The sequence below is a fragment of the Pseudomonas sp. Tn43 genome, assembly GCF_014192635.1.
GTDB lineage: Bacteria > Pseudomonadota > Gammaproteobacteria > Pseudomonadales > Pseudomonadaceae > Aquipseudomonas.
The window spans coordinates 1-57428 of the sequence record NZ_JACHYG010000002.1; the positions used below are offsets into that span (position 1 = coordinate 1).

Sequence of the window (57428 nt, forward strand, 5' to 3'; positions counted from 1 at the left end):
CACAAACCCCACTTAGACGCCGGATAGATGAAAGCAAGCCAAACACGCATCAAAAACAGTATTGCAGAAAAGGGGGTAACCATAGATGTAGGAGCAGAGCTTGCTCGCGAAGGCGGAGTGCCAGTCAACGTTAATGTCGCCTGACACTCCGCCTTCGCGAGCAAGCTCTGCTCCTACAAGGGTGGTGCAAAGCCAGAAACAACTCAGGCCGTGACGCGGAAGCGCTCACGGCCTGTTTGTTTGTAGCGATGTAATGTTTAAACCGAGTGATAAGTCGGCAAGGCGAACCGTTGCTGGCTTTGCAGCATGGAGATCTGCGGCAGTTCGCTGGCTTGTTCGGCGACGTCACGACGTATCGCGCTGATCACCCATGACAGCTGATCGCCAGCATGCAATTGCTGGTAGGAAATCGAACGTTTGAAGATTTTGCCGTCTGTACTGCGCAGGGTCAGCAGAATGCCGCCATCAGGCCGTGGCTGGGTGGTCACTTCGAAGTTGGAGAATAGCGACGAAAATTTTTCCTGGATCAGGCTCATGTCTATCAGCTCCGTTTGTGCTTGAAGGGCAACATGGAGAGGTAGTTGCAGTGATTGTGCCAGTACCTGGTTTTTTAAAAATACTTATAGATCAATAAGTTAGAGAAATGATGTTCCTACGCTTTCGTGCAATCTGCATGAATGGCCATCGTGCATCCTGCATTTTGCGTGGTCGATCGCGATTCGATGGAACCTATCACGACGCCAGGGTTCCGCTTTCGATCGCCGGTCCAGACGCTTGGGTCGCGGATACAAAACATTGCAAAAACCGCGTGTACAGCTCAAGAACCGCTGACGTATTTTCGGCCTCAAACAACGCCACCCGACAATAAGAAAATCGAACGGGAGCATCAATGAGCCGCACGCTGAACGACACGATTACCTGGGGCATGATGCTCCGCAAGCTGCCTTCCATTACCAAAGCCATTCCCCGCGTGGTGAAGGGCATGAAAGCTGCCAACGTCAAGGACCCGACCCAACCGTGTGGCCTGGGCTGGAGCTTCGAGCAGGCGACCTTGCGCAATCCCGATGGCCCGGCTTTGCTGCAGGGCGAGGTGAGACTCACTTATGCCCAGGTCAATCAGTGGGCCAATCGCATCGCCCATAACCTGATTGCCCAAGGCATCGGCAAGGGCGATGTGGTGGCGATTTTTATCGAAAACCGTCCGGAACTGCTGGTAACGATATTGGCGGTGGCCAAGGTCGGTGCGATCAGCGCTTTGCTCAATACTTCCCAGACCCGCGATACCCTGGCCCACAGCCTGAATCTGGTGGCGCCGGTGGCAATCGTGGTCGGAGAAGAGCTGGTTCCGGCCTTCAACGCGGTCCGTGAACGGGTGTCCATCGACGCGACACGTACCTGGCTTGTCGCCGATCAAGACACTTATCGCGATCCGGGCAATTCGCCCGATGGCTTCATCAACCTGATGGCGGCCAGCGTTGAAGCGTGCAGCGATAACCCCGTCAGCAGCCAGCAGGTTTTTCTCGACGATCCTTGTTTCTACATTTACACCTCGGGCACCACCGGGTTGCCCAAGGCCGGGGTGTTCAAACATGGCCGCTGGATGCGCAGCTCCGCCAGCTTCGGGTTGATTGCCCTGAATATGCAGCCGCAGGACGTCGTCTATTGCACCTTGCCGCTGTACCACGCCACCGGGCTTTGCGTGTGCTGGGGTTCGGCAATCAGCGGGGCGTCGGGGTTTGCCATTCGCCGCAAGTTCAGCGCCAGCCAGTTCTGGAGTGACGTGCGCAAATATCGGGCGACCACCCTCGGTTACGTCGGCGAATTGTGCCGCTACCTGGTGGATCAACCGCGCAGCGTCGACGACAGTCGCCACAGCGTAACGAAGATGATCGGCAATGGTCTGCGCCCCGGCGCATGGAGCGAGTTCAAGACGCGTTTTGCCGTTGACCATATCTGTGAGCTGTACGCCGCCAGCGACGGCAATATCGGTTTCACCAACATCCTCAACTTCGACAACACCATCGGCTTTTCCCTGATGTCTTGGGAGCTGGTGGCGTACGACCACGACAGTGGCGCCCCCACGCGAGATACCCAGGGTTTCATGCGTAAAGTGGCCAAGGGCGAGCAGGGGTTACTGCTGGCGAGGATCGACGACAAGGCGCCGCTAGACGGCTACACCGATCCGCAGAAGACCGCAAAAGTCGTGCTCCACGACGTATTCAAGAAGGGCGACCGCTACTTCAATACCGGCGACCTGTTGCGCAACATCGGTTTTGGCCATGCGCAGTTTGTCGATCGTTTGGGCGACACCTATCGCTGGAAGGGCGAAAACGTCTCGACCACCGAGGTTGAGAACATTCTGCTGCAACATCCGCACATTGCCGAAGCCGTGGCCTATGGCGTGGAAATCCACAATACCAACGGGCGTGCCGGGATGGCGGCAATTACGCCGGCCGAATCCCTGGCGACCCTGGACTTCAGCGAGTTGCTGGCTTTCGCCAGGCAGCAACTGCCTGCCTATGCAGTGCCGCTTTTTCTGCGAGTGAAAGTGAAAATGGAAACCACCGGGACCTTCAAATACCAGAAAACTCGGCTCAAGGATGAAGCCTTCGACCCGAACAAAACCGGCGATGATCCGATTTATGCCTGGTTGCCGGGCACTCAGACTTACGTGCAAGTCACCGAGCAGGTGCTGGCGGAGATCCAGGGCGGCAAATACCGCTATTGAATGCGGCGCTTATTAAATGTGGCTATGACCGGGCATGAGAAAAAAGAAGTGACAGGTTCTTGAGCGCTCGGGAAACTATGGGCTTTCCGATTGACCGAATGTGGAGTCACCAATGTCAGACAAAAGCCGCCAGATGACACCCGAAGAGGCTGCTGAATTTGCCGAACAGGTGTTCAATAAAGCGCGCGAAGGCGATGCGGCCATGATGGCTGCGCTGCTGACCAAGGGCTTGCCGGCGAACCTGCGCAACCACAAGGGCGACACCTTGCTGATGCTCGCCGCGTACCACGGCCATGTCGACACGGTAAAAGTGCTGCTCGAGCACAAGGCTGATCCTGAAATTCGCAACGACAACGGCCAGAGCCCGATTGCCGGCGCGGCATTCAAGGGTGATCTGGCGGTGGTCAAGGCGTTGGTGGAAGGTGGCGCACAAGTGGAAGGTTCGTCCTTCGACGGTCGCACGGCATTGATGATGGCGGCCATGTTCAACCGCGTCGAAATCGTCGACTACCTGATCAGCAAAGGCGCCGATCCGAAGGCCAAGGATGCCAACGGCGTATCCGCGCTGGACGCGGCCAAAACCATGGGCGCGGTGGATACCACCGCACAATTGCAGAAATTGCTTGGCTGATCACATTAAAAGATCGCAGCCTTCGGCAGCTCCTACAGAGCGCACGTCATACCAATGTAGGAGCTGCCGAAGGCTGCGATCTTTTCGTTTTCATGCTTAACCTGCGTTATCCTTCGCGCCCTCAAATCTCCCTCGCTACAGGATCCACCTCATGAAAGCCGCACTCGTCGAACTCATCAGCAAAATCAGCTCCGGGTGCATGAGCGAGGACGAAATCCTGAAAGTCGCTGACGAAGCGGCTCAGGCCTATGCGGATCCAGAAGCTTTTCTGACGGCCAATCCAGACATCAACTACGACGACACTTTCCCGATCCCGTTGGGCGAATGGGTCGTCGTCGGCAGCTTGCCGGAAACCGTGCTGTTCCAGGCCGATACCTACATGGACCTGTTTGCGCAAATCGTCGCTTCGTTCGGCCCCGGCGTCGATTTCAACATCAAACCCAAGCAACTGGCCAAGACCGAAGCCCTGACAGCGCTCAACCGCATTCAGGTGCAGATGAGCAGCCTGAACAAGGAAAACGGCGGTTACACACTGATGAACTTCAGCCAGCTGCTCGACGACGAGTTGCAAATGGTGCTGGTCTACGGAAACGACGTGCCACGGGTGCTGGAGTTGTGCGCCGAAGTTGGCATCGCCGCGGCGCCATCCCTGGAAGCGCTGAAAGTGGCGATCCACGTCTGAAGCTGTGCAGGACGGTAATAAAACGGAACCCTCGCAAGGCCCGACTATCCTAAGAGGGCGTATCACTCTTCGGGAGCGTCACCATGGGTTCAACGTTCAACAGCCTGGTTGGCCTGATTATTCTTGCCCTGGATATCTGGGCCATCATCAACGTGCTTAAAAGTGGCGCCAAGACCGGGATGAAAATCCTCTGGGTGTTATTGATCCTGCTGCTGCCGGTCCTGGGCCTGATCATCTGGGCCATCGCCGGGCCAAGGGGTGACGTGCGGATTTGATTGGTTTGGCCTGTAACACTGAACCTGTGGGAGCGTGGCTTGCCCGCGATGCAGGCGCTGCGGTCTGTCAGCTGTAACGCGGCGATCCTGTCGCGGGCAAGCCACGCTCCCACAGGATTGGGCCGAGCCATGACGTGAGGTTCGACCTGTATATTCAGTCAATCCATCTGTCGACTTCGCGAGCAAGCGTCGCTCAGGTTCTGGGTTTTTTCATGCCGACACGCGGTAATCCGTTGAACGATCAGTCAGGGGTAAAGTCCAGATAGAAGTAAGCCCATCCATGGGTTTATCGAGGAGGCACCGATGCAAAAGTGGAAAATCACTTTCGTGGATGATCACGGTGAAACAGTGGACGAACTCTTCGAGTGCGAGGAATGCCCGAATAGCGAGCAGGCCGCCAAACTCATTCGCGCCCGGTGCCTGCCGGTCGCGGCCGAACTGGATCTCAATGATCTGGAGGGGCGTACCGATGATCCGACCGTCAAAAGTCTGAAATCCCAGAACAGCATCGAAATCATCAGTATTACCCCGATCTGATACATCTCTTGTCACATTCACACCCAGACCTTGGCAGCAGCTCTGTCTTGAGGCTACTCTGCAAGCGAGATCAGCGAATGACTCGCTAAGGTCTGGTCTTGTCAGCTACATGCTTGTTTCCCGTCGGCAACCTCTGTTGCCGTATCGCTTTCACTAATCGGTTGAAAGTGCAGGGAATACGGAAAGTCTATCCATCAGTCTGAGGGGGACGTTTCATGAGCACAGCCTATCAAGAAGACATCAGCAGCAGCGTGCTGCGCCGCATGAAAGAAGGCGGTTTCGACTTTTCACGATTCCATCCCATCGAGTTCTACGCCATTTTCCCGGACGAGGAGCGGGCACGCAGGGCGGCAGGTCATTTTTGTGGTGAATCCTTGAATGCCCAGATCAGCGTGCGCGATGACGGCGCATGGCATCTGGAACTGAGCAAAGTGATGTATGCCACCTACGACGGGATCGGCGACTTTGAGCAGGACTTCGAGGCGGTGGTCGAGCCTCTGGGCGGTATCATCGAAGGATGGGGCGTCAAGCAGGAGGTACGAGGGCTACTCGCATAACGTTATGAACAGTGACAATTCAGCAACGGCTGACCTTCGGGTTGGCCGTTTTCGTTTTTGCGGTTTGCAAAGGTTTAAAAGATCGCAGCCTCGTTTCACGCGTTCTCCTGTAGGAGCTGTCGAGTGGAACGAGGCTGCGATCTTTTGATCTGGGTTTTTGATTCATAACGTTTCAAACACGCAAAAAAAACCGCCTGAGCAGGCGGCTAAAGGGAAGTTCGATCAGGTTTTCCAGCGAATGTGCCGATTATCCGCACCGCCGCCCGGGCAGTGAAATCAACTCTGGCTATGCTGCTGATAGGCGACAGCATTGCTTCGCCATGAAGCGGGGGCAATCAGGTTGGGGCATTTACCGCACAGGATTGGTGCGGTGCGCGCAGCGTCATTATCCAACTGATTGATATCAAAGCGTTTATGCCGATGGCACGGGCCTTGCGAAGGCCTGGATGTCCATGTGACAAGGAGTACGGCATGATCCGCACCTATTTTGATGAGATGTACGATGCCGGCGGCCAGGTCCGCCCGCATTATCGGGAGTTTGCACGTTGGCTGGCCGAAACGCCTGACGAGCTTTTGGCACAACGGCGACGCGAGGCCGATCTGTTATTTCATCGTGCCGGGATTACATTCACGCTCTATGGTGATGAGCAAGGGACAGAGCGCCTGATTCCCTTCGACACCATTCCCCGCAGTATCCCCGCCAGTGAATGGCGGGTCGTCGAGCGCGGCTGCATTCAGCGGGTCAAGGCATTGAACATGTTCCTTGCCGACCTCTATCACGAGCAGCGCATCATCAAGGCCGGCATCATCCCGGCCGAGCAAGTGCTGGCCAACGAGCAATACCAGTTGGCGATGCAGGGGCTGGATTTGCACCGCGATATCTATTCCCACATTTCCGGTGTCGACCTGGTGCGCGATGGCGACGGCACGTACTACGTGCTCGAAGACAACCTTCGTACCCCCAGCGGCGTGAGCTATATGCTCGAAGACCGCAAGATGATGATGCGATTGTTTCCCGAATTGTTCGCCGCCCAGCGCATCGCGCCCATCGACCACTATCCGAACCTGTTGCTCGACACCTTGAAAAGCTCCAGCCCGATCGACAACCCGAGCGTGGTGGTGCTGACGCCGGGGCGCTTCAACAGCGCGTTTTTCGAGCATGCGTTTCTGGCTCGGGAAATGGGGGTCGAGCTGGTGGAAGGTGCGGACCTGTTCGTGCGCGATGACAAGGTGTTCATGCGCACCACGGACGGGCCGAAAGCCGTCGACGTGATCTACCGTCGCCTCGACGATGCCTTCCTCGATCCGCTGGCATTCAACCCGGACTCCATGCTCGGCGTGCCTGGTCTGCTGTCGTCTTACCGTTCCGGCAATGTTGTGCTGGCGAATGCCATCGGCACCGGGGTCGCGGACGACAAATCGGTGTACCCCTTCGTCACGGACATGATTCGTTTCTACCTGGATGAAGAGCCGATCCTGAAGAACGTGCCGACATGGCAGTGTCGTAATCCCTCCGAACTGTCCCACGTGCTGGCCAATCTTCCAGAACTGGTGGTCAAGGAAACCCAGGGCTCCGGTGGTTACGGAATGCTGGTGGGGCCGGCGGCGACGGCGGCGGAAATCGAATCTTTCCGTGAGCGGATCAAAGCCAAGCCCCACGCGTATATCGCTCAACCGACGTTGTCTTTATCGACCTGCCCGACCTTTGTCGAAAACGGCATCGCTCCGCGCCATATCGACCTGCGTCCGTTTGTATTGTCTGGCCGCGAAACCCGGGTTGTGCCCGGCGGTTTGACCCGTGTCGCCTTGCGCGAAGGCTCCCTGGTGGTGAATTCCTCCCAGGGCGGTGGAACCAAGGACACCTGGGTGGTCGAGGATTGAAGGAAGCCTGCCATGTTAAGTAGAACTGCCTCGGATCTTTATTGGATGTCGCGTTACTTGGAGCGGGCGGAAAACCTCGCACGGATGCTCGACATCAGTTATTCGCTGTCACTGATGCCGCAAGACGGGCGTGGTGATGGCTTGCATGAACTCGCCATGCCATTGCTGATCACTGGCACCCTGGACGATTACCTGGAGCGCCATGGCGAACTGCATGCTGAACGGCTGCTGCATTTTTTTGCCCTGGATGCGGCCAACCCGGCGAGCATCTACAGCTGCCTCGGTGCCGCGCGAGCCAGCGCCCATGCGGTGCGTGGGCGAATCACCGCCGACATGTGGGAAAACATCAACGCCACCTGGCTGGAAATTCGCGGGATCGCCGAGCAGGGTTTGAGTCGCTACGGCATGAGCCGTTTCTGTGAGTGGATCAAGGAACGTTCCCACCTGTTCCGTGGCGCGTCCTACGGCACCATCATGCGTAACGACGCGTTCCGCTTCATTCGTCTGGGCACCTTTATCGAAAGGGCTGACAACACGTTGCGCCTGCTCGACGCCCGTTACGAAATGGCCGGCGATCAGGCCGAAGCAGTCAGCGACGGCACGGCTCACGCCTATTACCAGTGGAGCGCCTTGCTGCGGGCCTTGTCGTCGTTCGAGGCTTACACCGAGATTTACCGCGACGCTCCCGGTGCCCGGCATGTGGCCGAGTTGTTGTTGCTGCGCGCCGATGTGCCGCGATCCCTGCGGGCCTGCACTGAAGAAATCGACCAGATCCTCGCTCAATTGCCGGGAGCCAACGGTCGTCCTGCCCAGCGGTTGGCGGCAGAAATGGACGCACGCCTGCGCTACACCGGTATCAACGAAATCCTCGACGAAGGCCTGCACGCCTGGCTGACCGAGTTCATCCCGCTGGTGCGCCGGTTGGGCAATGCCATACACAGTTCCTACCTGGAGGCTGCATGAGACTTTCCATTAGCCACGAGACCACCTATCACTACGAAGATCAGGTGCGGGCGAGCATCCAGTACCTGCGACTGACCCCCCATGACAGCGAACGCCAGCACGTGCTCAGCTGGCAGCTCGACCTGCCACGCCCGGTGCGTGCGCAACTCGATCCGTTCGGCAATATCCTGCATGTGCTGACCCTGGACGAACCCCACGAGGCAATCATCATCGGCGCCCGCGGGCAGGTGGACATCGACGAACTGCGCGAAGCCGAACATGAAAGCCAGTCGGCGCTGCCGTTCTTGCGCTTTACGCGCCTGACCGAAGCCGACGACGCGTTGCGCGCGTTTGCCGAGAAGGCCTGCAAACAACGCCGGGATCGTACGGCGCTGATCGATTTGATGCATGGCCTGAACCAGCACATGACCTACACGCCGGGTTCCACGGAAGTCGACACCAGCGCCGCCCAGGCTTTCGCCGGGCGCTCCGGCGTCTGCCAGGATCACACCCATGCATTTCTTGCCTGCGCCCGCAGCCTGGGCATTCCCTCGCGTTATGTGTCGGGGTATTTGTACAGCGAGAACTGCGAACACCTGGCCAGTCACGCCTGGGCTGAAGCCTGGCTGGATGACGCCTGGTACAGCTTCGACGTAACCAACGAACTGGCCCGCCCGGAGCGTCACCTGAAACTGGCGGTGGGCCTGGATTACCTCGACGCCTGCCCGGTGCGCGGCATGCGTCGTGGAGGCGGGTGCGAGCAGATGCATGCCAAGGTGTTGGTCTCGCCGACGCCAGCGCCGGTGATTTTGGTGCAACAGCAGTAACCTGCCACCGATCGTTCCCACGCTCTGCGTGGGAATGCCTCCACGGACGCTCGGCGTTCGGCTTTGGATGTGACGCAGAGCGTCACGGGCTGCATTCCCACGCGGAGCGTGGGAACGATCACTGAGCAGGCTCGCTCCCACAAGGGGATTGGTGTCAGGGCTTCACCTTGCGCCCAGCCATGTGCTTCAAATACCCCACCAACATTTCCAGATCCCCCTCCGGCAACACCGTCGTCGCGAACGCCGGCATCTTCGCCTGTGGCCACTGGCGCAAGCTTTGCGGATCACGAATGTAGCGCTTGAGGAAATCCGCGCCGAAGTACTCGGTCGGGTTGAACGGGATATTCAGGTCCGGCCCGAACTGCGCATCGCCTGCGCCATTCAATCGATGGCACGCCAGGCAGTTCTTCTGAAACAGCGCAAAGCCCTTGTTCACCGGATCGTCCGCCTTCAGTGCAGGGTCGGGCAGCAGGGCAGGGAAGCGCTCGGCCACCGGGGCCATGCGCTTGATGCTGGCGACTTGGAATGGCCATTGCTCGGGGCTGATATTGCCCGCCTGTGGATCGGTCCAGACCAGGTAAAACGGCCCCGCACTGGGCTTGCCTTCTGACAACGGCGGCCAAGGCTTGGCCGGGTCTTCAATCGCCAGCCAGGCCCGCGCGCCTTGGGTATTGAGTAATGGCGCGGCGGTCAGTTCGGCGGCAAAACCGTCCAGGGCAATGGCTTGCAGGTGATCGTCAGGCTTGATGCCTGTCAACAGCGCCGCCAACGGCACCGCGCGATAGCTCATGTCCCGCTTGTAGGAAACGTCGTTCGCGATCGTGATGGTCTGAACCTGAGGATGCTTGAGCAATTGCTCGGTCTGCCAGGTGCGAGGGCTCGCGCCTGGCTCAAGATTCAGCTGTGCGGCAGAAAGAGGCATGCTGAGCAGCAAAGCCCCAAACACAATGAGCGCTTTCAAGTGATTGCCGTCCATGTCGTGGAAATGCCGCAAAGGTTGGCACAGCCACGCCGGCTCGAATAGCGAGCCAATCACATTTTTATCAGGCGAAACGAAAACCCTGATGCTCGATCAGCTAATCACCTTGGTCAGGTTCGGCAAAATCAACAGCAGCGTAGTGGCGAATAGAATGAGCCCGGCTTGACGAACTTTCGAATGCTTGAACATGGCTTGACCGCCTTTTTTGTTATTTCCTGGTGCCTGCCTGCATATCCATGACGGCAGAGCGCTGCACTTCCTGTAGTACGAGTGCCTCGGCAAAACCCGACGACAACTTCGTACAGGTTTACCTTAGGGCCCGCGTCAGGCTTGACTTAGATCCATTTCGTATGGGCTGAGTGCTTCTCGCTATTAAAAAAGAATGAGGCTTATGGCCAGCTTCTTGGGCGCCCGTTTGCTAGACAGCTTGGTGACGGGAATCGGTTTATCCGATAGCAGACTACCGTTCGTCTGAGCGTGACCGTCAACGTCAATGAGCATTGCGGTCATTGAATCCACGGCTGCCGGGCATAAGGTGAGTGCATAAAGATCAGGATCACACGGTCCCCTGTAGGAGCTGCCGAAGGCCGATCTTTTGATCTTCATTCACCATCAGGTTCGAGGACATCATGACCCAGGCTTTGATATTCGACGCGTTACGCACGCCCCGTGGCAAAGGCAAGGCCAATGGCGCCTTGTACAGCGTCAAGCCGGTTAATCTGGTGGCAGGGCTGTTGACGGCGCTGCAGCAGCGCATGTCGCTGGACACCAGTCAGGTCGATGATGTGGTGCTCGGCTGCGTGACGCCCATCGGCGATCAGGGTTCCGACATCGCCAAGACCGCCACACAGGTGGCCGATTGGGACGTCAGCGTGGCCGGTATGCAGCTCAATCGCTTCTGCGCGTCAGGGCTGGAAGCGGTGAACCTGGGGGCGATGAAAGTGCGTTCCGGCTTCGAAGACCTGGTGGTGGTCGGTGGCGTCGAATCGATGTCTCGCGTGCCCATGGGCAGCGATGGCGGCGCTTGGGCGCTGGACCCGGAAACCAACTTGCACAACCACTTCACGCCTCAGGGCGTGGGCGCCGATCTGATTGCCACCATCGAAGGCTTCAGCCGTCAGGACGTCGATGCCTTCGCGTTGCAATCCCAGCAGAAGGCGGCGCGGGCGCGAGGGAACGGTTCGTTCCACAAGTCGCTGGTGCCGGTGCAAGACCAGAACGGCATCATCTTGCTTGATCACGATGAGTTCATTCGTGCCGATTCGACGATGGAAGGTTTGGGCAAGCTCAAGCCGAGCTTCGAAATGATCGGGCAAATGGGCTTCGATGCCACGGCGCTGCGGGTTTACAGCCAGGTCGAGCGGATCAACCACGTGCACACGCCGGGCAACAGTTCCGGGATCGTCGATGGCGCGGCGTTGATGCTGATCGGCTCCGAAGCGAAGGGCCGGGCGCTGGGCTTGCAACCGCGAGCGCGAATCGTCGCCACGGCGGTCACCAGTACCGACCCGACCATCATGCTCACCGGCCCGGCACCGGCCACGCGCAAGGCGCTGGCCAAGGCCGGGCTACGGGTCGAAGACATCGACCTGTTCGAAGTCAACGAAGCGTTCGCCTCGGTGGTGCTCAAGTTCATCAAGGACATGGCCGTCGACCCCGACAAGGTCAACGTCAACGGCGGCTCCATCGCCATGGGGCACCCGCTCGGGGCCACTGGCTGCGCGATTCTCGGCACGCTGCTCGATGAACTGGAAGCCCGGCGCCAGCGCTATGGCCTGGCGACATTGTGTGTCGGCGGCGGCATGGGCATTGCCACCATCATCGAACGCCTCTGAGCCCTGACTTCTAGGAAAATTGCCATGACCCAAGCCATCCGTTACGAAAAGGGCCAGGACCGGATCGTCGTCCTGACCATCGACATGCCGGGCCAGAGTGCCAACACCATGAACGCGGTCTACCGCGACGCCATGGCCATCTGTGTCGCCCGACTGGTCGCTGAAAAGGAAGCCCTTGCCGGTGTCATCATCACCTCGGCCAAGAAAACCTTCTTCGCTGGCGGCGACCTCAACGAACTGATCAAAGTCGGCAAACCCGAAGCCAAAGCCTTTTACGACGTGGTGCTGAGCCTCAAGGGGCAATTGCGCACCCTGGAAACTCTCGGCAAACCGGTGGTCGCCGCGATCAACGGCGCAGCGCTTGGTGGTGGCTGGGAAATCTGCCTGGCGTGCCACCATCGCGTGGCGCTGGACGATCCGTCGGTGTTGCTCGGGCTGCCGGAAGTCACGCTTGGCCTGTTGCCGGGCGGCGGCGGGGTGGTGCGCATGGTCCGTTTGCTGGGCATCGAAAAAGCGCTGCCGTATCTGCTTGAAGGCAAGAAAATCCGGCCGCAACAGGCGTTGCAGGCGGGGTTGATCGACGAGTTGGCCGCCGATCGCGATGAACTGATGGCCAAGGCGCGGGCATGGATAGTCGCTCACCCGGTCGCTGTGCAGCGCTGGGACGTAAAGGGTTATCAGATTCCCGGCGGCACACCGTCGGATCCGAAGCTCGCGCCGATGCTGGCGATCACGCCATCGATTCTGCGCAGCAAAACCCAGGGCTGCCTGCCCGCGCCGGAGAAAATTCTCTGTGCTGCGGTGGAAGGCGCCCAAGTGGATTTCGACACCGCGCACTTGATCGAAACCCGCTACTTCACCGAGCTGACCACCGGCCAGGTGTCGAAAAACCTGATTGGCACGTTCTGGTTCCAGCTCAATGAAATCAATGCCGGTGGCTCGCGGCCCCAAGGCATGGCGCCTTGCGTGACGAAGAAAGTCGGCGTGCTCGGCGCCGGGATGATGGGCGCGGGCATCGCATTCGTCAGTGCATCGGCCGGCATCGACGTGGTGCTCAAAGACATCAACCTCGCCGCGGCAGAGAAGGGTAAGGCCCACTCGGCGGCGTTGCTGGGCAAGAAGGTTGCGCGTGGTCAGTTAACCCAAGAGCAACGCGAGGCGATTCTGGGGCGAATCCATGCCAGCGAAAACGATGAGGACCTGGCCGGTTGCGATCTGATCATTGAAGCCGTGTTTGAAGATCGCGAACTGAAGGCCAAGGTCTTATCGGCTGCGCAAACAATCGTCGGGCCGGAGGCGGTCATCGCCTCCAACACCTCGACCTTGCCGATCAGCGGCCTGGCCACTGCCGTGCCGGACCAGACGAAATTCATCGGCCTGCATTTCTTCAGTCCCGTGGAGAAAATGCCGCTGGTGGAAATCATCAAAGGCGTCCATACCAGCGATGAAACCCTGGCTCGCGGTTTCGATTTCGTCCTGCAAATCAACAAAACTCCGATCGTGGTCAACGACAGTCGCGGCTTCTTTACCTCGCGGGTGTTCGGCACCTTTACCAACGAAGGCATCGCCATGCTCGGCGAAGGCGTGAGCGCGCCGATGATCGAGACCGAAGCGCGCAAGGCCGGCATGCCTGTCGGACCTCTGGCGATTTCCGACGAAGTTTCCCTCAGCCTCATGAGCCATATCCGCGGACAAACCGCCAAAGACCTGCGAGCAGAAGGGAAAACCCTGATTGAGCACCCGGCGTTCGCCGTGATTGACTTGCTGCTCAAGGAGTACAAGCGTCCGGGCAAAGCCGCTGGCGGTGGCTTCTACGATTACCCGGCCACAGGGCAGAAGCATTTGTGGCCTGAGCTGAAAAGCCGCTTCGAGAAAGCCGATGGGCAGATTTCGCCGCAGGACATCCGCGATCGACTGCTGTTCGTCCAGGCCATCGAAACCGTGCGTTGCATGGAAGAGGGCGTGCTGACCTCGACGGCGGATGCCAACGTTGGCTCGATCTTCGGCATCGGCTTCGCGGCCTGGACCGGCGGTGCGCTGCAGTTCATCAATCAGTACGGCGTGAGAGACTTTGTCGCTCGCGCTCAGTACCTGGCCGAGCAGTACGGCGAGCGCTTCGCTCCACCTGCGCTGCTGCTGGAGAAAGCCGCCAAGGATGCGCTGTTCTAAGGGACCGATGACGCGTTCCGGGGCTTGCCTTGCCACCGTGTTTCAAGGCAGGCTCTGGGGTGTGCATTATTCCCATCATGTGTCAGGTATTTTTTATGTCGTTACGCATCTGCATTCTGGAAACCGACATCCTGCGTCCGGAACTGGTCGATCAATATCAGGGTTATGGGCAGATGTTCCAGCGTCTGTTTTCGCAGCAACCCATCGCTGCCGAGTTCACCGTGTACAACGTGATGCAGGGTGATTATCCCAGCGATGACGAGACTTTTGATGCGTATCTGGTCACCGGCAGCAAAGCCGATTCCTTCGGCAACGACCCATGGATTGAAACCCTCAAGACGTACCTGCTGAACCGCTACGAACGCGGCGACAAACTGCTGGGCGTGTGCTTCGGTCATCAGTTGCTGGCGCTGTTGTTGGGTGGCAAAAGTGAGCGGGCGACTCAGGGCTGGGGCGTCGGCACCCATCGCTACAAACTCGCGGCCAAGGCGCCATGGATGAACCCGGTGAGAGAAGAGCTGACGCTGCTGATCAGCCATCAGGATCAGGTCACCGCGCTACCGGAAAACGCTACTGTGATTGCTTCGAGTGATTTCTGCCCATTCGCCGCGTACCACATCGATGATCAGGTGCTGTGCTTCCAGGGGCATCCGGAGTTCATTCACGATTACTCACGGGCGCTGTTGGATATTCGTCAGGAAGCGCTGGGCGAGCAGGTTTATTCCAAAGGCATGGCCAGTCTTGAACACGAGCATCACGGCACGACCGTCGCGGAATGGATGATGCGGTTTGTGGCGCACAAGCCTGAAGGTGAGGGTGAGTCGGTCAAGCCTTAAAAGCTTCGCGGGCAAGCCTCGCTCCTACAGGGGCTTGAAGGAGCGAGGCTTGCCCGCGAATTTCGCAGACGCCTCGGTCCCGGCTACAACCACCCCGACCGCTTGAAGCTCGTCCACAAACCGACGCACCCCACGGCGATAAATCCCAGTATTCCGAAATATCCGTAATGCCAAGTCAATTCCGGCATGTTCTCGAAGTTCATCCCGTAGATCCCGGCCACCGCCGTCGGGAACGCCAGAATCGCTGCCCACGCTGCAAACTTGCGCTGCACCACGCTCTGCCGCGACGCCTCCAGCAATATCCCCACCTCAATGGTCTGGCTGGCAATGTCCGCCAGCGTCATCAGGTCTTCCATCTGCCGCGTGACATGAATCTGCACATCACGGAAATACGGGCGCATGTTCTTGTCAATGAATGGAAAGTTCAGCTTCTGCAGTTCCTCACCAATCTCCACCATTGGCGCCACATACCGGCGCAAGCGCAATACGTCGCGGCGCAGGCTATGGAGTTTCTGGATGTCATGCTCGTTCAAAGAATTGCGCATGACGTTGTGTTCCAGTTCATCGATCTCGGCATGGATCGCCTCACCCACGGGCTGGTAGTTTTCAATCACGAAGTCGAGGATGGCATAGAGTACGAAATCTTCCCCGTGCTCCAGTAACAGCGGCCGCGCCTCACAACGCTGTCGGACATAGGCGTAGGACGCTGAATGACCATTGCGTGCGGTAATGATGTAGCCTTTTCCGGCGAAGATATGAGTCTCGATGAACTCCAGTTTTCCTTCATCGCGGACCGGCGAATACGTCACGATAAACAGCGCGTCACCGAACGTTTCCAGTTTCGGTCGGCTGTGTTTTTCCAGGGCATCTTCGATGGCCAGTTCATGCAGGTTGAACTGACGTTGCAAATTGAACAGCTCTTCGGCGTTCGGCTCTTCCAAACCAATCCAGACAAAGTGGCCAGGCTTGGCAGCCCAGGCAGCGCCTTCATCGAGCGTGATATTGGTGACCTTCTTACCGGCACTGTAAACCGCAGCAGCAACGACTCTACCCATGATTTTGGTTCACTTCTTTTAGCGCTTTGTATTAGCAAATATGCAGTGGCAAGCAGGATTGAGCTTAACCTTGTCTGCTGCTTCAGAGTCAGCGAAATCTGTAGAGTTCGCAGGCAAAGAAAACCCGCGCACGGCGGGTTTTTTTCAAGCGGCCTGTAATTGCCGATCCATCGAGTCGATGCATTCGCGCATCTGCTCGCGGCACTGGGCAATCAGCATCGGCATGTCATCCAGGCTCAATCCAGCCGTAGGAATCGCCGGTAACGAACGGATCAGAATTTTCCCACTGCGCCAGCGGTTCAATCGCATGTGTTTGACGTAACTGCTGACACACACCGGAACAATCGGCACGCCTGCGGCAATCGCCATCTGGAACGCGCCTTTCTTGAAGGGCAGCAGCTCTTCGCCAAGGTTGCGCGTGCCTTCGGGGAAAACCCAGATCGAGGTGTCTTCATGCTGCAAGGTGCGAGTCGTAGTCAGCATCGACTGGCGTGCCTTGTGGGCATTGCCGCGGTCGATCAACACATTGCCGGCCAGCCAGAACAACTGCCCGAACAACGGCACCCACTTCAGGCTCTTCTTGCCAATGCACACGGTGCGGCGGGGTACCACATTACCGAATACAAACAGATCGTAGTTGGACTGGTGGTTCGCAACGATCACGCAGCTGTCAGGCTTATCCATCAACGGCCCGACGTCAGCCTTCACCCGCAAACGCAGAATGCACATCGCCGGCCATGCATACAGACGCGCGCATAAACGGCTGTTGTCCGGATTGAACGGCCGGCACAGACCGATAATCACCCCAAGCATACCGGCCAGAATAAAGTGCAAGCCCATCAATAACATACGAAACACAAACAACATTTAAAGGGCCCACCGGGACAAAAGGTGGCGCAGTGTACGGAGGTGTACTGTTTTCGGCAATTGCCGCTATAGAAGTGGGAGATAGCCGATATTTGAGCGCATATTCCCGACTTATGGGGCAGATGCGGTCTAGAGCGGTTGTAGGCTTTAAACCACACAGGCAAAAAAGCCCGACACGACGGTCGGGCTTTTCGTACAGCGCTTTCGGGCTTAACCCATATATTCCTGATCCAGGATGATCGCGTTGTCCAGCGTCTCCAGCAGTGCCTTGCGCACTTTCAGCTTGGTATTTTTATGGGCCGTCATATTAAGCTTCTTCAACTGACGAGCCGCCGCTAGCGCTGCGCCTTGCAGCTCTTCGGCCGACACCACCAGGTCAAGGAAACCGGCATCCACGGCACTCTGCGGATTGAACATCTCGGCATTGATCACCGCGCGATGAAACGCCGACTTGCGCAGACGATCACGCGCCAGCTCGATACCGGCATGGTGCATGGTCATGCCGATCTGCACTTCATTCAGACCAATGCTGAACGGGCCATCGACACCAATGCGGTAGTCAGCCGACAACAAAATAAACGCACCCTTGGCCACCGCATGCCCAGGACACGCCACGACCACCGGGAAGGGGTGCGACAACAGGCGACGAGCCAGCGTCGAACCGGCAGCCACCAATGCAATCGCTTCTTTTGGGCCGGCCGTCATCACCTTCAAGTCATAACCACCCGAAAAAATACCCGGCTGACTGGTAATGATCACCACCGCCCGATCCGCCACCGCCCGATCCAGGGCTGCGTTAAACGCAACAATCACATCCGGTGAGATGGCATTGACCTTGCCATTGCTCAAGGTCAGGGTCGCGATACCGTCTTCGAGATGGTAGGAAATCAACTCACTCATGACGCCAATCCTATTAATAAAGTAAGCCAGACGTTACTCACCGTCGTAGGCCAGGTAAAGCGCCGTGACTGACCGCTCGGTCACCTTTTCCCCGCCCGGCAAGCGTCGCCGGCCACGCCAGCCGCGCATTCCCCTCTATATAGGAGAGGATGCGAAGCCGGAGATTGGCGGATTTGCCATGGCACGGCAGCCAGCGGAACGACTAAATCGCTAACCGCATGAAAATTCTGCAAAAAAAATTTGCCATCAGAAAAGCTTTCGACTACATTAGCGCGCCTCGACAGACAGAACATGTTTGACGAGATACGGTGAAGTGTCCGAGTGGCTTAAGGAGCACGCCTGGAAAGTGTGTATACAGGAAACTGTATCGAGAGTTCGAATCTCTCCTTCACCGCCAAATTCGATGTACACAAAACCCCTGATTTCGAGAGAAGTCAGGGGTTTTGTGGTTTCTGGTGTCTGGATTATTCAATCATGGCTGTCACTGGCTGCCGCTTTTTCAAGCTCCCCTAAGCCCCATTTCAGGTGCGTTCAGCCCCCCTGTTAAACTGGCAACCCGCTCGACGGGAATCGATCTCTATACTCAATTCTCGCGCCGTTTCCCATCGTTTCACCCAATCGACGGCAGCTCTGAACAAGGACATTTTCATGATCACCACCACAACCCACACCATCGAAGGCCGGCAAATCACTGCTTATCTGGACATCGTCAGCGCTGAGTCGGTGCAGGGGGTCAACGTGATCCGCGATCTGTTCGCAGGCATGCGGGATTTTTTCGGTGGGCGTTCACAAACGTTGGAACGAGCATTGAAGGATGCGCGGATTCAGGCAACCGACGAGATCAAGGAGCGGGCGCGGGCGCTTCAGGCGGATGCGGTGGTAGGGCTCGACTATGAGATCAGCATGCCGGCCGGTAAAGGTGGGATGGTAGTGGTGTTTGTGACCGGGACAGCAGTGAAGCTAAGGTAGGAGGCTGCACCGGCCATTCGTCGATCATGCAACAATCTGAATCACAAGTCTTGGAATGACCAGCTAGTCTCAAAATCCTGGGTGGTCGATATTTTTCAGGCAAAAAGGGCTTGCCGGTATCGACCCGTTGAGAGGAGCGAAGATATGACTGAGCCGTATATCGAAGACGACGGGGCGGAGTTTCCAATCAATAATTGTGTGCAGTGTGGTCAGACGGACTATGTGCCGAGCTTCGGTGAAGACCGTATCAAAATCAACAAAATCAAATCTACGGTGCCTCGAACTCGGGGACCTAAATCGAAATTCATGCCCAAGCTGCGTGCGTCTTCCAGGAAGTAAACAGTGACCGTACAGAGCCCCGCCATCGAGCGGGGTTTCTTGTTTTTGAAGGGTGAAAAGCGGCTTGGCGATAATGTGGGGAAACGTCTTGCAACAATGCGACTTTTTTCACAATCTTTTCACACCTTCCTACGTAGTCTCAGCTCATCCGTTAGAAAGCAGTACCCTGGCCCGTCTCCCCAGCGGGCTTTTTTTTGCCTGTCATAAAACCTTTCCCATAAATGCTGTCCAACCGTCGCCAATGACGAGGTTGTTCCGTGTTTGTGTCCGGACTTTGCCTCCTCTTAAGCATTCAATCTCCGGCCTTCCGGTTTCCCCCTTTCTTGAGGTTCTCGTTATGCGTTTGACACTGCCTGCTCTGGTTCTGGGCCTTCTGTTTGCTCAAGGTGCGATGGCTGCCGGTGATGGCACTGCTGCGCTCGGTGGTGGTCTGGGTGGCGCGCTGGGTAATGTGGTCGGTCAGAAAATGGGCGGCAGCACAGGTGCAGCGATTGGTGCCGGCGTGGCGGGTGCAGCTGGCAGTGCGGTTGCAGCACGCAAAGGCAGCCGCACCAAAGCGGCCATCGGCGGCGGTGTTGGCGCGGCGGGCGGTTCGTTGATCGGCAACAGTTTGGGTGGCAAGACTGGCTCCACCATCGGTGCCGGTCTGGGCGGTGCATTGGGCGGCGGCGTGGGCAGCAATCTGTCCAAAAAAGGCCACTGATCCTGAGATGATCCCGCTGAAGACGCCCGGCTCAATGCCGGGCTTTTTCGTTTTGGAACGTTTCTACAGGATGTGGCTCAAAGCTCTTACAGTCGGTATCTGATTCGCTGTTCAACAGAGGCAGAAGCCAGACTGATGCCTATCCGCGGCACGATCTTCCCCCGATGCGGAAATTAGAGGTTCCTATCATGCGTTTGACATTATCCACGGTGGTTTTTGGACTTTTGATTGCTCAGGGTGCAATGGCTGCCAGCGACGGCACCGCTGCAGTGGGCGGTGGTCTTGGCGGCGCCTTGGGTAACGTGGTCGGCGGTCAACTAGGCGGCAGCACCGGAGCAGCGGTTGGCGCGGGCGTCGGTGGTGCGGCGGGCAGCGCGGTCGGTGCGCGCAAGGGCAGTCGAACAGAAGCGGCTGTTGGCGGCGGTATCGGCGCGGCGGGCGGTTCGGTCATCGGCAATAGTCTGGGCGGCTCCACCGGTTCGACCATTGGCGCTGGCGTGGGCGGTGCAGCCGGTGGCGCGGTGGGCAGCAACCTGGGTAACGACAACGACAGTTCGCATTCTGGCGGTGGCAAACACAAGCACAAACATAAAAATAAGTACAAGCATCACTAACTCGATATCGAGTGACAAGAAACCCGGCCCCCGCGCCGGGTTTTTCGCGTCTGTCACCAGGACTCTGGAACGTTTGCCCGCCGGACGCCTCGAACTAATACCCCCCTGAACGTTGTGAGGCAGGTCATGACTCCGGAAACTGAAAGTATGGAAGATGAAGGTCCGATCAATGATCCTGGCAACGAAGATCCGGGGTCGCTGATGGACGACGCCACGGTGCCGCTCAACGATGCCGATGATGCAGGCGATGTGGGCAATTGCGAGTACGACGAATACGACGAGGAAGATGACGAGTAATCGTGCTTTACGGCCAGACCGACCGATCGTCCCTCTGATCGAACCGCGCCTATCGCGTTGTCCTCGAAATGTCAGGATCTGCTTTTCAGGTCCATTGAGAGGTGCGTTATGAACGCTGATCCAAAAGACTCCGATATCGACGACGATACCCCTGAATACCCGCTGCCTTCACCCACCGATTCCCTGAGTCGCGACCAGCGCCCGCCCGACGATGACGACACCGCCGTGGAGCAAGTGCCCACCGATGATGTGAAGCGCGGTGATGTGGAAGCCCATCCCGATGATCCAGACATTGCCGGCGACGATCTATCGGGAGAGCCGAGTTGAAACCTGCGCAGCGATCCATCACCGCTTGTCGATTGCGCGGCACCTTTAAAAAGCGACTGCGGCCAGACTTCAGGTAAAGCACTCTTTAAGGAGGTGCGTCATGATCAGGTCAAAACTGACGACGCTGACGGTGGTTGGCTTATTGTCGATCAGTTCATTGGCGGCGTTTGCTCAGTCTTCTGGCCGCGATGCGCCGGTCGACAAGGGCGGAATGCCCCCTTATTCGGAAATGAATGCGGGCGCCTCGGATGGGAAGGTGCCGCCACCGGACACCATTGGTGGTGGGAATGGTGGTGATGCCAGCGGGAGTAGCACCAGCCCGGGGAAGGGAAGTGGGTCGATGAGCGATGGCAGTTCGATGGGGAGTGGTTCTGGAAGTGGGTCTGGAGAATCAGGTGGTTTTGAAATTGATGAGAGCGGTAGTGGAGTAGGTAGTGGGGATAAGGTCGATGGCTCTGGCGGCTAAGCCAGAGTGTGTATCGAAGAATTGAGCCCAGCGTCGAGCTGGGCTTTGGAGTTTTGCATAGGCGTAACTAATGCTTGACGCTTTGCGCGACCCTGTTGGTTATGGATTGTTATCTTCAGGTTTTTTTTGCATTTTAATTAATGAGTCGATCCAGTTTTTATAGAAGGTTCTTTGCTCTTCAATATCGTTAGTAATGTTTTCGTCTTCGTAGTCGAAAATTCTTACTATGTCCTCTTCTTCGCTAGGTTTTCCAAGTTTAAGTTCGTATGCGACCAAGCCGCCAGACATTTGGGAAGACATTCGTGAAGGATGAACATTTAATTTAGCGCCTTTGCACAAGAAATTTATCTCGGGATGGTCTGCTCTTAACATGCCAAAGCATACGTAAAGGTCAAAGGCTGTATAAACTTTTTTTAAACCACTTTGCATCGTGAATGTGAGTGTCGGTTTTTTTCTGTCACATTCGATTGTGGCGCTTTCTATGAGGCCATGATTTTTTATTAAAATTTCTATTGTTTTCATGGTTGCTTCCTGAAAGGGTTGGGTATTGAGTAGCCCTTATAGCTACCATCGTCATAGACGGGGGTGGCACCCACGATATCGTGATTTTTTATTCCTCCTGGGATTGCTATTTCAACCTCACGCCGATGTGGTGACATCATGCCCAATTCTTTATTTACATCGATGCCGCGAATGTTTTTTAAAACATATATATATCCGTCGGCAAGGCCGTAGCCTGTGGCAAACTTTGTCGCCTCTTTTTCGTTTGTCGTAGTGCTGACAAAATAACTGGGAGGGCTTCTGTTATCTGATGCATGCAGAAACAGATCTGTACTATCTCCCAAGGGCTCAAATCCTGCCTCAAAAATTTCCCATGGTTCTCGGTCGTCACCTCGATACAAATAATAGTTCTCTTGTTTTGGGGTTCCAGGCTCCCCCTCATCAACTCCCACCTTACCCGCCGGATCTTCATCCCCAAACGACGGCTTCTTACACCCATCCCCTCCAGGACAATCACTCAATCCCAACGGATCAACCCAGCCCGTGGGATTGCGCGTGTACTGATACCCGTTTAACCCACCCGCCAACTTGCTCGGGTCCGGCGTCAGGTACCGTCCGATGTCTGGATTGTAGTAGCGGTGCCGGTTGTAATGCAGGCCGGTTTCGGCGTCGAAATACTGGCCCTGAAAGCGCAGCGGCTGATCGAGGACCTGGTGGGTGTCGCGGTTGAGGCGGGTGAGGCGGCCATAGGCGGTGTATCGGGCGGCCCAGATGATGTCGCCGCTGTAGTCGGTGAGTTCTTGCGGCGTGCCGAGGTGGTCGAGTTGGTAGTAGAACGGGCAGGCCTGGCGCGGGCCTTTGCCGTCGAGCATGGCCAGTGGGCGGAAACTGCCCGGTTCGTAGATATAGCTGCGATGGTGATCCTGGCTGTGTTCGGCGACGAGGTGATCGCCCTGCCAGAAGAACTCGGTGGTTTTGCCGTCGACGGTTTTGCTGATGCGGCGGCCGAAGGCGTCGTAGCGATAACTCACACGACGACTGTCCGGCAACGTGACACCGATCAACCGGTGCTGGCCGTCGTAGCGGTACTCGGTGACGAGTTTCTGCCCGGTGCCGCGGCGTTCGCGGATCAGATTGCCGAAAGCGTCGTAATCGAAGTGGCAATCGCCCTGCATCAACAGGCGGTTGCCTTTGATGGTGGCCGGGCCGGGCCGGTCTTGCACCAGCAGGTTGCCGGCCGGGTCGTGGGCGAAGCTTTCCGGTGGCTGGTCGCGAGAGTGGCGCACGCGGGTCAGGCGGTTGAGCGCGTCGTACTGGTAGCTGCGCTGGCCATGGCGGGTGTCGGCGATGTGGTCGAGATTGCCGTTGGCGCTGTAGGCAAAATCGCGACGGTAGAGCGCTTGTTTCTGTTGGCTGACGGCATGCGCTTTCAATCGGCCCTGATCGTCGTATGAGTATTCGCTGGTGAGCTGACCTTGTTGGCGTTGCAACTCGCGGCCGAATGCAAACTGGTGGGTGGTGAGTCGGGCGCCGTTGAGGCCGATACCCGTCAGGGCGCCACCCTTGGCGTGGTGATAATCGAGTTTGCTGTTGTCCGGCAGGCGCAGGTGGTTAAGTCGGCCGCAGGCGTCGTAGCGATAACGCAAGGTGCCCCAGCCCTGGTGCTCGGTGATCAGCCGATCTTGCTGGTCGTATTCGAATTCCAGCGGATGGTCGTGGCCGTCGTCGACACTGACCAATCGGCCGAGGCTGTCGTAGCGGTATTTAACCTGGATACCGTCGGGCAGCGTCTTGACCAGCAACCGTCCGACCGAGTCCCGCTCATAAGCCGTGATCAGCCGTGAGCCGTCATCGCCAAACTCGGTTTTCTCCAGCAGGTTGCCATTGAGATCGTAGCTGTAGGCGGTGCGGCGGCCATCGAAGCCGGTTTCCTGTCGGATCAATCCGCCGGGCGTGTAGTCCAGCCGATAGTGTTCGCCGGCTTCGTTTTCGATGTCCGTGAGCAGCAGCTGGGCATTGTCGTAGCGGTATTGGAGCTGGGTGCCGTCGGGGTTGATGCGGCGGCTGACCCGGTGCAGGTCATCGGCGTATTCGTAGCGGGTGACGCGGCCCAGTTCATCGCGCTCGGCGGTGATCTTGCCGTAGGCGTTGTAGCTGAAACCGCGGCTGGCGCCGGTCGGCAGCGTCGCCTGAACCAGTCGGCCGACGGCGTCCCATTGGTAACGGGTGAGCGCACCGTGTTCGTCCTGACGGGTAATCCTTCGGCCCAGTGCATCGTAGGAAAAGCGCCGCTGGCTACCGTCCGGCAGCGTTTCCTCGAGCAACTGCCCCAAACCATTCCAGGCAAACACATGCCGACTGGTGTCCGGGTAGCGGATCGACAGCAGCTGACCTTTGTCGTCGTAGTGATAGTGGGTGATATTCCCGTCAGGAGCGGTCGCTTCGATGACATCGCCCTGCGCATTGCGCTGGTATTTCCACACCGCTTGACCGCGATACCGCGCATGCAGGAAACCGTTGCGGTACTCGTAGGCCGTTGGCTCGTCTTCCGGCGGAATCAGCGCGACCAGCCGTCCGACTTCGTCGTAGCGGTATTCGATGACGGCGCCGAGCGGATCCTGTTCGGCCACCAAGCGGCCCTGATCGTCATAGGCCTTGAGGTGTTCGCCACCGTCCAACTCGACCTTGCGCACCAGCCGCGCCCGATCGTCGTGGACGTAAACCTCTTCGCTGCCATCGAGGTTCTGGACGGTGACGCGGCCCTCGTCGTCCCAGACGTAACGCGTGTCCATCTGCGAAAACGACGCCCAGTGGCGGATACAGCGCGCCGCCTTGCCGGACCGTTCCCACTCCCAGAAGAAACTCGCCCCACCGGCCAGTTGCCGCTGCAGAATCACGTGCTGGTCGTCGTAATCGTAACGCTCGCTTTCACCGGCGGCGTTGGTCGTTTCGATCAAGCGTTGGCGGGCGTCGTAGCGATAGAAAATCAGCGTCTGCTCTGTACGCCAGGCTTCACCTCCAGCATCGGTGGGATGAAACGACTGATATTCGATGGCGACGAGGTGCCTGCGCTCGTAGCACAACAGCAGGGAACGACCGGCGCCGTTATCGAGGCGCTGGATGCGCTGCTGACGGTCGCGAGTGATGTGGAGTCGGTTGTTGTAGGCGTCGCTGATCGCCGTCAAGCGACCCTCTTGAAAGTGATAGAACCGGCTCGTCTCGCCGGCCAACGCAAGAATCAATTCTTCCGACTCATTCCCAAGGTAAATCGCCGCGCGTGACAGGCTGTTGTGAATCGCCGGGCGTTCGCGGTTTGGCAGTGGAAAGGTGGTGCGGCGGTTCTCGTGGTCGATCCAGACGACCTGATCACCCTCGATTTCCAGCCGATGGGCGAGCGAATGGCTCCAGCCAAAGCCCAGCCCGCAATCGACTTGCGCCGCGCTGGTGCGGTAGAGCCGGGTGAAGTCGAACGACAGGATGCCGTCCAACGAACCGTCGGTGAGGGTCAGCAGCTCTTCACCGGTGACCATCGACACCGGGCAGCCGTTGGTGCAGGTCAGTGCCGCGCAATCGGTGCTGTCGCCGTTAGGGGTTTTCGCCTGACTCGGTGCATCGTCGTAAGGTTCGTGACGCCCCAGCCGGGTCATGGCGTTGGATTTGTCGCGAGCGATGGCGACTGGATTGTTCACCTGCATAACCGGCGAGTCGCCGGCACTGATCTGTAGCGGAACGGTTGGTGCAGGTTTCAGCGGTGCATTTCGCGCGCTGACCACGAGCGGTTTGAGCGCGCCAGCGTGGGCTGTCAGGTCAGATTTGGCCGTTAGTTCGGCCAGTCGCAAACTGGCCGCCGCCAACCACTGTCGCGCCTGCCGGGACTTGATCTTGTCCAGTACTTTGGCGCTCATGCCGAGCTTCAGGCCCGTAGGGCCGGTGAGACGCACCAGCAGGAAACTGATCAATAATTCTGTACGAATGTGCGCCACGACTTCAGCGATGTGCTGCGGCGGTAACATCTTCATCCAGCTGATGAAGGCGGCGAGATGGATGAACATCAATGGCTCATCGCTCAACATCAGCAACACATTGGCGATGGCTTCAGACGAGGCATTGAGCAGCGTCTCAAGCTCGCCTTCGGTCAGGTATTCAAGGAGTTTTTCGCTATTGGCTTGCAGATCTGCCACCAGGGCGTAGACCTGCTTCACGTCATCCCACAAACCCTGCAGCGCACGCTCGAGGCCGCGCCAGTCGGCCTGTTGCAGCAGGCCGTAGCGCTGAGTGAAGGTTGCCTCGGAGAAACCTGCCCATAAAGGCTCGAATTCATTCGACCATTCATTGCGCAACCAGCCTTCCAGCTCGCCGATCACGCCTTGATAGGAGGCATAGAGCGCTTTGACGTGATCAGCGCCAACGTTGGGAAAGAAGGTGATGCGATAACGCTGGCCACGCCAGCAGTCGGGGATTTCGAGGATGCCGCTGGGGCCGATGATTTCGTGGACGGGCTCACCGAACGTCAGTTCACCCTTACGCTGCGAGATAACCGGTTCGAGCATCACCGGCGTATCGCCGATCGGCACGAAACGTGCGGCTTCAAACAGGTGCACCAGTGTCAACGGACCGCTGGCAGGGCACATGGCGAGCGTTGAACTGACAGGGGTAGTGGAATCTTTCGGTGCGCTGAGCCGGACTTCGTTGCCGACCTTGAACACCTGTTCGACATCCAGTGCCCCAACGGTCCAGAAGTTTTCCGCCCAGGCCTCGTAGTCGTTGAGGCAGAGTCGAAAGTCACCGAGCAACGCTTCGACGTCCGGCTGCTCGGGGTCCATGGCAGCGACCACGAGCAGGCCGATGGCATTGTTCAAGGCCAGGACCTTGTCAGGTTCGAACATTCGCAGTCCCTCGCGCTGATTAATCTGGAGCGCAAGACTTTGCGGGGGATCAACGAGAAAAGAAGTCGGGAAAGGTGGTGTTTGGTGTAGGGGAAATCGCTAAATCATCGCGGGCGTCCCGAGACAGTTTTTTGTATCCGCCAGGCATTGTCCGTTGCTCTCCGCCAACCGTGCTCGCTATGCTGCTGAACCCTTTAATCCATCACGATCCCGGCGTGCCTAGGCCGTTCTTGGGATGTCGTGAGAAATCGGATCAGATGCGATGAATGCACCCTTGGATGAGTTCGGCCCGATCAAGGCCGTGATTTTCGACATGGACGGCTTGTTGCTGGACACCGAGGGCATTTACACAGAGGTCACGTCGATCATTGCCGGGCGTTACGGCCGGACCTTCGACTGGCGCGTCAAGCAGAACATCATCGGTCGTGGCGCCTATGATCTGGCGCGCTATGTGGTCCAGGCGCTGGACCTGCCGATCACTGCCGAGGAGTTCCTGGTGATCCGTGAGCCCTTAATGCGCGAGCGTTTTCCGACGGCGCTGGCGATGCCCGGAGCAGAAGAGCTGGTTCGGCACTTGAAGGCCAACAACATTCCTATCGCGGTGGGCACCAGTTCTTCGCGCCAGTCGTTTGGCCAGAAAACCACCTTGCACCGCGACTGGTTCGCGCTGTTCGACTTCATCGTCACTGCGGATGACCCGGAAGTGGGTGCCGCCAAACCGGCGCCGGATATCTTCCTGACGGCGGCGCGGCGCCTGGGTGTCGCGCCCGGGGATTGCCTGGTGTTCGAGGATTCGCCGTTCGGTGTCACGGCGGCGAAAGCGGCGGGGATGACGGCGATAGCGATTCCGGATGCGGCGATGGCCGACGAAAAGTACGCACACGCCGATGGCATTCTTCGTACGTTGAAGGCGTTCAAGCCCAGTGCATGTGGTTTGCCGGCGCTTGAGTGGGCTTAATGCCTGTCTGATGGGGGAGGGGCCTTTTGTGGCGAGGGGGCTTGCCCCCGTTGGGGCGCGAAGCCCCCCGGTGACTGGTTTACGACTGCTGCGCAGTCGAACGGGGGCAAGCCCCCTCGCCACATAAAGCCCCTCACCACAAAAGCCCCCCCTCACTCTATCAATCCGCTTACGCAGTGACCTGTATCAGGCGCCGAAACCACCGTCGATGGTCAGGCTGGCACCGGTGATGTAACCGGCTTCGGGGCCGACAAGATAAGCGACGAAGCTGGCGATTTCTTCCACTTTGCCGTAACGACCCACGGCCATCAGCGGGATCAGGCTTTCAGCGAAGTCGCCGTTGGCAGGGTTCATGTCGGTGTCGACCGGGCCCGGTTGCACGTTGTTGATGGTGATACCCCGCGGGCCGAGGTCGCGGGCCAGGCCTTTGGTCAGGCCGACCAGCGCCGATTTGCTCATGGCGTACGGGCCTCCACCGGCGAAGGGCATGCGCTCGGCATTGGTGCTGCCGATATTGATGATGCGACCGCCTTCGGTCATGTGTTTGGCCGCTTCCTGAGTGGCGATGAACACACTGCGCACATTGATTGCCAAGGTTTGGTCGAAATCTTCGAGTGTGAAGTCTTCCAGCGGTGCGACGGCCAGGACGCCTGCGTTGTTGACCAGGATGTCCAGGCGACCGAAGGCTTCGACAGTGGCATTAACGGCATTGCGGATCGCGACGGCATCGGCGCTGTCAGCCTTGATGGCCAGGGCTTTGCCGCCTGTGGTGGTGATGCTGTTTTGCAATTCCTCGGCTTTTGCGGTGGAGCTTACGTAAGTGAAGGCCACGCAAGCGCCTTCGGCGGCCAGGCGTTTGACGATGGCAGCACCGATGCCGCGTGAACCGCCTTGAATCAGAGCTACTTTACCGCTGAGGTGTTGAGTGGTCATGTCGATCTCCAGAAAATTCAAGGCGGGTTGCCTTGTTGTCGGAGTCGAGTATCGGCTTAGCATTCCCCGCCGGATAGACCGTCATTGCTATAGTCTGTGTAAACCAGAAGTTTATAGTGGCGCCTATGGAAACCTTCAGCAGTATCGAATGCTTCGTGCGTAGCGCCGAGGTTGGCAGCTTCGCCGAAGCAGCGCGGCGCTTGAGCCTGACGCCGGCGGCGGTGGGCAAGAGCGTTGCCAAGCTGGAGGTGCGACTGGGTGTGCGGCTGTTCCAGCGCAGCACGCGCAGCCTGACGCTGACTGAGGCCGGTCAGCTGTTTCTGGGCGAAGTCAGCGCCAGCCTGCACACGATCCAGAATGCCGTGGCCAACCTGGCCAGCGCCGAAGGACGTCCCGCCGGCACATTGAAAGTCAGCATGGGCACAGTGTTCGGGCGTTTGTACATCGTGCCGTTGCTGGGCGAGTTTCTACGGCGATTTCCGGCGATCAACCCGGACTGGCATTTCGATAACCGCCAGGTCGACCTGATCGGCCAGGGTTTCGATGCGGCGATTGGAGGCGGATTCGAGCTGCCCCAAGGCGTAGTGGCGCGCAAGTTGACGCCGGCCCATCGGGTGTTGGTGGCTTCAGCCCACTACCTGGCGGGGCACGAGGCGATCATCGAGCCCGACGACCTCAAACATCACGACGGCATCTTGATACGCTCGCCCCAGACGGGGCGCGTGCGTTCCTGGCAGTTGACCAGTCGCACCCGGCAACACAGCCCGCTGACGCTCAAGGCGCGGATGACCATGAGCGATTCGGAAGCCGCCTGCGCCACGGCGGCTCAGGGGTTGGGCATTGCGCTGGTGAGCATGCCGTTTGCCGTGGGCTATCTGGAGGCGGGTACGTTGCAGCGGGTGCTGCCTGACTGGTACGTCGATGACGGCAACATTTCCATTTATTACGCCGAACACAAACTGCTGCCGGGCAAAACCCGGGCGTTTGTCGATTTCGTCATTGAACAGTTTTCGGAGCAGGAGTTGGGGCGGCGGTTCAGCGCGCTTTGAGCCTGGCTTTGGACCGAGGCGTGGCCATCGCGGGCAAGCCACGCTCCCACAGAACGATACAAATCTGTGGGTGGCCATCGCGGGCAAGCCTTCCCACAGAACGACACAAAACCTGTGGGAGCGAGGCTTGCCCGCGATGAACGATAACGCGGTCTAAGACAGTGATTTTCAAGCTTTCGATTTGCTGATGATATTTCCCGCATGCAGTCCGCATTCTTTCTGCGTGGCTTCTTCCCACCACCAACGACCTTCGCGTTCATGCTGGTTCGGCAATACCGGACGGGTGCAAGGCTCGCAACCAATACTGATGAACCCGCGCTCATGCAGGCTGTTGTACGGCAGCTCCAGCATGCGGATGTAGCCCCAGATCTCTTCGCTGGTCATTTGCGCCAGCGGGTTGAATTTATACAGCGTGCGTTCCGGGGTGGAGAACGCGGTATCGATTTCCAGCACCGCGACCGCGCTGCGGGTGCCCGGGCTCTGGTCCCGACGCTGGCCGGTGGCCCAAGCGCTAACACCCGAGAGCTTGCGACGCAACGGCTCGATCTTGCGGATGCCGCAGCACTCGCCGTGACCGTCCTTGTAGAAACTGAACAAGCCTTTTTCCTTCACGAAAGGTTCGAGCTTGGTGGAGTCCGGCGATACCACTTCGATATCGATCTGGTAGTGCTCGCGCACCTGCTCGATGAAGCGGTAGGTTTCGGGGTGCAAACGACCGGTGTCGAGGCTGAACACCTTGACGTTCTTGTTCAGCTTCCAGGCCATGTCCACCAGCACCACATCCTCGGCGCCGCTGAAAGATATCCACAGGTCATCGCCGAACTCGGCGAACGCGAGTTTCAGGATGTCCTGTGCGGATTTGTTGGCATAGGTCGTGGCGAGTTCCACGACATCGAACGATGGGCTCATCAGGGCGGCTTCCTACAGGTCGGTGGCGCTGGGCGCTCTATATGCCGCCGATGGTAACAAAATCCTGCGGCGGCTGGTGTGCCCTCTGCATTGCACAGAGGAGGGCGAGTCGCTAGAGTTCGGCAGGCCTTTTGCTCGCTCGACTCAATAAACAGTACAAAATGGGAGTGTCTTGTGGAAATTGCCTGTCTGGATCTTGAAGGTGTGCTGGTCCCGGAAATCTGGATCGCCTTCGCCGAAAAAACCGGGATTGACTCTCTCAGGGCCACCACCCGGGACATTCCCGACTACGACGTGTTGATGAAGCAGCGCTTGCGGATTCTTGACGAACATGGCCTGAAGCTTTCCGACATTCAGGAAGTGATCGCCACGCTAAAGCCTCTGGAGGGCGCCAGCGAATTCGTCGACTGGCTGCGTGAGCGTTTCCAGGTGGTGATTCTGTCGGACACCTTTTACGAATTCTCCCAGCCACTGATGCGTCAACTGGGCTTCCCGACCTTGCTTTGCCATCGTCTGATTACCGACGATGCGGGTCGGGTCACCGGCTATCAGTTGCGTCAGAAAGACCCCAAGCGTCAGTCGGTATTGGCGTTCAAGAGCCTCTATTACCGGGTGATTGCGGCAGGAGATTCTTACAACGATACGACGATGCTGGGCGAGGCGGATGCGGGGATTCTGTTCCATGCACCGGACAATGTGATTCGCGAGTTTCCGCAATTCCCGGCGGTGCACAGCTTTGCGGAGTTGAAGCAAGAGTTCATCAAGGCTTCGAATCGGGCGTTGAGTTTGTAAACCGATACTTGTGGCGAGGGGGCTTGCCCCCGTTGGGGCGCGAAGCGGCCCCAGAACCGGATTCCGCGGATGCAACGCTTACACCGGTTTACGACTGCTGCGCAGCCGAACGGGGGCAAGCCCCCTCGCCACAGAAGCCTGATATCAGAGGTTTTGCAGTGTATCGAGCAGCACCTTCACCTTGGTTATCGATTCCTGATATTCCGCCTGCCAGTCCGAATCCGCGACGATTCCGCCGCCACCCCAGCAGCACACTTGCCCATCCTTGACCAGCAAACTGCGAATGGCGATGGAGCTGTCCATCTCCCCACGCACGTCCAGGTACAGCAATGAACCGCAATACAACCCACGACGGGTCGGTTCCAGCTCATCGATGATCTGCATCGCCCGAATCTTCGGCGCGCCGGTAATCGAGCCGCCGGGGAAGCTGCCAGCGATCAAATCCAGCGCATCCTTGTCATTCGCCAGCTCGCCGGTCACGCTGCTCACCAGGTGATGCACGTTCGGATAGCTTTCCAGACTGAACAGCTCCGGTACCCGTACCGAGCCGATGCGGCAGGTTCGGCCGAGGTCGTTGCGCAGCAAATCGACGATCATCAGGTTTTCCGCGCGGTCCTTGGGGCTGGCCAGCAGTTCGGCGGCGTTCGCCGCATCTTCAACTGCAGTCAGGCCGCGAGGGCGGGTGCCTTTGATCGGACGGGTTTCGACGTGGCGCTCACTGACTTTGACAAAACGCTCTGGCGACAGGCTCAGCACGGCGTCGCCGTCGGGCAGACTCTGGAAACCGGAAAAAGGTGTCGGGCACGCCGCCCGCAGCGCGCAGTACGCGGCCCATGGATCGCCCTGGCATTGCGCACGAAAGCGCTGGGCGAAGTTGACCTGATAGCAGTCGCCGGCCTGTATGTACTGCTGAATGCGTTCGAAAGCTTGTCGATAGTCATCGGCGCTCAAATCGGCGCTCATCGGGCTGTCCAGTTTGAACGGCGCGATCTGCCCGACCGCCGGTTGGGTGAACAATTCGAGCAGCCGCTGCCGCTCACTGTCGATCAGCGCCGGGTGGAACACCAGTTGGCTGGTGGCCAGGTGGTGATCGCTGATCAGGGCCCAGTCGTACAGCCCGAAACGAGCGTCAGGCAATTGCAGGTCGTCCCGCGCCTGGCTCGGCAGGTTTTCCAGATGCCGGCCGAAGTCATAGCTCAGATAACCGATCAGGCCACCGGCGAAAGGCAGGTCGAAAGGAACAGTGGCTTGGCCGAGTCGCGTCAACGTGTCGCGAAGGCGTTGCAGGAAATGGCTGCCGCTTTCATCCGGTAATACGGCCAATTGCTCCAGCGGCCAGGCGCTGAGCAGATCAAAGCGCCCACGTTCGGCGCTCGGCCGACCGCTGTCGAGCAGCACGGCACCGGGGGCATGACGAATCGCCGCGAAGTATTCGGCGGGATTGGCGCGATAGGGCAGCGGGTGTACGGAACAGGTCAGCATGGGCGGGGCAGATCAGCCATCGAGGCGGGGGAGCGATTGTAGTCCTCTGCGGGATTTGCTCCTAGAGGGGATGTCGGCAAGAGATACATCCGTGGCGAGGGAGGTGATCGTTCCCACGCTCCGCGTGGTAATGCCGCCACGGACGCTCTGCGTCCGTCTGTGACGCGGAGCGTCACGGATGCATTCCCACGCAGAGCATGGGAACGATCAGTGTAAGGGGTCAGCCCTCGACCGCAGGAATATGCCCGAACATTTCCTGGACGAACTCCACGCGTTCCTGCACGGTTTCGATTATCCCGCGGGCCTGCAATTCTTCCAGCCGCGCTTCGACCGCGTGAGTACGCAACGTCAACCCGCAGTCGTTGGCGATCTGAATGTTCAACCCGGGCCGGGCGTTCAGCTCAAGAATCAGTGGCCCTTTCTCTTGGTCGAGCACCATGTCGACACCGATGTAACCCAAACCGCACAGTTCATAGCAGCCGGCCGCGAGCTTCATGAAACCGTCCCAGTAGGGCAGTTGCACGCCGTCCACTGCGTTGGTGGTGTCCGGGTGTTTGTTAATGATGTTGTTCAGCCAGGTGCCGCGCAATGTCAGGCCGGTGGCCAGATCGACGCCGACGCCGATGGCACCCTGGTGCAGGTTGGCCTTGCCGCCGGACTGGCGGGTCGGCAGGCGCAACATGGCCATCACCGGATAGCCCATCAACACGATGATGCGAATGTCCGGCACGCCTTCATAGCTGATGCTTTTAAAGATCTGGTCCGGGGTCACGCGGTATTCGATCAGCGCGCGGTCACGGTGACCGCCGAGCGAGTACAAGCCGGTGAGGATGCTGGAAATCTGATGCTCGATTTCCTCATGGCTGATGATCTTGCCCGACACCGTACGATAGCGGCCCTCGAAGCGGTCGGCGATCACCAGAATGCCGTCACCGCCGGCACCTTGGGCTGGTTTGACCACGAAATCGGTGCGCCCGCCGATGATCTCGCTGAGGTTGTCGATTTCCTTCTCGGTGGAGATCACGCCGTACAGCTCCGGCACATGGATGCCGGCGGCGATGGCGCGTTCCTTGGTGATGATCTTGTCATCGACGATCGGGTACAGGCTGCGCTTGTTGTACTTGAGCACGTAGTCTGCGTTGCGCCGATTGATCCCCATGATGCCCCGGGCCTCCAGGGCTTTCCAGGTTTTCCAGAGACCGAACATCAGGCGTCAGCCTTCTTGAGGAAAGCTTTGAAACGCACCAGTTCGGTCAGGCGGTAACCGCGATAGCGACCCATGGCCAGCATGAAGCCCACCAGAATCAGCAGGATCGCCGGGAAGGTGAACACGAAGTACACCAGCTCAGGCACGCTCATGATCAAATGCGCCAAAGAGGCGGCGAACAGGGTGCCGATCGCCACTTTCATGGCATGGCCGCCGCCGCGTTCTTCCCAAGTGATCGACAGGCGTTCGATGGTCATGGTCAGAATCACCATCGGGAACAGCGCCACCGACAAACCGCGTTCCAGGCCCAGTTTGTGGCTGAACAGGCTGATTGCCGCGATCAGCACCACCACGAAGGTCAGCACCACCGATAGCCTTGGCAGCATCTGCAGCTTCAAATGTTCAAGATAGGAGCGCAGCGACAGCCCCAGCGTCGTGATAATCGTAAATAGCACGATGCCGAAACCGAGTTGGGTTTCCCGGAAGGCGAGGGCGATCAGTACCGGGGTAAAGGTGCCGAGTGTCTGAATGCCGATCAGGTTGCGCAGGATCAGGATCACCAGCACGCCGATCGGGATCATCACCATTATCATGAACGTCTGCTGGGTTTGCAGCGGCAGGCCGTACAGCGAGTAATCGAGGAAATTGGCGTCGGAATTTTCGTCGGTCAGCTTGGCCAGGCGAATGGCGTTCATTTCGCTGTTGTTCAGGCTGAAGGTGACGTTGGCTTTTTTGCCGCCATCGACGGTGATCAGGTTTTCATCGCCGGTCCACCACTGCAAGCGGTCGGTGGGCAGGCCTTGTTCGCCGGTTTCCGGGTTGAAGTACAGCCAGTCGGTGCCATTGAAGCTGCGCAACCAGAGTTCCGGCGTTTGTGGTTGATCGGCCACCAAGCGGATGGTGTGGACCTTTTCGATCGGCACGTGGGCGATGGACAGTACCAGCTCGACAATTTTGGCTTTGTTCGCGGTGGACGGATCGCCGCCCAGCAGCAGTTTCACGTTGTCGTCGTTGAGATTGTTGACGCGCTTGATGGCTTCGCCGATGAAGGTTTCGACGTCGGCCGAGTGTTGACGGATCGGTGCGAGCAGGGCCTCGGCGGCAATTTTTTCCGCGCCTTCGACGGCGATGCTGTCGCGGAAAGTCGGACCTTTGACCTTGGATTTTTCGCCGCTGTAGCGCTTGGTCAGCACCAATCGGTAATAAAGGGTCTGGTTGCCCTTGGCCCGACGCGCCGACCAGGTGACCTTGCGGTTGCCGTCGACACGGTTCACCGCCACGCCGTAATTATTGGAAATGAAACTCTCGTTGAGGCTCACGTAGTCGCGGCTCAGCGGTGGTACGAACATCTGGATCTTGATCGGATCCTTGGCGTTGGCGACGAATTCGACCTTGGTGTCGATGTTCCACAAGTCGTCGGTAGCGTCTTCGGTCACCGGAATTCCGAGCACGAAAATCTGATAGGCCGTAACTGAAATGCCCAGCACCACCAGGATGGCGATCAGCAGTTTCAGATGGAGGGTAAGAGAGCGCATTGGAATTACTCTGCGGTATGTGCGTCGGTGGCGCAGGCGGGTTTGCCAGCAGCGTATTTAAGACTGGGGTCGACCAGCGCATCGAAGCGTTTGAGCGCTTCGGAGCCGATCAGGAGCGGGTATTGGAAGGCACTGCGGTCGGTCAAGTTCACTTCGATGCTGCGTAAAGCCGAACCCATGCAGATATCCAGCTCGATGACCGGACGGGCGGTGTACTTTTTGCCTTCTTCCGGGTCGTAGTCACCGGCCCGGCGCTTGATCTTGCTGACACGGGCCAGCGGTCGTTCGATCGGGTGCGAATGCGCGGCGTCGATGGCCAGATAGAAGCGCACCCAGGATTCGCCATTGCGTTTGAAACGTTTGATGTCGCGGGCACTCAACGAAGCGGTTTTCGCCCCGGTGTCGAGTTTGGCGGCCACTTCCAGATTGATGCCGTTCAGCGAAGCGTACTCATTGAGGCCGTACACAGTCTTTTCCCCTGCCGCGGCGAAAGCTGGCAGGCCAAGAAAACATAGGAATGTGGTGAAGGGCTTGAGTCTCATAAATCCTGGTGCGCAGCGGTCCGTTCTTCAATTCAAGGCCCTGGCATTGCTGCACAAGCTCCCTCGTATGCCTGTCTGCTGTTTATGACAGGCAATGCAGATGACAAGCAAATGCGGGCGGCATTCTAGCACGGTGGTTTTATGGCGCCAGCGCTGGCCGACGGCAGTAATCCTCAAAGGCTGCTTCGTTATGGTCAGAGCGGTTATTAGACGATTGTCGACAATATCAATTTATCCTTTGACGTAACCGGCCATATTCGCTAGTTTTTGCGGCATTGGTTTTCAAGGTGTCGACAATATGCTGGATCAACTCGATCCCCCGGTCACAGTTCAGGACGACTCGGAAACACTTTCCGAAAACGTCTTCCGACGCATTCAGGCGGCCATCGTCAAGGGCGAGATCGCCCCGGGAAGCAAAATCTCCGAGCCAGAGCTGGCGCGCACCTACGGCATTAGCCGCGGGCCGCTGCGTGAGGCGATTCACCGTCTGGAGGGCCAGCGTCTGCTGGTTCGCGTGCCGCACGTCGGGGCGCGGGTGGTATCGCTCAATCACGCCGAGCTGCTGGAACTCTACGAAATTCGCGAATCCCTGGAAGGCATGGCATGCCGTCTGGCGGCTGAACGCATGACGGTCGAAGAAATCGACGAACTGCGCCGGGTGCTGGAAACCCATGAGCGCGATGCGGCGTTTCAGGCCGGTGTCGGTTACTACCAGCAGGAAGGCGATTTCGACTTTCATTACCGGATCATTCAGGGCAGCGGCAACCGCACCCTGACCCAGATGCTATGCGGCGAGCTCTATCAGCTGGTGCGCATGTACCGCATCCAGTTTTCCACCACGCCCAATCGGCCGCGCCAGGCGTTTGCCGAACACCACCGAATTCTCGATGCCATCGCCGACCGTGACGGTGAATTGGCCGAGTTGTTGATGCGCCGCCACATCGGCGCCTCCAAACGCAATATCGCCCGTCACTATCAGGACGGCGCTAACCCGACAGCCACTGAACGAGGTGAGTCATGAGTTCCAACAAGAGCACTCCAGGCCAGCGTTTCCGCGATGCGGTCGCCAGCGAACATCCGCTGCAAGTCGTCGGCACGATCAATGCCAACCACGCACTGCTGGCCAAGCGCGCCGGTTTCAAGGCTATCTACCTGTCGGGTGGCGGGGTGGCTGCCGGCTCCCTCGGCGTGCCGGACCTGGGAATTACCGGTCTGGATGACGTGCTGACCGACGTGCGGCGCATCACTGACGTCTGCGACTTGCCACTGTTGGTGGACGTGGACACCGGTTTCGGTTCCTCGGCGTTCAACGTTGCCCGTACCGTGAAGTCGATGATCAAGTTCGGCGCGGCGGCGATTCACATCGAAGACCAGGTCGGTGCCAAGCGCTGCGGTCATCGTCCTAATAAAGAGATCGTTTCGCTGCAGGAAATGGTCGACCGCATCAAAGCGGCCGTCGATGCCCGCACCGATGACAGCTTCGTGATCATGGCGCGCACTGACGCGCTGGCGGTGGAAGGTCTTGAATCTGCGCTGGATCGCGCCGCGGCGTGTATCGAGGCCGGTGCCGACATGGTGTTCCCGGAAGCGATCACCGAACTTGAGATGTACAAGCTGTTCGCCAGCCGCGTGAAAGCGCCGATCCTGGCCAACATCACCGAATTTGGCGCGACACCGCTGTATACCACCGAGCAACTCGCCGCCGCCGACGTGTCCCTGGTGTTGTACCCGCTGTCGGCGTTCCGGGCGATGAACAAGGCTGCGGAAAATGTCTACACCGCGATCCGCCGCGACGGCACGCAACAGAATGTGATCGACACCATGCAGACGCGCATGGAGCTTTACGATCGCATCGATTACCACACCTTCGAGCAGAAGCTCGATGCGTTGTTTGCGGCGAAGAAGTAATGAAAGCCCTGTAGGAGCGAAGCTTGCTCGCGAAGTCGGACTGACATTCAAAATCAATGTCGCCTGAGACACCGCTTTCGCGAGCAAGCTTCGCTCCTACAAGTTTCCCTGACAAATTCAAGAAAAACTGGAGACAGCAATGGCCGAAGCAAAAGTACTCAGTGGCGCCGGGCTCCGTGGCCAGGTTGCCGGGCAAACCGCACTGTCCACCGTGGGCCAGTCGGGCGCAGGCCTGACCTATCGCGGCTATGACGTTCGCGACCTGGCGGCTGACGCCCAATTTGAAGAAGTGGCTTACCTGCTGCTGTACGGCGAACTGCCGACCAAAGCGCAACTGGCTGCCTATACCCAGAAACTGAGCAAGCTGCGCGACCTGCCGCAAGCGCTGAAAGAGGTGCTGGAACGCATCCCCGCCGACGCTCATCCGATGGACGTGATGCGTACTGGTTGCTCATTTCTGGGCAACATCGAGCCGGAGAACGACTTCTCCGAGCAGCACGATAAAACCGACCGCCTGCTGGCCGCGTTCCCGGCGATCATGTGCTACTGGTATCGCTTCAGCCACGACGGCAAACGCATCAATTGCGTAACCGACGAAGCCTGCATCGGCGGCCATTTCCTGCACCTGCTGCACGACAAGAAGCCGAGCGAGTTGCACGTCAAGGTGATGAACGTTTCGCTGATCCTCTACGCGGAACACGAGTTCAATGCATCGACCTTCACCGCCCGGGTGTGCGCCTCGACGCTGTCCGATTTGTATTCCTGCATCACAGCAGCGATCGGTTCCCTGCGCGGCCCGCTGCACGGCGGCGCCAACGAAGCGGCGATGGAAATGATCGAGCGCTTTTCGTCGCCGGAAGAGGCCGTCGAAGGCACCCTCGACATGCTTGCGCGCAAGGACAAGATCATGGGCTTCGGTCACGCGATCTATAAGGACAACGATCCGCGCAACGAGGTGATCAAGCGCTGGTCGAAAAAACTCGCCGACGAAGTGGGCGACACGGTGTTGTTCCCGGTATCCGAAGCCATCGACGCAACCATGTGGGAGCAGAAGAAGCTGTTCCCGAACGCCGACTTCTACCATGCGTCGACGTACCACTTCATGGGCATCCCGACCAAGTTGTTCACACCGATTTTCGTCTGCTCGCGCCTGACCGGCTGGGCGGCGCATGTGTTCGAACAGCGTGCCAACAACCGCATCATCCGCCCGAGCGCCGAATACGTCGGCGTCGAACAGCGCAAGTTCGTGCCAATCGAACAACGCTGACTGGGAGGGCGCCGGTGCCGGTTGCTGAATGAACCGAGACCCCTGTAGGAGCGAAGCTTGCTCGCGAAGACGGACTGACATTCAACATCAATGTCGACCGACAGACCGCTTTCGCGAGCAAGCTTCGCGCCTACAGGGGATCGGTTTCAGTTCAGTAGCTGTGCCAGCCGCCCACCCTTTGTAACCACCGTGACCGAGTCCTGACGATGAACACAGAATTCCGCAAACCGCTGCCTGGCAGCCATCTGGATTATTTCGACGTCCGCGCGGCGGTCGAGGCCATTTCGCCTGGCGCCTACGACACCCTGCCGTATACCTCCCGTGTGCTGGCGGAAAACCTTGTGCGTCGCTGCGACCCGGCCACGCTTACCGAATCCCTGAAGCAATTCATCGAGCGCAAACGCGACCTCGACTTCCCATGGTTTCCGGCCCGCGTGGTATGCCACGACATTCTCGGCCAGACCGCCCTGGTCGACCTCGCCGGCTTGCGCGATGCCATAGCCCTGCAAGGTGGTGACCCGGCGCAAGTGAACCCGGTGGTGCCGACGCAGTTGATCGTCGACCATTCCCTGGCCGTTGAACGCGGTGGCTTCGACCCGGAAGCGTTCGAGAAGAACCGCGCCATTGAAGACCGTCGCAACGAAGACCGTTTCCACTTCATCAACTGGACCAAAAAAGCCTTCAAGAACGTCGACGTGATCCCGCCAGGCAACGGGATCATGCACCAGATCAACCTGGAAAAAATGTCCCCGGTGATTCAGGTGCGTGATGGCGTGGCCTTCCCCGATACCTGCGTCGGCACCGACAGTCACACCCCGCACGTCGATGCGCTGGGCGTGATCGCCATTGGTGTGGGTGGCCTGGAAGCGGAGAGCGTGATGCTCGGTCGCGCATCGTGGATGCGTCTGCCGGAAAGCGTCGGTGTCGAACTCACTGGCAAGCTGCAACCGGGCATCACCGCCACCGACATGGTGCTGGCGCTGACCGAATACCTGCGCAAACAAAAGGTCGTTGGCGCATGGCTGGAATTCTTCGGTGAAGGGGCTTCGGCGCTGACTTTGGGCGACCGCGCGACCATTTCCAACATGGCCCCGGAATACGGCGCCACGGCGGCAATGTTCTACATCGACCAGCAGACCATCGATTACCTGAAACTCACCGGCCGTGAAGACGAGCAAGTGCAGTTGGTCGAGAATTACGCCAAACAGACCGGCCTTTGGGCTGACAGCCTGAAAGGCGCGCAATACGAGCGTGCGCTGAGCTTCGACCTGTCCTCGGTGGTGCGCAACATGGCTGGCCCGAGCAACCCGCACGCCCGTGTCGCCACGTCCGACCTCGCGGCCCAAGGTATCTCCGGCCAGTGGGACGACGTGCCCGGCCAGATGCCGGACGGCGCAGTGATCATCGCCGCGATCACCAGTTGCACCAACACCAGCAACCCGCGCAACGTGATTGCCGCCGGCCTGCTGGCGCGCAACGCCAACAAGCTTGGGCTGACCCGCAAGCCGTGGGTCAAATCCTCACTGGCGCCGGGTTCGAAAACCGTGGCGTTGTATCTGGATGAAGCCGGTCTGACGACAGAACTGGAGCAACTGGGCTTCGGCGTCGTGGCCTTCGCCTGCACCACGTGCAACGGCATGTCCGGCGCGCTGGACCCGGTGATCCAGCAGGAAATCATCGACCGCGATCTGTACGCCACCGCTGTGCTGTCCGGTAACCGCAACTTCGACGGGCGGATTCACCCGTACGCGAAAAACGCGTTCCTGGCTTCGCCGCCATTGGTGGTGGCTTACGCCATTGCCGGGACCATCCGTTTCGACATCGAAAAAGATGTGCTGGGCGTGGTCGATGGCAAGGAAATCCGCCTGAAAGACATCTGGCCGAGCGACGAAGAAATCGACGCGGTGGTGAAAGCTTCGGTGAAACCGGAGCAGTTTCGTCAGGTGTACATCCCGATGTTCGCCATCCACGACGACACCGGTCCAAAGGTCACGCCGCTGTATGACTGGCGCGAGATGAGTACCTATATTCGCCGTCCGCCGTACTGGGAAGGCGCACTGGCCGGTGCTCGTCCGCTCAAGGGCATGCGCCCGTTGGCGGTGCTGCCGGACAACATCACCACCGATCACCTGTCGCCTTCCAACGCGATCATGCTCGACAGCGCAGCGGGCGAGTACCTGGCGAAAATGGGCTTGCCGGAAGAGGACTTCAACTCCTACGCCACGCACCGCGGCGACCATTTGACCGCGCAACGCGCGACCTTCGCCAACCCGAAACTGTTCAACGAAATGGTCCGGGAAAACGGCAAGGTCAAACAGGGTTCCCTGGCTCGCGTCGAGCCGGAAGGCCAGGTCATGCGCATGTGGGAAGCCATTGAAACCTACATGGAGCGCAAGCAGCCGCTGATCATCATCGCCGGCGCCGATTACGGCCAGGGTTCGTCCCGTGACTGGGCAGCCAAAGGTGTGCGTCTGGCGGGTGTGGAAGCGATTGCCGCTGAAGGTTTCGAGCGCATCCACCGCACCAACCTGGTGGGCATGGGCGTGTTGCCGCTGGAGTTCCAGCCGGGCACCGATCGCCACACCCTGGCCATCGACGGCAGCGAAACCTACGACGTGATTGGCGACCGCACCCCGCGTGCGACGCTGACGCTGGTGATCAATCGCAAGAACGGCGAACGCGTCGAAGTGCCGGTGACCTGCCGCCTCGACACCGCCGAAGAAGTGTCGATCTACGAGGCCGGCGGCGTGTTGCAGCGTTTCGCTCAGGACTTCCTCGAAGAATCGGCGGTTGCCGTTTAACACGATGAGCCGCGCAGGGTTTTAAGCCCTGCGCCGGCCGATAAGGATCAATATGGCCCACGCACCTCAAATTAAAATCCCCGCCACCTACATGCGCGGCGGCACCAGCAAAGGCGTGTTTTTCAGCCTGACAGACCTGCCCGAAGCGGCGCAGATTCCAGGTCCGGCTCGCGACGCGTTATTGTTGCGAGTAATCGGCAGCCCCGACCCATACGACAAGCAAATCGACGGCATGGGCGGCGCGACGTCCAGTACCAGCAAAACCGTGATCCTGTCGAAAAGCCGCAAGGCCGACCATGACGTCGATTACCTGTTCGGTCAGGTCTCCATCGACAAGCCTTTCGTCGACTGGAGCGGCAACTGCGGCAACCTGTCGGCGGCGGTCGGTTCGTTCGCGGTCAGCAATGGCCTGGTGGATGCCAGCCGCATTCCACACAATGGCGTGGCGGTGGTGCGCGTGTGGCAGGCCAACATCGGCAAGACCATCATCGCCCACGTACCGATCACCAACGGCGAAGTGCAGGAAACCGGCGACTTCGAACTCGATGGCGTGACCTTTCCGGCGGCCGAAGTGCAGCTCGAATTCATGGACCCGGCGGCGGAAGAAGAGGGTGGCGGTGGTTCGATGTTCCCCACCGGCAATCTGGTGGATGACCTCGAAGTGCCGGGCGTCGGTACGCTCAAGGCGACCCTGATCAACGCTGGCATTCCGACCATTTTCATCAATGCCGAAGACATCGGATACGCCGGCACCGAATTGCAGGGCGCGATCAATGGCGACTTGAAGGCCTTGGCGATGTTCGAAACCATTCGCGCTTATGGTGCGCTGCGTATGGGGCTGATTGAGCATCTGGACGAAGCGGCCAAGCGTCAGCACACCCCGAAAGTGGCGTTCGTCGCTAAACCGGCGGATTACATTGCATCCAGCGGCAAGAAGATCGCCGCCGCCGACATTGATTTGCTGGTGCGCGCGCTGTCGATGGGCAAACTGCACCACGCGATGATGGGCACGGCAGCGGTAGCCATTGGCACGGCAGCGGCAATTTCTGGCACGTTGGTGAACCTGGCGGCGGGCGGCGTCGAACGCAACGCCGTACGCTTCGGTCATCCCTCCGGTACGTTGCGCGTGGGGGCCGAGGCCAGCCAGGTCAACGGTGAATGGACCGTGAACAAAGCCATCATGAGCCGCAGTGCGCGGGTGTTGATGGAAGGTTACGTCCGCGTGCCGGGGGATTCTTTCTGACAATTTAGAAGTCACCCAAAACCCTGTGGGAGCGGACTTGTCCGCGATGAGGCCTTCACATTCAACATCTATGTTGGCTGATACACCGCTATCGCGGGCAAGCCCGCTCCCGCAGTTAATTGCATTGCAATAACAAGAATGGCGTCATCAACTAAGATCGATCCTGAACCGAGGTCCCATCAGCGAACCACTGACCGAGTGAATCGAACATGAGCGCCAACGTCGACCTGAACGACCGCCCCGACTACGACACAGTCCTGCAGGACATCGCCGACTATGTCCTGAATTACAAAGTCGAGTCTGAAGAAGCCCTTGATACCGCCCGCAATTGCCTGATGGACACCCTCGGCTGCGGTCTGCTGGCGCTGCGTTTTCCCGAATGCACCAAACACCTGGGGCCCATCGTCGAAGGCACGGTCGTCCCTTTTGGCGCTCGCGTGCCGGGCACCCGTTACCGTCTCGATCCGGTCAAAGCCGCCTGGGACATCGGTTGCATCGTTCGCTGGCTCGATTACAACGACACCTGGCTCGCCGCCGAATGGGGCCATCCGTCCGATAACCTCGGCGCCATTCTTGCGGTGGCTGACCACCTGTCGCAAAAACGCCTGGCCAATGGTGATGCACCGCTGACCATTCGCGTGGTGTTGGAAGCCATGATCATGGCCCATGAGATTCAAGGCGTGATCGCGCTGGAAAATTCCTTCAATCGTGTCGGTATCGATCACGTCATCCTGGTAAAAGTCGCCTCCACCGCCGTCAGCGCCAAGCTCATGGGCGCCAACCGCGAGCAACTGTTGTCGGCGTTGTCCCACGCCTTTGCCGACGGCCAGGCGCTGCGCACTTACCGGCATGCACCGAACGCCGGGTCACGCAAATCCTGGGCGGCAGGGGATGCGTCCAGCCGTGGCGTGCGTCTGGCGGACATCGCAATGCGTGGCGAGATGGGCATCCCCGGTGTGCTGAGCGCCAAACAGTGGGGCTTCTATGACGTGCTGTTCAGCCACACAAACAACGATCTGGCGCTCAAGCCTGAAGACAAACGCATCTTCAGCTTTTCCCGGTCATTCGGCAGTTATGTGATGGAAAACGTGCTGTTCAAGATCAGCTTTCCCGCCGAGTTTCACGCACAAACTGCCTGCGAGGCTGCCATTACCTTGCACCCGTTGGTCAGGAATCGCCTGCACGAAATCGACAAAATCGTCATCACCACTCACGAATCGGCGATTCGCATCATCTCCAAGGTCGGCCCGCTGGCCAATGCGGCGGACCGTGACCATTGCATCCAGTACATGACAGCCGTGCCGCTGGCGTTCGGCAATCTGGTGGCCGAGCAGTACGAGGACGGCTTCCACGCGGCGCACCCGATCATCGATGTGCTGCGCGACAAAATGGTCATCGTCGAAGACCCGCGCTTCACCCGCGAATACCTGGAGCCGGACAAACGCTCGATCGCCAATGCGGTGCAGGTGTTCTTCAAGGACGGCACCAGCACCGAAAACGTGTTGGTGGAGTACCCGATCGGCCATCGCCGCCGCCGCACCGACGGCATCCCGCTGTTGGAGGACAAGTTCAAGACGAACCTGGCGACGCGCTTCACCGCCCAGCGCAGCGCCGAGATTTTTGCATTGTGCAAGGACCAGGCGAAGCTTGAAGCAACACCGGTGAACCGCTTCATGGATCTCTTCGTAATCTGACGCAAAACCCTGTAGGAGCACGGCTTGCCTGCGATGGCGATCATGAGGGCGCCATCGTCGGAACGCCGCCCGGAGCAAGCCATGCTCCTACAGCGCGGGAAGGGCTTCAGGTTTTAAGCCATTTTTCGATCGGCAATTTGGTGATCGCAAACCCTGTCAACAGAATCGCCGAGTACACCATCAATTCCCGAGACACGGTTTGCCCCTCGTACCAGGCGCCAATGATCACGGCGAACACCGGAAAAATGATGAATACAAACGACAGAATGATCGGGCTCAGCCGCTTGAGCAGCAGGAAGTAAACGATAAATCCGCCCACCGACGCCACCAGCCCCAGATAGAGCAGGGCGCTCCACGAACGCGCGGTGATGGCGCCAAACACCGGTGCTTCGACACCCAACCCGGCGACAAACAGCATCAGTCCGGCGATGCCGATTGGCAGCGTGTTGTAGGTAATTACGCTGATCGCCGTGCCGTGTTTTTTCGTCACCACGTAACACAGCGCATGCATCACCGCCGCGCAGAGAATCGCCAATACCCCGAACAATTCGGCATGGTCCAGATGCAACCCCTGGCTGCGGATGATCATGAACAGGCTGCCGAAACCGATGGCGATGCCCAGCACTTGCGAAGGGTAGATTTTCTCCCGCAGAAACAGCGAGGAAAACAGCAGGATGAACACCGGCATGCAGCTGAACAGCAGCGCCGTCAGGCCCGATGACACGTGCATCTCGCCGTAGTTGAGCAAGTAGTACGGCAGGCTGAAATACGACAGCGTGACAAAGACAAAAAACCAACGGATTTCCTTGGGAAACAGCAGCGGCTCACGACGGATCAGGGCGAAGCCGAGAAAGAGCGGGAAGGCAATCAGGAACCGCAGTCCGGCGGCAGTCAGCGGCGGCACGCTTTCAACGGCAATCTTGATCCCCAGCCATGTGGTGCCCCAGCTCAGGCATACGATCAGGAACAGCACACTGGTAACCAGGCCGGCCAGCCAGGGTTTGGCAGCACCTGAAGGTGCGCTGATGGCGATGGACATGATTGGACTCCTTTTATGTTCGGAATTGACCTTCAGCTGCAAAAGGTCTATCCCTGATTGAACCTGTTTCAAGCACGCTATTCGGGACTGGAATGACTGTCAAAACAAGTATTGCCATGGTGTCAATCCTGCGCGACGGCCTGGCAAACGGTCAGGGGGTGAAATACAAACGTCTTGCCGACGCCGCTGAGAAAGGCATCGCTGAAGGGGTTATTGAGTCCGGCTGCAAATTGCCGCCGCATCGCTTGTTGGCGGATAGCCTTGGGGTGACCATCGGTACCATCAGCCGCGCTTACGGTGAACTCGAACGTGTGGGATTGGTGATCGCGCGCGTAGGAGACGGCACCTATGTGCGTCAGCGCGGAATGGAAAGACCGCGGGACAGTGGCTTTCGCAATGTCAGCGATGAGCCTCGTGCGTTTTTTGACATGAGCCGCAATCAACCGATTCCACGGCAGGAAGCGCTGTTTCTGAGCCGGAGCCTGCAAGCGTTGTCCCTTGATCCTGAGGCGTTGCAGCACCTCAGCGGCTACACCGTCGACGTCGGTTTGCCACGCTTTCGTGCGGCGGGCGCGCATTGGCTCAGGCATAAAGAATTTGTCCCGAACGCCGAGCAGATCGTTTGAGTGAACGGCGGCCAGCACGGCCTGTTGTGTGCCTTGATGGGGCTGCTCAAGGCGGGCGATACGTTGGTGACGGAGCACTTGACCTACCCGGGGTTGATCAGCGTCGCACGCCAGCTCGGAATAAAACTCATCGGCGTCGGGATCGATGATGAAGGCCTGATGCCCGATGCTCTGGAGGAGGTTTGCCGCAACCATCGTGTGTCGGCGCTGTATTGCACACCGACAATCCAGAATCCTACGGCTGCGGTGATGTCCGTCGCCCGTCGCGAGGCGATTGCAGAGGTCTGTCGGCAGCACAATCTGTTGATCTTTGAAGACGAAGCCCACGCAGTATTGGCTCGACAGCGACCGTTACCCTTGAGCCATTTCGTCCCGGAGCGCTCGGTGCTGATCGGCAGTCTGAGCAAGGCGGTTTCGGCGGGTTTGCGAGTCGGTTACCTGCATGCGCCGCAACCGTTGATCGGACGCTTGAGCGCAGCCGTGCGCGGGACGTGCTGGATGGCCAGCCCGTTGTCATTAGAGGTCGCGAGTCTGTGGATAGAAAACGGCATGGCCGAGCAATTGCTGGGCCAGCAGATTGCCGAGATCGGTCGGCGCAAGGCGTTGGTCAGTGGGCTGCTGGAGGGTTTGGTGTACAAAACCCATCCGCATAGCCCGCACTTCTGGATCAAAGTGCCCGAGCCGTGGCGGGCCTCGCAGATTGCTGAGGAGCTCAAGGAAAATAAATATTTGGTGGCGACTGCTGAATCGTTTGCGGTCGGGCAGGGGGCGGTGCCGCAATTCATCAGGGCGAGTGTGTGTAATTCGACGATGGATGATCGGTTGTTGCTTCAAGGGTTTGAAGCGTTGGCGGGGGCATTGGCTGAGACCGAGTGATCGTTCTTCGCGAGCAAGCCCGCTCCCACATTTGACCGAGTCGCGGCAAACGTACGCGGTCTAATGTGGGAGCGGGCTTGCTCGCGAAGGCGGCATGACAGGCGCTACAGCACTACTTGAACCGCCGCTCCACACCTTTCTCCACCAGAATCTTCGCCGAAATCTCTTCGACGGAAAAATGCGTGGAATTGATGTGGGCAATGTTCTCGCGGCGAAACAGATTCTCCACCTCGCGCACTTCAAACTCGCACTGCGCGTAGCTCGAATAGCGGCTGTTGGGCTTGCGCTCATTGCGGATGGCTGTAAGACGGTCCGGGTCGATGGTCAACCCGAACAGCTTGTGATGATGGGCGCGCAGGGCGGTTGGCAGTTGCAGGCGCTCCATGTCGTCTTCGGTCAGCGGGTAATTGGCCGCGCGGATGCCGAATTGCATGGCCATGTACAAACACGTCGGGGTTTTACCACACCGCGACACGCCCACTAGTATCAGGTCAGCTTTGTCGTAATAGTGGGTGCGGGCGCCATCGTCATTGTCGAGGGCGAAATTCACCGCCTCGATGCGCTCCATGTAATTGGAGTTGCCGCCGATGGAATGGGATTTGCCGACGGTGTAGGAAGAATGCTCGGTCAACTCCTGTTCCAGGGGCGCCAGGAAGGTCGAGAAAATGTCGATCATGAAACCATTCGACGTTGCAAGAATCTCACGAATATCCTGATTGACGATGGTGTCGAAAATAATCGGACGAAAACCATCGTTTTCGGCGGCTTTGTTGATTTGTTGTACCATGGCCCGCGCTTTATCCGCGTTGTCGATATAGGGGCGCGTGATTTTGCTGAAGGTAATGTTTTCGAACTGCGCCAACAGGCTTTGACCGAGGGTTTCGGCCGTAATGCCCGTGCCATCGGAGATAAAGAAAGCAGATCGTTTCATTTGCACCTTGGGCCTTAAGCTAGTTTCGATTCTTGGATATAGTAGGCGCGATTTGTCGGCCGCCAATGGCCAGCATTCTCACTTATTTTCCAGGTCCAGGCCATACAGCCGGCAAATGCTCCCCCGAGTCGCCGGTTTCTGAGCTTTTCCAACACAGTTAGTGGAGAGATCACCTTGGTAGAGTACGTAGTTTCCCTCGATAAGCTCGGCGTCCATGATGTGGAGCATGTGGGGGGCAAGAACGCATCCCTGGGCGAGATGATCAGCAACCTGGCAGGCGCCGGTGTATCGGTTCCCGGTGGCTTCGCCACGACCGCTCAGGCATATCGTGATTTCCTGGAACTGAGCGGCCTGAACGATCAGATCCACGCTGCCCTCGATGCGCTGGATGTCGATGATGTCAACGCCCTGGCCAAAACCGGCGCCCAAATCCGTCAATGGATCATGGAAGCCGAATTCCCCGAGAAGCTCAATACCGAGATCCGCACTGCGTTCGCCACGCTGTCGGCCGGTAACCCTGACATGGCCGTGGCCGTGCGTTCTTCCGCTACCGCCGAAGATCTGCCAGACGCCTCCTTCGCCGGCCAGCAGGAAACCTTCCTGAACATCCGTGGTGTCGAAAACGTTATTCGCGCCGCTAAAGAGGTGTTCGCCTCGCTGTTCAACGATCGTGCGATTTCCTACCGCGTCCACCAGGGCTTCGACCACAAGCTGGTAGCTCTGTCGGCTGGTGTACAGCGCATGGTCCGCTCCGAAACCGGCACCGCCGGCGTGATGTTCACCCTCGATACCGAGTCGGGCTTCCGTGACGTGGTGTTCATCACCGGCGCTTACGGCCTGGGTGAAACCGTCGTGCAAGGCGCGGTGAACCCGGATGAATTCTACGTCCACAAAGGCACGCTGGAAGCCGGTCGCCCGGCGATCCTGCGTCGCAATCTGGGCAGCAAAGCCATCAAGATGATCTACGGCGACGAGGCCAAGGCCGGTAAATCGGTCAAGACCGTCGATGTGGACAAAGCTGATCGTGCCCGTTTCTGCCTGAGCGACGCCGAAGTCAGCGAGTTGGCCAAGCAGGCGATGATCATCGAAAAGCACTACAAGTGCCCGATGGACATCGAATGGGCCAAAGACGGTGACGACGGCAAGCTGTACATCGTGCAGGCCCGTCCGGAAACCGTGAAGAGCCGCACCCAGGCCAACGTCATGGAACGTTACCTGTTGAAAGAAACCGGCACTGTGCTGGTGGAAGGCCGCGCCATCGGCCAGCGCATTGGCGCCGGCAAGGTGCGGATTATCAAGGACGTGTCCGAAATGGATAAAGTCCAGCCGGGCGACGTGCTGGTGTCGGACATGACCGACCCGGACTGGGAACCGGTGATGAAGCGCGCCAGTGCCATCGTCACCAACCGTGGCGGTCGTACCTGCCACGCGGCGATCATCGCCCGCGAGCTGGGCATCCCGGCCGTGGTCGGTTGCGGCAACGCCACCCAGCTGTTGCAAGACGGCCAGGGCGTGACCGTTTCCTGCGCGGAAGGTGACACCGGTTACATCTTCGAAGGCGAACTGGGTTTCGACATCAAGAAAAACTCCGTGGATGCCATGCCGGAGCTGCCGTTCAAGATCATGATGAACGTCGGCAACCCGGACCGCGCCTTCGACTTCGCGCAGCTGCCGAACGCCGGTGTGGGCCTGGCCCGTCTGGAATTCATCATCAACCGCATGATTGGCGTGCACCCCAAGGCGTTGTTGAACTACGGCGGCCTGCCGCAGGACATCAAGGACAGCGTCGACAAGCGTATCGCCGGTTACGACGACCCGGTCGGCTTCTACGTCGAGAAACTGGTCGAGGGCATCAGCACCCTGGCCGCTGCGTTCTATCCTAAGAAGGTCATCGTGCGTCTGTCGGACTTCAAGTCCAACGAATACGCGAACCTGATCGGCGGCAAACTCTACGAGCCGGAAGAAGAAAACCCGATGCTGGGCTTCCGTGGTGCATCGCGTTACATCAGCGAATCGTTCCGCGACTGCTTCGAACTCGAGTGCCGCGCCCTCAAGCGCGTGCGCAACGAGATGGGGCTGACCAACGTTGAAATCATGGTGCCGTTCGTTCGCACTCTGGGCGAGGCGAGCCAGGTGGTTGATCTGCTGGCCGAAAACGGTCTGGCCCGTGGCGACAACGGTCTGCGCGTGATCATGATGTGCGAGCTGCCGTCCAACGCGATCCTGGCTGAAGAATTCCTCGAGTTCTTCGACGGCTTCTCCATCGGCTCCAACGACCTGACCCAGCTGACCCTGGGCCTGGACCGTGACTCCGGGATCATCGCGCACCTGTTCGACGAGCGTAATCCGGCGGTCAAGAAGCTGCTGGCCAACGCTATTCAGGCCTGCAACAAGGCCGGCAAGTACATCGGCATCTGCGGTCAGGGCCCTTCGGACCACCCTGATCTGGCCAAATGGCTGATGGAGCAGGGCATCGAAAGCGTTTCGCTGAACCCCGATTCCGTGCTGGAAACCTGGTTCTTCCTGGCTGAAGGTCAGGCTTCGGCCTGATGGTGTGGACGGGCCGCTCTCTGTGGGAGCGAGCCTGCTCGCGATGGTCGTAAACGATAACGCGTACTTGCTGGATAAACGCGTTGTTCTGACGTCCTTCGCGAGCAGGCTCGCTCCGACACTGGCCGGCTCTTTCAGATATTCAAGTAGGGCGGGCTCCTCTGGATGCCGCCCTTTTTTGTGCAAGAGCATTATGCAAAGCAGCAGCAACCTATTTCCTGTCGCCCTGATCAGCGCCGAACGACGCGGTGATCTGAGCGAAGACGTCTATCGTTTGAAGCCCGGCAACAGCCCCGACGGCACCGTCGAACTGGCTGTGACCCGCTTGGGTCTGGCCGATGAGCCGACGGTACGTGGCGTGCCGGTGATTCTGTTGCACGGCAGTTTTTCCAATCGAAGGTTCTGGTTCTCCCCCAAAGGCTTGGGACTGGGGGCTTATCTGACACGCCTGGGGTTCGATGTGTGGATCCCGGAAATGCGCGGTCATGGCCTGTCTCAGCGCAACCAGGACTATCGCAAGAACCGCGTCGCCGACTACGCGCGTTACGACTTGCCGGCCATTGGTGCCTTTGTGCGCGAACAGAGCGGCCAGATTCCACACTGGATCGGTCACTCGTTGGGCGGCATTACGCTGGCGGCGGCGCTGGGCGGGGAATACATTGGCGAGCCTGTCGTCGCATCTGCGGCGTTTTTTGGCACGCAGGTGAGCCGCACCTACTGGCCCTTGAAGTTTCCACCGGTTGAGTGGAGCGGGCGCTTCATTCTCAAGCGGTTTGCCCAACTGTCAGGTTCACGGCTCAAGCGTGGCCCGGAGGACGAGCCGATTGGCCTGGCCCTGGAAAGCATGCGCTGGTACGGGCTGTTCGGGCGTTTTGGCGATGACGACAAGGACTGGTGGGCGGGTTTGGCCGAGGTTCGGTTGCCGGTGCTGGCCGTGAGCGCCGCGGGCGACCACCAAGACCCTACCTGGGCCTGCCACAAGCTGTTCGATCAGATCGGCTCCGAGCACAAGCAATTCATCACCCTTGGCCGCGAGCAAGGCTTTGGCGATAATTTCGGCCATGTCGAAATGCTTGTCAGCAAGGCTGCGCAGGCGGAAGTCTGGCCGTTGGTGGCGCGTTGGCTGTCGGATCAACAGACGCCTTTGCTGGATGGAAAGCCGGATGCGGCCAGAGCAATTTCAACCTGATGCTCTAACAAGGGCATTTCGCTCGGAACAGCTTGCGGCTAAGATATGACGCATTAAGCGGTTCCGGTCACTTTTAGTGATTGACTCGATCGGCGCGTTTACAGCCGTTCAGCCTTGGCCCGCGTGTGTTGTCTACTCGATTGTCTTCCTTTTCGCAGGAGTTTCTCGATGAACCATTACCTCACGCCCGACCTTTGCGATGCCTACCCGGAACTGGTTCAGGTGCTGGAACCGATGTTCAGCAATTTTGGTGGCCGCGATTCTTTCGGTGGCGAAATCGTGACCATCAAATGTTTCGAAGATAATTCGCTGGTCAAGGAGCAAGTCGCCCTCAACGGTAAGGGTAAAGTGCTGGTGGTCGACGGCGGCGGTTCCCTGCGCCGCGCGCTGTTGGGCGACCTGCTGGCCGAGAAAGCCGCCAGTAACGGTTGGGAAGGGCTGGTGATCTATGGTTGCATTCGCGACGTCGACGTCATCGCCCAAACCGATCTGGGGGTTCAGGCCCTGGCCAGTCACCCGATGAAAACCGACCGGCGCGGTGTTGGTGAACTCAATATTGCCGTGACCTTCGCGGGTGTGACCTTTCACCCGGGTCACTATGTTTATGCGGACAACAACGGCGTGATCATTTCGCCAAGCCCGCTGAAAATGCCTGAATAAAGCGCGTTTCATCAAAGGGGTGAGGATGTTCGAGGAAGAAAACGCGCAGTGGGGGCTGGTGCATGCCCTGGTGCTGGACGGTAAAGGCGGTGCGCGTTCGATAGCCCGGACTGAACTCGATGACTTGCAGTTACATGCCCATGAAAGCCTGTGGTTGCATTGGGATCGCAGTCACCCGCAAACCCAGACCTGGCTGCGTAACGACAGCGGTCTGAGTGAATTTAGTTGCGATTTGTTGCTGGAAGAAAATACCCGGCCGCGTCTTTTGCCGCTGCCGGACGCTGAGCTGTTGCTGTTTCTGCGCGGGATCAACCTCAATCCAGGTGCCGAGCCGGAAGACATGGTCTCGGTGCGGATCTTCGGGTCGGCCCAACGGGTGATTTCCCTGCGTCTGCGGCCGTTGCGCGCCACCGATGAGTTGCTGGTGCAATTGGCCGAAGGCAAAGGGCCGCGAACCGCGTCCGAACTGATCCTTTATATGGCGCAGTACCTCACTAACAAAGTGCAGGATCTGGTCAGCTGCCTCTCGGAAATCGTCGATGAGGAAGAAGAAAAGCTGGATGCCGACGAACGGTATACGCCAGAGCATGGGGCTGTCTTGCAGATCCGTCGCAGGGCGGCCGCGTTGAAGCGTTTTCTGGCACCGCAACGGGATATTTTCGGTCAATTGACCCGGCTAAAACTGCCTTGGTTCGTTGAAGACGACGGCGATTACTGGAACGAATTGAATAACAGCCTGACCCGTTATCTCGAGGAGCTGGAATTGACCCGAGAGCGCGTGGGGCTGGTCCTGGAGGCCGAAGACCGGCGTTTGAGCGTGCGCATGAACCGCACGATGTACCGCTTCGGGATCATCACCGGGATCTTTTTGCCGATGAGTTTTCTGGCCGGTCTTCTGGGGATCAACGTCGGCGGTATTCCATTCGCTGCCAGCCCCTATGGCTTCCTGATCGCCTGCCTTTTGATGGTCTCGGTGGCGCTGGGGCAGTGGTGGCTATTCCGACGTTTGCGCTGGTTCTGATGATGAGTCATGTGACCCGACCAAATTTGACCGCGTCTTTCACAGATATCACGAGAGGTGCGTATGCACGATCCGTTTGAACAGTCTTTGCGTGACATGCTCAAAGCTTCGCCGTCCAGCCGTGACGACGATGCCTGCCTGGGCCGCGTGCTGAAAACCGCCAACCGCCAGGTCGGTGCCGGCGATCTGTTCAGTCTGCTGGGCCGCTGGTTGCCCGCGTTGATGATCGCCCTGAATAACGGATCGGCCCATATCTCGCCGGTTTCCCGTCTTCGTAAACCTACCGTTCGCACTGCTGATAAGGCTGATTGAATATGGAACTTGATCTCTGGACACAGAGCCTCGTCACTGCAATGACTGCGTTATGGACCAAGGTTGCAAACTTCATTCCGAACCTGTTTGGCGCACTGGTTGTGTTGCTGCTGGGTTTTGTCGTGGCCAAGCTGCTGGACACGCTGCTCTCCAAATTGCTCGCCAAACTGGGCCTCGATCGCCTGATGGGCGGCACGGGGTTGACCAAGTTGCTGTCCCGAGCAGGTCTTCAGGTACCTATCTCGACGTTGATCGGCAAAATCGTGTATTGGTTCGTTCTGCTGATTTTTCTGGTTTCGGCCGCAGAATCTCTTGGACTTGAGCGAGTTTCAGCTACGCTGGACATGTTGGCGCTGTATTTGCCGAAAGTATTTGGCGCTGCGCTGGTACTGCTGGTGGGTGTCTTGCTGGCGCAACTGGCCAATGGGCTGGTGCGTGGCGCGGCAGAAGGCGTAGGGCTTGATTACGCTGCGGGCCTGGGGCGAATTGCCCAAGGCCTGGTGATCATCATCAGTATTTCGGTTGCGATCAGCCAGTTGGAGGTCAAGACTGACCTGCTCAACCATGTGATCGTGATCGTCTTGATTACCGTTGGTCTGGCGGTTGCGCTGGCCATGGGCTTGGGAAGCCGGGAGATTGCCGGTCAGATTCTTGCAGGAATCTATGTGCGTGAGTTGTACCAGGTTGGGCAACAAGTGCGTGTTGGCGAGGTCGAAGGTCAGATCGAAGAGATTGGTACGGTTAAAACCACCGTGCTGACCGACGAGGGTGAGCTAGTCTCTCTCTCGAATCGGATTCTCTTGGAGCAGCATGTGAGTAGCCGCTAACCCGGCAAATCCTGCTAATGTATGCCGCCGCAAAATTCCTGAAGGATTGCGGCGGACATTGACCTGACTGTCGGCCAGACTTGTTTTGAATAAAGCTCAATCGCTCTCCACGCGCTATGACCCCCGCGAGCTCTCTGATGAGGAGTTGGTCGCGCGCTCGCATACCGAGCTGTTCCACGTAACGCGCGCTTATGAAGAACTGATGCGGCGTTACCAACGAACATTATTTAACGTTTGTGCACGGTATCTTGGGAACGATCGTGATGCAGACGATGTCTGTCAGGAAGTGATGTTGAAGGTGCTCTACGGCCTGAAGAACTTCGAGGGGAAATCGAAGTTCAAGACATGGCTATATAGCATCACGTACAACGAGTGCATCACGCAGTATCGGAAGGAACGGCGTAAGCGTCGCTTGATGGACGCTTTGAGTCTGGACCCCCTTGAGGAAGCATCTGAAGAGAAGATGCCGAAACCCGAGGAAAAGGGCGGACTTGATCGCTGGCTGGTGTATGTGAATCCGATCGACCGTGAAATTCTGGTGCTACGATTTGTCGCAGAGCTGGAATTTCAGGAGATCGCAGACATAATGCACATGGGTTTGAGTGCGACAAAGATGCGTTACAAGCGCGCTCTAGATAAATTGCGTGAGAAATTTGCAGGCATTGCTGAAACTTAGTTCGGCGCAAATTTCTCTTACGTGTAGGCAAGTTCTGATAGACTTGCCGCCGAGTTGTCCCCCGGTTTGCGGGACTGCTTCACAATCACCAGATGGGGATTTAACGGATGAAACTGAAAAACACCTTGGGCTTGGCCATTGGTTCTCTTATTGCTGCCACTTCGTTCGGCGCTCTGGCACAAGGCCAAGGCGCAGTTGAAATCGAAGGCTTCGCTAAGAAAGAAATGTTCGATAGCGCTCGTGACTTCAAGAACAACGGCAACCTGTTCGGCGGTTCGATCGGTTACTTCCTGACCGACGACGTTGAACTGCGTCTGGCCTACGACGAAGTGCACAACGCACGTGCTGAAGATGGCCGTAACATCAAGGGCTCCAACACCGCTCTGGATGCTCTGTACCACTTCAACAACCCGGGCGACATGCTGCGTCCGTACGTATCGGCTGGCTTCTCCGACCAAAGCATTGGTCAGAACGGCAAAAGCGGTCGTAACGGTTCCACTTTCGCCAACGTTGGCGGCGGTGCCAAGCTGTACTTCACCGACAACTTCTACGCCCGTGCCGGCGTTGAAGCTCAGTACAACATCGACCAGGGCGACACCGAGTGGGCTCCTAGCGTTGGTATCGGTGTGAACTTCGGTGGCGGCTCCAAGCCTGCTGCTGCTCCAGTTCCAGCACCAGCTGAAGTTTGCGCTGACAGCGACAACGATGGCGTTTGCGACAACGTTGACAAGTGCCCGGACACCCCAGCCAACGTAACTGTTGACGCTGATGGCTGCCCAGCAGTTGCTGAAGTTGTTCGTGTTGAGCTGGACGTGAAGTTCGACTTCGACAAGTCGGTAGTCAAGCCTAACAGCTACAGCGACATCAAGAACCTGGCTGACTTCATGAAGCAGTACCCATCCACCACCACTACTGTTGAAGGTCACACTGACTCCGTCGGTCCTGACGCTTACAACCAGAAACTGTCCGAGCGTCGTGCAAACGCCGTTAAGAACGTTCTGACCAACCAGTACGGTGTTGAATCGTCCCGCGTTCAGTCTGTTGGCTACGGCGAATCCCGCCCAGTTGCTGACAACAAAACTGACGCTGGTCGCGCTGTAAACCGTCGCGTAGAAGCGCAGGTTGAAGCTAGCGCTAAGTAATTAGCTCGCAGCTCTGGAAAAGCCCGGCTCAGGCCGGGCTTTTCTTTGTCTGCGATTTGGGTTTGCAGCGTTGGTTTTGCGTTGTTTCGAAAAGATCGCAGCCTGCGGCAGCTCCTACAGGGATAAATGCAAAATCCATGTAGGAGCTGCCGCAGGCTGTGATCTTTTGATCCCTACAAGGATAAACACCGAGCCAATGCAGGAGCTGCCGCAGGCTGCAATCTTTTGATCTCGTCGCAGGCCGCCACCGCACCGATCACCAGAATCGCCGGGCTTTTGAGCTGGAAGTCACAGGCATCGTTCTCCATGGCTGCCAAATCGCTCCGACATTCCCGTTGGTGCGGCAGGGACGCATTTTCGATCATTGCCACAGGCGTATCGGCAGCCATTCCGCCAGCCAGCAGTTGCTCACGAATTTCGTTGAGCTTCGCCACGCCCATATAGATCACCAGCGTG

Annotated in this window: 52 protein-coding genes, 1 tRNA gene and 1 pseudogene (1 of these 54 running past the window's edge); 38 read left to right on the plus strand and 16 right to left on the minus strand. The window is 58.4% G+C overall.

The annotated features are described in order from the left end of the window. Positions 1-257 precede the first annotated feature (257 nt). The gene (locus FHW68_RS04355; RefSeq protein ID WP_095633780.1) at positions 258-536 is read right to left on the minus strand and encodes a DUF3509 domain-containing protein; all 279 of its coding nucleotides are present in this window, start codon (positions 534-536) and stop codon (positions 258-260) included. A gap of 353 nt (positions 537-889) precedes the next feature. Between FHW68_RS04355 and FHW68_RS04360 the strand changes: the two genes are divergently transcribed. The 9 genes from FHW68_RS04360 to FHW68_RS04400 all read left to right on the plus strand — a co-directional run bounded on the left by FHW68_RS04360 (position 890) and on the right by FHW68_RS04400 (position 9060). Next, positions 890-2728 (plus strand): long-chain-acyl-CoA synthetase, encoded by a 1839-nt coding sequence (locus FHW68_RS04360; protein WP_183679038.1) that lies wholly within the window; start codon positions 890-892, stop codon positions 2726-2728. Positions 2729-2840: 112 nt separating this feature from the next. Further along, a complete protein-coding gene (locus tag FHW68_RS04365) occupies positions 2841-3359 on the plus strand; it encodes an ankyrin repeat domain-containing protein (protein WP_183679041.1) in 519 nt (172 codons plus the stop codon). Positions 3360-3510: 151 nt separating this feature from the next. After that, on the plus strand, positions 3511-4041 hold the full coding sequence (locus FHW68_RS04370) for a hypothetical protein (RefSeq protein WP_095633783.1): 531 nt from the start codon (positions 3511-3513) through the stop codon (positions 4039-4041). An 83-nt stretch (positions 4042-4124) separates the two neighbouring features. Further along, a complete protein-coding gene (locus FHW68_RS04375) occupies positions 4125-4316 on the plus strand; it encodes a PLDc N-terminal domain-containing protein (protein WP_183679043.1) in 192 nt (63 codons plus the stop codon). Positions 4317-4619: 303 nt separating this feature from the next. Continuing rightward, positions 4620-4853 carry a hypothetical protein gene (locus tag FHW68_RS04380; RefSeq protein ID WP_038979787.1) on the plus strand — a complete coding sequence of 78 codons (234 nt, stop codon included), beginning with the start codon at positions 4620-4622 and terminating at the stop codon, positions 4851-4853. Positions 4854-5068: 215 nt separating this feature from the next. Beyond that, positions 5069-5410, plus strand: a complete 342-nt coding sequence (locus tag FHW68_RS04385; RefSeq protein WP_007902188.1) for a ribonuclease E inhibitor RraB — start codon at positions 5069-5071, stop codon at positions 5408-5410. Positions 5411-5881: 471 nt separating this feature from the next. Next, positions 5882-7291: a circularly permuted type 2 ATP-grasp protein gene (locus tag FHW68_RS04390; RefSeq protein ID WP_007902187.1), complete on the plus strand. Its 1410-nt coding sequence runs from the start codon at positions 5882-5884 to the stop codon at positions 7289-7291. A gap of 12 nt (positions 7292-7303) precedes the next feature. Then, the gene (locus tag FHW68_RS04395; RefSeq protein WP_095633785.1) at positions 7304-8254 is read left to right on the plus strand and encodes an alpha-E domain-containing protein; all 951 of its coding nucleotides are present in this window, start codon (positions 7304-7306) and stop codon (positions 8252-8254) included. Continuing rightward, positions 8251-9060, plus strand: a complete 810-nt coding sequence (locus tag FHW68_RS04400; RefSeq protein ID WP_095633786.1) for a transglutaminase family protein — start codon at positions 8251-8253, stop codon at positions 9058-9060. Before FHW68_RS04395 ends, FHW68_RS04400 begins: the two co-directional genes overlap by 4 nt. 154 nt (positions 9061-9214) lie before the next feature. On the opposite strand, the gene FHW68_RS04405 is transcribed toward FHW68_RS04400, so the two are convergent. Continuing rightward, positions 9215-10036 (minus strand): cytochrome c, encoded by an 822-nt coding sequence (locus FHW68_RS04405; protein ID WP_095633839.1) that lies wholly within the window; start codon positions 10034-10036, stop codon positions 9215-9217. A 632-nt stretch (positions 10037-10668) separates the two neighbouring features. Between FHW68_RS04405 and FHW68_RS04410 the strand changes: the two genes are divergently transcribed. The 3 genes from FHW68_RS04410 (at position 10669) to FHW68_RS04420 (ending at position 14879) form a co-directional block, all read left to right on the plus strand. Beyond that, complete coding sequence (locus FHW68_RS04410; RefSeq protein ID WP_095633788.1) at positions 10669-11874, plus strand: acetyl-CoA C-acetyltransferase; 1206 nt, start codon at positions 10669-10671, stop codon at positions 11872-11874. A gap of 24 nt (positions 11875-11898) precedes the next feature. Continuing rightward, positions 11899-14043, plus strand: coding sequence for a 3-hydroxyacyl-CoA dehydrogenase NAD-binding domain-containing protein (locus tag FHW68_RS04415; RefSeq protein WP_183679046.1), 2145 nt, complete (start codon positions 11899-11901; stop codon positions 14041-14043). Positions 14044-14138: 95 nt separating this feature from the next. After that, positions 14139-14879 (plus strand): amidotransferase, encoded by a 741-nt coding sequence (locus tag FHW68_RS04420; RefSeq protein WP_183679048.1) that lies wholly within the window; start codon positions 14139-14141, stop codon positions 14877-14879. A gap of 83 nt (positions 14880-14962) precedes the next feature. On the opposite strand, the gene FHW68_RS04425 is transcribed toward FHW68_RS04420, so the two are convergent. The 3 genes from FHW68_RS04425 to FHW68_RS04435 form a co-directional block, all read right to left on the minus strand. Then, positions 14963-15934 carry a magnesium and cobalt transport protein CorA gene (locus FHW68_RS04425; RefSeq protein WP_095633791.1) on the minus strand — a complete coding sequence of 324 codons (972 nt, stop codon included), beginning with the start codon at positions 15932-15934 and terminating at the stop codon, positions 14963-14965. 144 nt (positions 15935-16078) lie between these two features. Continuing rightward, positions 16079-16801 (minus strand): 1-acyl-sn-glycerol-3-phosphate acyltransferase, encoded by a 723-nt coding sequence (locus tag FHW68_RS04430; RefSeq protein WP_183679050.1) that lies wholly within the window; start codon positions 16799-16801, stop codon positions 16079-16081. 210 nt (positions 16802-17011) lie between these two features. After that, on the minus strand, positions 17012-17701 hold the full coding sequence (locus FHW68_RS04435) for a crotonase/enoyl-CoA hydratase family protein (protein WP_095633793.1): 690 nt from the start codon (positions 17699-17701) through the stop codon (positions 17012-17014). A gap of 307 nt (positions 17702-18008) precedes the next feature. Here FHW68_RS04435 and FHW68_RS04440 point away from each other — a divergent pair. From FHW68_RS04440 to FHW68_RS04470, 8 genes are all read left to right on the plus strand, one after another. Then, positions 18009-18098: transfer RNA gene (locus FHW68_RS04440), tRNA-Ser, on the plus strand. A 251-nt stretch (positions 18099-18349) separates the two neighbouring features. Further along, positions 18350-18670, plus strand: a complete 321-nt coding sequence (locus tag FHW68_RS04445) for a YbjQ family protein (protein WP_007902143.1) — start codon at positions 18350-18352, stop codon at positions 18668-18670. A gap of 144 nt (positions 18671-18814) precedes the next feature. Continuing rightward, positions 18815-19009, plus strand: coding sequence for a hypothetical protein (locus tag FHW68_RS27185; RefSeq protein ID WP_095633832.1), 195 nt, complete (start codon positions 18815-18817; stop codon positions 19007-19009). A gap of 337 nt (positions 19010-19346) precedes the next feature. Then, positions 19347-19712 (plus strand): glycine zipper domain-containing protein, encoded by a 366-nt coding sequence (locus FHW68_RS04450; RefSeq protein WP_095633833.1) that lies wholly within the window; start codon positions 19347-19349, stop codon positions 19710-19712. A gap of 188 nt (positions 19713-19900) precedes the next feature. Beyond that, a complete protein-coding gene (locus FHW68_RS04455) occupies positions 19901-20326 on the plus strand; it encodes a glycine zipper domain-containing protein (RefSeq protein WP_095633834.1) in 426 nt (141 codons plus the stop codon). A 126-nt stretch (positions 20327-20452) separates the two neighbouring features. Then, the gene (locus FHW68_RS04460) at positions 20453-20623 is read left to right on the plus strand and encodes a hypothetical protein (RefSeq protein ID WP_168185114.1); all 171 of its coding nucleotides are present in this window, start codon (positions 20453-20455) and stop codon (positions 20621-20623) included. A gap of 108 nt (positions 20624-20731) precedes the next feature. Next, positions 20732-20950, plus strand: a complete 219-nt coding sequence (locus tag FHW68_RS04465; protein WP_183679052.1) for a hypothetical protein — start codon at positions 20732-20734, stop codon at positions 20948-20950. 100 nt (positions 20951-21050) lie between these two features. Next, the gene (locus FHW68_RS04470; RefSeq protein ID WP_183679055.1) at positions 21051-21416 is read left to right on the plus strand and encodes a hypothetical protein; all 366 of its coding nucleotides are present in this window, start codon (positions 21051-21053) and stop codon (positions 21414-21416) included. A gap of 99 nt (positions 21417-21515) precedes the next feature. On the opposite strand, the gene FHW68_RS04475 is transcribed toward FHW68_RS04470, so the two are convergent. Next, entirely contained in the window at positions 21516-21938 is a 423-nt protein-coding gene (locus FHW68_RS04475; RefSeq protein WP_183679057.1) for a hypothetical protein, read from the minus strand. Next, entirely contained in the window at positions 21935-26803 is a 4869-nt protein-coding gene (locus FHW68_RS04480; RefSeq protein WP_183679059.1) for an RHS repeat-associated core domain-containing protein, read from the minus strand. Before FHW68_RS04480 ends, FHW68_RS04475 begins: the two co-directional genes overlap by 4 nt. Positions 26804-27065: 262 nt before the next feature. Here FHW68_RS04480 and FHW68_RS04485 point away from each other — a divergent pair, with 262 nt between their 5' ends. Then, positions 27066-27761: an HAD-IA family hydrolase gene (locus FHW68_RS04485; protein ID WP_095634309.1), complete on the plus strand. Its 696-nt coding sequence runs from the start codon at positions 27066-27068 to the stop codon at positions 27759-27761. Positions 27762-27947: 186 nt separating this feature from the next. Here FHW68_RS04485 and FHW68_RS04490 read toward each other — a convergent pair whose 3' ends face one another. Further along, positions 27948-28694, minus strand: coding sequence for a 3-oxoacyl-ACP reductase family protein (locus FHW68_RS04490; protein WP_183679061.1), 747 nt, complete (start codon positions 28692-28694; stop codon positions 27948-27950). 125 nt (positions 28695-28819) lie between these two features. Here FHW68_RS04490 and FHW68_RS04495 point away from each other — a divergent pair, with 125 nt between their 5' ends. Then, entirely contained in the window at positions 28820-29743 is a 924-nt protein-coding gene (locus tag FHW68_RS04495) for a LysR family transcriptional regulator (RefSeq protein WP_183679063.1), read from the plus strand. Positions 29744-29911: 168 nt separating this feature from the next. Here FHW68_RS04495 and FHW68_RS04500 read toward each other — a convergent pair whose 3' ends face one another. Further along, a complete protein-coding gene (locus FHW68_RS04500) occupies positions 29912-30652 on the minus strand; it encodes a phosphoadenylyl-sulfate reductase (protein ID WP_095634306.1) in 741 nt (246 codons plus the stop codon). 174 nt (positions 30653-30826) lie between these two features. Between FHW68_RS04500 and thrH the strand changes: the two genes are divergently transcribed. Continuing rightward, a complete protein-coding gene (gene thrH / locus FHW68_RS04505; protein WP_008074130.1) occupies positions 30827-31444 on the plus strand; it encodes a bifunctional phosphoserine phosphatase/homoserine phosphotransferase ThrH in 618 nt (205 codons plus the stop codon). Between the two features lie 144 nt (positions 31445-31588). Here the strand turns inward: thrH and pabB are convergent, their stop codons facing one another. The 4 genes from pabB to FHW68_RS04525 form a co-directional block, all read right to left on the minus strand. Beyond that, positions 31589-32926: an aminodeoxychorismate synthase component I gene (gene pabB, locus FHW68_RS04510; RefSeq protein ID WP_183679065.1), complete on the minus strand. Its 1338-nt coding sequence runs from the start codon at positions 32924-32926 to the stop codon at positions 31589-31591. Positions 32927-33146: 220 nt separating this feature from the next. After that, the gene (locus FHW68_RS04515) at positions 33147-34133 is read right to left on the minus strand and encodes an alpha-L-glutamate ligase-like protein (RefSeq protein WP_095634304.1); all 987 of its coding nucleotides are present in this window, start codon (positions 34131-34133) and stop codon (positions 33147-33149) included. Continuing rightward, entirely contained in the window at positions 34133-35668 is a 1536-nt protein-coding gene (locus FHW68_RS04520) for an inactive transglutaminase family protein (RefSeq protein WP_095634303.1), read from the minus strand. Before FHW68_RS04520 ends, FHW68_RS04515 begins: the two co-directional genes overlap by 1 nt. A gap of 5 nt (positions 35669-35673) precedes the next feature. Next, positions 35674-36210, minus strand: coding sequence for an ATP-dependent zinc protease (locus FHW68_RS04525; RefSeq protein WP_095634302.1), 537 nt, complete (start codon positions 36208-36210; stop codon positions 35674-35676). Positions 36211-36508: 298 nt separating this feature from the next. On the opposite strand from FHW68_RS04525, the gene FHW68_RS04530 reads away from it, so the two are divergent. The 6 genes from FHW68_RS04530 (at position 36509) to prpD (ending at position 45123) form a co-directional block, all read left to right on the plus strand. Further along, positions 36509-37231, plus strand: coding sequence for a GntR family transcriptional regulator (locus FHW68_RS04530; protein ID WP_095634301.1), 723 nt, complete (start codon positions 36509-36511; stop codon positions 37229-37231). Further along, the gene (prpB, locus tag FHW68_RS04535) at positions 37228-38118 is read left to right on the plus strand and encodes a methylisocitrate lyase (RefSeq protein ID WP_095051927.1); all 891 of its coding nucleotides are present in this window, start codon (positions 37228-37230) and stop codon (positions 38116-38118) included. Before FHW68_RS04530 ends, prpB begins: the two co-directional genes overlap by 4 nt. Positions 38119-38257: 139 nt before the next feature. Then, positions 38258-39385 carry a 2-methylcitrate synthase gene (gene prpC / locus FHW68_RS04540; RefSeq protein WP_183679067.1) on the plus strand — a complete coding sequence of 376 codons (1128 nt, stop codon included), beginning with the start codon at positions 38258-38260 and terminating at the stop codon, positions 39383-39385. A 206-nt stretch (positions 39386-39591) separates the two neighbouring features. Beyond that, entirely contained in the window at positions 39592-42186 is a 2595-nt protein-coding gene (gene acnD, locus FHW68_RS04545) for a Fe/S-dependent 2-methylisocitrate dehydratase AcnD (protein WP_183679069.1), read from the plus strand. Positions 42187-42238: 52 nt separating this feature from the next. Continuing rightward, positions 42239-43429, plus strand: coding sequence for a 2-methylaconitate cis-trans isomerase PrpF (gene prpF, locus FHW68_RS04550; RefSeq protein WP_183679071.1), 1191 nt, complete (start codon positions 42239-42241; stop codon positions 43427-43429). 209 nt (positions 43430-43638) lie between these two features. Continuing rightward, on the plus strand, positions 43639-45123 hold the full coding sequence (gene prpD / locus FHW68_RS04555) for a 2-methylcitrate dehydratase (RefSeq protein WP_183679073.1): 1485 nt from the start codon (positions 43639-43641) through the stop codon (positions 45121-45123). A 106-nt stretch (positions 45124-45229) separates the two neighbouring features. On the opposite strand, the gene FHW68_RS04560 is transcribed toward prpD, so the two are convergent. Beyond that, on the minus strand, positions 45230-46117 hold the full coding sequence (locus FHW68_RS04560; protein ID WP_183679920.1) for a DMT family transporter: 888 nt from the start codon (positions 46115-46117) through the stop codon (positions 45230-45232). 137 nt (positions 46118-46254) lie between these two features. Here FHW68_RS04560 and FHW68_RS04565 point away from each other — a divergent pair. After that, positions 46255-47664, plus strand: a pseudogene (locus FHW68_RS04565) (PLP-dependent aminotransferase family protein). Between the two features lie 112 nt (positions 47665-47776). Here the strand turns inward: FHW68_RS04565 and FHW68_RS04570 are convergent. Then, positions 47777-48595, minus strand: a complete 819-nt coding sequence (locus FHW68_RS04570; protein WP_007902088.1) for a pyruvate, water dikinase regulatory protein — start codon at positions 48593-48595, stop codon at positions 47777-47779. 174 nt (positions 48596-48769) lie between these two features. Between FHW68_RS04570 and ppsA the strand changes: the two genes are divergently transcribed. The 8 genes from ppsA (at position 48770) to FHW68_RS04610 (ending at position 56972) form a co-directional block, all read left to right on the plus strand. Then, the gene (gene ppsA, locus FHW68_RS04575) at positions 48770-51145 is read left to right on the plus strand and encodes a phosphoenolpyruvate synthase (protein WP_095634294.1); all 2376 of its coding nucleotides are present in this window, start codon (positions 48770-48772) and stop codon (positions 51143-51145) included. A gap of 193 nt (positions 51146-51338) precedes the next feature. Continuing rightward, positions 51339-52334: an alpha/beta fold hydrolase gene (locus tag FHW68_RS04580; RefSeq protein ID WP_183679074.1), complete on the plus strand. Its 996-nt coding sequence runs from the start codon at positions 51339-51341 to the stop codon at positions 52332-52334. Between the two features lie 168 nt (positions 52335-52502). Next, a complete protein-coding gene (gene rraA / locus FHW68_RS04585) occupies positions 52503-52994 on the plus strand; it encodes a ribonuclease E activity regulator RraA (RefSeq protein ID WP_095634292.1) in 492 nt (163 codons plus the stop codon). Between the two features lie 25 nt (positions 52995-53019). Next, on the plus strand, positions 53020-54015 hold the full coding sequence (locus FHW68_RS04590) for a zinc transporter ZntB (RefSeq protein WP_095634291.1): 996 nt from the start codon (positions 53020-53022) through the stop codon (positions 54013-54015). 63 nt (positions 54016-54078) lie between these two features. Further along, a complete protein-coding gene (locus tag FHW68_RS04595) occupies positions 54079-54327 on the plus strand; it encodes a CrfX protein (RefSeq protein WP_095634290.1) in 249 nt (82 codons plus the stop codon). Positions 54328-54329: 2 nt separating this feature from the next. Further along, complete coding sequence (locus FHW68_RS04600; protein WP_007902078.1) at positions 54330-55154, plus strand: mechanosensitive ion channel family protein; 825 nt, start codon at positions 54330-54332, stop codon at positions 55152-55154. An 85-nt stretch (positions 55155-55239) separates the two neighbouring features. Then, the gene (sigX, locus tag FHW68_RS04605; RefSeq protein WP_032830573.1) at positions 55240-55830 is read left to right on the plus strand and encodes an RNA polymerase sigma factor SigX; all 591 of its coding nucleotides are present in this window, start codon (positions 55240-55242) and stop codon (positions 55828-55830) included. Between the two features lie 107 nt (positions 55831-55937). Further along, entirely contained in the window at positions 55938-56972 is a 1035-nt protein-coding gene (locus FHW68_RS04610; protein ID WP_095634289.1) for an OmpA family protein, read from the plus strand. Between the two features lie 173 nt (positions 56973-57145). Here FHW68_RS04610 and cobA read toward each other — a convergent pair whose 3' ends face one another. Then, positions 57146-57428, minus strand: the final stretch of a protein-coding gene (gene cobA / locus FHW68_RS04615; RefSeq protein WP_183679075.1) for a uroporphyrinogen-III C-methyltransferase. 485 nt of this gene lie beyond the right edge of the window; only the last 283 of its 768 coding nucleotides appear in the window; the start codon falls outside the window, past its right edge; the stop codon is at positions 57146-57148.

Excerpts from the sequence above, each read along its gene's own strand:
- FHW68_RS04590 (WP_095634291.1), top strand. The coding sequence starts at position 53,020 with ATGTTCGAGGAAGAAAACGCGCAGTGGGGGCTGGTGCATGCCCTGGTG.
- FHW68_RS04430 (WP_183679050.1), bottom strand. The coding sequence starts at position 16,801 with ATGTTGTTTGTGTTTCGTATGTTATTGATGGGCTTGCACTTTATTCTG.
- prpB (WP_095051927.1), top strand. The coding sequence starts at position 37,228 with ATGAGTTCCAACAAGAGCACTCCAGGCCAGCGTTTCCGCGATGCGGTC.
- FHW68_RS04400 (WP_095633786.1), top strand. The coding sequence starts at position 8,251 with ATGAGACTTTCCATTAGCCACGAGACCACCTATCACTACGAAGATCAG.
- FHW68_RS04610 (WP_095634289.1), top strand. The coding sequence starts at position 55,938 with ATGAAACTGAAAAACACCTTGGGCTTGGCCATTGGTTCTCTTATTGCT.
- FHW68_RS27185 (WP_095633832.1), top strand. The coding sequence starts at position 18,815 with ATGACTGAGCCGTATATCGAAGACGACGGGGCGGAGTTTCCAATCAAT.
- FHW68_RS04500 (WP_095634306.1), bottom strand. The coding sequence starts at position 30,652 with ATGAGCCCATCGTTCGATGTCGTGGAACTCGCCACGACCTATGCCAAC.
- FHW68_RS04380 (WP_038979787.1), top strand. The coding sequence starts at position 4,620 with ATGCAAAAGTGGAAAATCACTTTCGTGGATGATCACGGTGAAACAGTG.
- FHW68_RS04580 (WP_183679074.1), top strand. The coding sequence starts at position 51,339 with ATGCAAAGCAGCAGCAACCTATTTCCTGTCGCCCTGATCAGCGCCGAA.
- FHW68_RS04355 (WP_095633780.1), bottom strand. The coding sequence starts at position 536 with ATGAGCCTGATCCAGGAAAAATTTTCGTCGCTATTCTCCAACTTCGAA.
- FHW68_RS04470 (WP_183679055.1), top strand. The coding sequence starts at position 21,051 with ATGATCAGGTCAAAACTGACGACGCTGACGGTGGTTGGCTTATTGTCG.
- pabB (WP_183679065.1), bottom strand. The coding sequence starts at position 32,926 with ATGCTGACCTGTTCCGTACACCCGCTGCCCTATCGCGCCAATCCCGCC.
- FHW68_RS04490 (WP_183679061.1), bottom strand. The coding sequence starts at position 28,694 with ATGACCACTCAACACCTCAGCGGTAAAGTAGCTCTGATTCAAGGCGGT.
- FHW68_RS04520 (WP_095634303.1), bottom strand. The coding sequence starts at position 35,668 with ATGCGCTCTCTTACCCTCCATCTGAAACTGCTGATCGCCATCCTGGTG.
- FHW68_RS04445 (WP_007902143.1), top strand. The coding sequence starts at position 18,350 with ATGATCACCACCACAACCCACACCATCGAAGGCCGGCAAATCACTGCT.
- prpC (WP_183679067.1), top strand. The coding sequence starts at position 38,258 with ATGGCCGAAGCAAAAGTACTCAGTGGCGCCGGGCTCCGTGGCCAGGTT.
- FHW68_RS04420 (WP_183679048.1), top strand. The coding sequence starts at position 14,139 with ATGTCGTTACGCATCTGCATTCTGGAAACCGACATCCTGCGTCCGGAA.
- FHW68_RS04495 (WP_183679063.1), top strand. The coding sequence starts at position 28,820 with ATGGAAACCTTCAGCAGTATCGAATGCTTCGTGCGTAGCGCCGAGGTT.
- FHW68_RS04475 (WP_183679057.1), bottom strand. The coding sequence starts at position 21,938 with ATGAAAACAATAGAAATTTTAATAAAAAATCATGGCCTCATAGAAAGC.
- FHW68_RS04485 (WP_095634309.1), top strand. The coding sequence starts at position 27,066 with ATGAATGCACCCTTGGATGAGTTCGGCCCGATCAAGGCCGTGATTTTC.
- prpD (WP_183679073.1), top strand. The coding sequence starts at position 43,639 with ATGAGCGCCAACGTCGACCTGAACGACCGCCCCGACTACGACACAGTC.
- FHW68_RS04390 (WP_007902187.1), top strand. The coding sequence starts at position 5,882 with ATGATCCGCACCTATTTTGATGAGATGTACGATGCCGGCGGCCAGGTC.
- FHW68_RS04415 (WP_183679046.1), top strand. The coding sequence starts at position 11,899 with ATGACCCAAGCCATCCGTTACGAAAAGGGCCAGGACCGGATCGTCGTC.
- FHW68_RS04595 (WP_095634290.1), top strand. The coding sequence starts at position 54,079 with ATGCACGATCCGTTTGAACAGTCTTTGCGTGACATGCTCAAAGCTTCG.
- FHW68_RS04365 (WP_183679041.1), top strand. The coding sequence starts at position 2,841 with ATGTCAGACAAAAGCCGCCAGATGACACCCGAAGAGGCTGCTGAATTT.
- FHW68_RS04515 (WP_095634304.1), bottom strand. The coding sequence starts at position 34,133 with ATGTTCGGTCTCTGGAAAACCTGGAAAGCCCTGGAGGCCCGGGGCATC.
- FHW68_RS04425 (WP_095633791.1), bottom strand. The coding sequence starts at position 15,934 with ATGGGTAGAGTCGTTGCTGCTGCGGTTTACAGTGCCGGTAAGAAGGTC.
- acnD (WP_183679069.1), top strand. The coding sequence starts at position 39,592 with ATGAACACAGAATTCCGCAAACCGCTGCCTGGCAGCCATCTGGATTAT.
- FHW68_RS04435 (WP_095633793.1), bottom strand. The coding sequence starts at position 17,701 with ATGAGTGAGTTGATTTCCTACCATCTCGAAGACGGTATCGCGACCCTG.
- FHW68_RS04525 (WP_095634302.1), bottom strand. The coding sequence starts at position 36,210 with ATGAGACTCAAGCCCTTCACCACATTCCTATGTTTTCTTGGCCTGCCA.
- FHW68_RS04360 (WP_183679038.1), top strand. The coding sequence starts at position 890 with ATGAGCCGCACGCTGAACGACACGATTACCTGGGGCATGATGCTCCGC.
- FHW68_RS04600 (WP_007902078.1), top strand. The coding sequence starts at position 54,330 with ATGGAACTTGATCTCTGGACACAGAGCCTCGTCACTGCAATGACTGCG.
- FHW68_RS04460 (WP_168185114.1), top strand. The coding sequence starts at position 20,453 with ATGACTCCGGAAACTGAAAGTATGGAAGATGAAGGTCCGATCAATGAT.
- prpF (WP_183679071.1), top strand. The coding sequence starts at position 42,239 with ATGGCCCACGCACCTCAAATTAAAATCCCCGCCACCTACATGCGCGGC.
- FHW68_RS04405 (WP_095633839.1), bottom strand. The coding sequence starts at position 10,036 with ATGGACGGCAATCACTTGAAAGCGCTCATTGTGTTTGGGGCTTTGCTG.
- FHW68_RS04570 (WP_007902088.1), bottom strand. The coding sequence starts at position 48,595 with ATGAAACGATCTGCTTTCTTTATCTCCGATGGCACGGGCATTACGGCC.
- FHW68_RS04450 (WP_095633833.1), top strand. The coding sequence starts at position 19,347 with ATGCGTTTGACACTGCCTGCTCTGGTTCTGGGCCTTCTGTTTGCTCAA.
- FHW68_RS04395 (WP_095633785.1), top strand. The coding sequence starts at position 7,304 with ATGTTAAGTAGAACTGCCTCGGATCTTTATTGGATGTCGCGTTACTTG.
- FHW68_RS04410 (WP_095633788.1), top strand. The coding sequence starts at position 10,669 with ATGACCCAGGCTTTGATATTCGACGCGTTACGCACGCCCCGTGGCAAA.
- FHW68_RS04455 (WP_095633834.1), top strand. The coding sequence starts at position 19,901 with ATGCGTTTGACATTATCCACGGTGGTTTTTGGACTTTTGATTGCTCAG.
- FHW68_RS04385 (WP_007902188.1), top strand. The coding sequence starts at position 5,069 with ATGAGCACAGCCTATCAAGAAGACATCAGCAGCAGCGTGCTGCGCCGC.
- FHW68_RS04530 (WP_095634301.1), top strand. The coding sequence starts at position 36,509 with ATGCTGGATCAACTCGATCCCCCGGTCACAGTTCAGGACGACTCGGAA.
- FHW68_RS04375 (WP_183679043.1), top strand. The coding sequence starts at position 4,125 with ATGGGTTCAACGTTCAACAGCCTGGTTGGCCTGATTATTCTTGCCCTG.
- FHW68_RS04480 (WP_183679059.1), bottom strand. The coding sequence starts at position 26,803 with ATGTTCGAACCTGACAAGGTCCTGGCCTTGAACAATGCCATCGGCCTG.
- rraA (WP_095634292.1), top strand. The coding sequence starts at position 52,503 with ATGAACCATTACCTCACGCCCGACCTTTGCGATGCCTACCCGGAACTG.
- FHW68_RS04370 (WP_095633783.1), top strand. The coding sequence starts at position 3,511 with ATGAAAGCCGCACTCGTCGAACTCATCAGCAAAATCAGCTCCGGGTGC.
- FHW68_RS04465 (WP_183679052.1), top strand. The coding sequence starts at position 20,732 with ATGAACGCTGATCCAAAAGACTCCGATATCGACGACGATACCCCTGAA.